General features: G+C 63.7%; 55 protein-coding genes (2 of these 55 cut by a window edge). 22 read left to right on the plus strand and 33 right to left on the minus strand.

All coding sequences use genetic code 11. The features are described from left to right. Positions 1 to 898 carry the 5' portion of a copper resistance system multicopper oxidase gene (locus BMY68_RS06385; protein WP_085530951.1) on the minus strand. It extends 920 nt beyond the left edge of the window, so 898 of the gene's 1,818 nt are visible here — the first part of the coding sequence; the start codon lies at positions 896 to 898; the stop codon falls past the left edge of the window. A 122-nt stretch (positions 899 to 1,020) separates the two neighbouring features. Continuing rightward, a complete protein-coding gene (locus BMY68_RS06390) occupies positions 1,021 to 1,476 on the minus strand; it encodes an SRPBCC family protein (protein ID WP_009043714.1) in 456 nt (151 codons plus the stop codon). Positions 1,477 to 2,006: 530 nt separating this feature from the next. Here BMY68_RS06390 and BMY68_RS06395 point away from each other — a divergent pair. Next, the gene (locus tag BMY68_RS06395; RefSeq protein ID WP_009043715.1) at positions 2,007 to 2,537 is read left to right on the plus strand and encodes a hypothetical protein; all 531 of its coding nucleotides are present in this window, start codon (positions 2,007 to 2,009) and stop codon (positions 2,535 to 2,537) included. 61 nt (positions 2,538 to 2,598) lie between these two features. Here BMY68_RS06395 and BMY68_RS06400 read toward each other — a convergent pair whose 3' ends face one another. Next, positions 2,599 to 3,594, minus strand: coding sequence for an aldo/keto reductase (locus BMY68_RS06400; RefSeq protein ID WP_085530950.1), 996 nt, complete (start codon positions 3,592 to 3,594; stop codon positions 2,599 to 2,601). Between the two features lie 119 nt (positions 3,595 to 3,713). On the opposite strand from BMY68_RS06400, the gene BMY68_RS06405 reads away from it, so the two are divergent. Then, positions 3,714 to 4,631, plus strand: coding sequence for a LysR family transcriptional regulator (locus BMY68_RS06405; protein WP_085530949.1), 918 nt, complete (start codon positions 3,714 to 3,716; stop codon positions 4,629 to 4,631). A 91-nt stretch (positions 4,632 to 4,722) separates the two neighbouring features. Here the strand turns inward: BMY68_RS06405 and BMY68_RS30265 are convergent, their stop codons facing one another. Next, positions 4,723 to 4,854, minus strand: a complete 132-nt coding sequence (locus BMY68_RS30265; RefSeq protein ID WP_007928589.1) for a hypothetical protein — start codon at positions 4,852 to 4,854, stop codon at positions 4,723 to 4,725. 197 nt (positions 4,855 to 5,051) lie between these two features. Here BMY68_RS30265 and BMY68_RS06410 point away from each other — a divergent pair, with 197 nt between their 5' ends. Then, positions 5,052 to 5,240: a hypothetical protein gene (locus BMY68_RS06410; RefSeq protein WP_007928588.1), complete on the plus strand. Its 189-nt coding sequence runs from the start codon at positions 5,052 to 5,054 to the stop codon at positions 5,238 to 5,240. 19 nt (positions 5,241 to 5,259) lie between these two features. Here BMY68_RS06410 and BMY68_RS06415 read toward each other — a convergent pair whose 3' ends face one another. Further along, positions 5,260 to 5,640, minus strand: coding sequence for a hypothetical protein (locus tag BMY68_RS06415; protein ID WP_007928587.1), 381 nt, complete (start codon positions 5,638 to 5,640; stop codon positions 5,260 to 5,262). A 316-nt stretch (positions 5,641 to 5,956) separates the two neighbouring features. Here BMY68_RS06415 and BMY68_RS06420 point away from each other — a divergent pair, with 316 nt between their 5' ends. Next, a complete protein-coding gene (locus BMY68_RS06420; protein WP_085530948.1) occupies positions 5,957 to 8,305 on the plus strand; it encodes a bifunctional acylase PvdQ in 2,349 nt (782 codons plus the stop codon). Between the two features lie 52 nt (positions 8,306 to 8,357). Here the strand turns inward: BMY68_RS06420 and BMY68_RS06425 are convergent, their stop codons facing one another. Continuing rightward, entirely contained in the window at positions 8,358 to 9,359 is a 1,002-nt protein-coding gene (locus tag BMY68_RS06425; RefSeq protein WP_085530947.1) for a FecR family protein, read from the minus strand. A 390-nt stretch (positions 9,360 to 9,749) separates the two neighbouring features. On the opposite strand from BMY68_RS06425, the gene BMY68_RS06430 reads away from it, so the two are divergent. Further along, positions 9,750 to 10,787 carry an Ldh family oxidoreductase gene (locus BMY68_RS06430; RefSeq protein WP_085530946.1) on the plus strand — a complete coding sequence of 346 codons (1,038 nt, stop codon included), beginning with the start codon at positions 9,750 to 9,752 and terminating at the stop codon, positions 10,785 to 10,787. 96 nt (positions 10,788 to 10,883) lie between these two features. Here the strand turns inward: BMY68_RS06430 and BMY68_RS06435 are convergent, their stop codons facing one another. Beyond that, positions 10,884 to 11,204 (minus strand): ElaB/YgaM/YqjD family protein, encoded by a 321-nt coding sequence (locus BMY68_RS06435; RefSeq protein ID WP_009043722.1) that lies wholly within the window; start codon positions 11,202 to 11,204, stop codon positions 10,884 to 10,886. A gap of 155 nt (positions 11,205 to 11,359) precedes the next feature. On the opposite strand from BMY68_RS06435, the gene BMY68_RS06440 reads away from it, so the two are divergent. Beyond that, positions 11,360 to 11,614 carry a hypothetical protein gene (locus BMY68_RS06440; RefSeq protein WP_007928582.1) on the plus strand — a complete coding sequence of 85 codons (255 nt, stop codon included), beginning with the start codon at positions 11,360 to 11,362 and terminating at the stop codon, positions 11,612 to 11,614. Here the strand turns inward: BMY68_RS06440 and BMY68_RS06445 are convergent. Continuing rightward, positions 11,586 to 12,521 (minus strand): LysR family transcriptional regulator, encoded by a 936-nt coding sequence (locus BMY68_RS06445; protein WP_085530945.1) that lies wholly within the window; start codon positions 12,519 to 12,521, stop codon positions 11,586 to 11,588. The genes BMY68_RS06440 and BMY68_RS06445 overlap by 29 nt on opposite strands. An 85-nt stretch (positions 12,522 to 12,606) precedes the next feature. On the opposite strand from BMY68_RS06445, the gene BMY68_RS06450 reads away from it, so the two are divergent. Further along, the gene (locus BMY68_RS06450; RefSeq protein WP_085530944.1) at positions 12,607 to 13,527 is read left to right on the plus strand and encodes a carbon-nitrogen hydrolase family protein; all 921 of its coding nucleotides are present in this window, start codon (positions 12,607 to 12,609) and stop codon (positions 13,525 to 13,527) included. Here the strand turns inward: BMY68_RS06450 and BMY68_RS06455 are convergent. Continuing rightward, positions 13,520 to 14,065 carry a GNAT family N-acetyltransferase gene (locus tag BMY68_RS06455; protein ID WP_085530943.1) on the minus strand — a complete coding sequence of 182 codons (546 nt, stop codon included), beginning with the start codon at positions 14,063 to 14,065 and terminating at the stop codon, positions 13,520 to 13,522. The genes BMY68_RS06450 and BMY68_RS06455 overlap by 8 nt on opposite strands. A gap of 41 nt (positions 14,066 to 14,106) precedes the next feature. Continuing rightward, complete coding sequence (locus BMY68_RS06460) at positions 14,107 to 15,003, minus strand: LysR family transcriptional regulator (RefSeq protein WP_085530942.1); 897 nt, start codon at positions 15,001 to 15,003, stop codon at positions 14,107 to 14,109. A 113-nt stretch (positions 15,004 to 15,116) separates the two neighbouring features. Here BMY68_RS06460 and BMY68_RS06465 point away from each other — a divergent pair, with 113 nt between their 5' ends. Continuing rightward, the gene (locus tag BMY68_RS06465) at positions 15,117 to 16,640 is read left to right on the plus strand and encodes an MFS transporter (protein WP_085530941.1); all 1,524 of its coding nucleotides are present in this window, start codon (positions 15,117 to 15,119) and stop codon (positions 16,638 to 16,640) included. Positions 16,641 to 16,646: 6 nt separating this feature from the next. Here the strand turns inward: BMY68_RS06465 and BMY68_RS06470 are convergent, their stop codons facing one another. Beyond that, on the minus strand, positions 16,647 to 17,900 hold the full coding sequence (locus tag BMY68_RS06470) for a ferredoxin reductase family protein (RefSeq protein WP_085530940.1): 1,254 nt from the start codon (positions 17,898 to 17,900) through the stop codon (positions 16,647 to 16,649). Positions 17,901 to 18,040: 140 nt separating this feature from the next. After that, positions 18,041 to 18,928, minus strand: coding sequence for a LysR family transcriptional regulator (locus BMY68_RS06475; protein WP_085530939.1), 888 nt, complete (start codon positions 18,926 to 18,928; stop codon positions 18,041 to 18,043). A gap of 225 nt (positions 18,929 to 19,153) precedes the next feature. On the opposite strand from BMY68_RS06475, the gene glsB reads away from it, so the two are divergent. Continuing rightward, on the plus strand, positions 19,154 to 20,062 hold the full coding sequence (glsB, locus tag BMY68_RS06480) for a glutaminase B (protein ID WP_009043730.1): 909 nt from the start codon (positions 19,154 to 19,156) through the stop codon (positions 20,060 to 20,062). Between the two features lie 201 nt (positions 20,063 to 20,263). On the opposite strand, the gene BMY68_RS06485 is transcribed toward glsB, so the two are convergent. Both BMY68_RS06485 and BMY68_RS06490 read right to left on the minus strand, forming a co-directional pair. Next, positions 20,264 to 20,737 carry an LEA/WHy family protein gene (locus BMY68_RS06485; protein ID WP_009048850.1) on the minus strand — a complete coding sequence of 158 codons (474 nt, stop codon included), beginning with the start codon at positions 20,735 to 20,737 and terminating at the stop codon, positions 20,264 to 20,266. A gap of 264 nt (positions 20,738 to 21,001) precedes the next feature. Continuing rightward, the gene (locus tag BMY68_RS06490) at positions 21,002 to 22,441 is read right to left on the minus strand and encodes a nucleobase:cation symporter-2 family protein (RefSeq protein ID WP_085530938.1); all 1,440 of its coding nucleotides are present in this window, start codon (positions 22,439 to 22,441) and stop codon (positions 21,002 to 21,004) included. Positions 22,442 to 22,834: 393 nt separating this feature from the next. Between BMY68_RS06490 and BMY68_RS06495 the strand changes: the two genes are divergently transcribed. The 6 genes from BMY68_RS06495 (at position 22,835) to chrA (ending at position 27,751) form a co-directional block, all read left to right on the plus strand. Then, positions 22,835 to 23,551, plus strand: coding sequence for a helix-turn-helix transcriptional regulator (locus BMY68_RS06495; RefSeq protein WP_062825795.1), 717 nt, complete (start codon positions 22,835 to 22,837; stop codon positions 23,549 to 23,551). A gap of 54 nt (positions 23,552 to 23,605) precedes the next feature. Next, the gene (locus tag BMY68_RS06500; protein WP_085530937.1) at positions 23,606 to 23,947 is read left to right on the plus strand and encodes a nuclear transport factor 2 family protein; all 342 of its coding nucleotides are present in this window, start codon (positions 23,606 to 23,608) and stop codon (positions 23,945 to 23,947) included. Between the two features lie 243 nt (positions 23,948 to 24,190). Then, the gene (gene zapE / locus BMY68_RS06505) at positions 24,191 to 25,303 is read left to right on the plus strand and encodes a cell division protein ZapE (RefSeq protein WP_085530936.1); all 1,113 of its coding nucleotides are present in this window, start codon (positions 24,191 to 24,193) and stop codon (positions 25,301 to 25,303) included. Positions 25,304 to 25,335: 32 nt separating this feature from the next. Next, positions 25,336 to 25,941, plus strand: coding sequence for a DinB family protein (locus tag BMY68_RS06510; protein ID WP_085530935.1), 606 nt, complete (start codon positions 25,336 to 25,338; stop codon positions 25,939 to 25,941). A 94-nt stretch (positions 25,942 to 26,035) separates the two neighbouring features. Further along, on the plus strand, positions 26,036 to 26,527 hold the full coding sequence (locus BMY68_RS06515) for a GNAT family N-acetyltransferase (RefSeq protein ID WP_085530934.1): 492 nt from the start codon (positions 26,036 to 26,038) through the stop codon (positions 26,525 to 26,527). 21 nt (positions 26,528 to 26,548) lie between these two features. Next, complete coding sequence (gene chrA, locus BMY68_RS06520; RefSeq protein ID WP_085530933.1) at positions 26,549 to 27,751, plus strand: chromate efflux transporter; 1,203 nt, start codon at positions 26,549 to 26,551, stop codon at positions 27,749 to 27,751. An 11-nt stretch (positions 27,752 to 27,762) separates the two neighbouring features. On the opposite strand, the gene BMY68_RS06525 is transcribed toward chrA, so the two are convergent. The 6 genes from BMY68_RS06525 to BMY68_RS29820 form a co-directional block, all read right to left on the minus strand. Continuing rightward, positions 27,763 to 29,181 (minus strand): heavy metal sensor histidine kinase, encoded by a 1,419-nt coding sequence (locus BMY68_RS06525; protein WP_009043739.1) that lies wholly within the window; start codon positions 29,179 to 29,181, stop codon positions 27,763 to 27,765. Then, on the minus strand, positions 29,178 to 29,852 hold the full coding sequence (locus BMY68_RS06530) for a heavy metal response regulator transcription factor (protein ID WP_009043740.1): 675 nt from the start codon (positions 29,850 to 29,852) through the stop codon (positions 29,178 to 29,180). Before BMY68_RS06530 ends, BMY68_RS06525 begins: the two co-directional genes overlap by 4 nt. Positions 29,853 to 30,341: 489 nt before the next feature. Further along, positions 30,342 to 30,563, minus strand: coding sequence for a hypothetical protein (locus BMY68_RS06535; RefSeq protein ID WP_009043741.1), 222 nt, complete (start codon positions 30,561 to 30,563; stop codon positions 30,342 to 30,344). 185 nt (positions 30,564 to 30,748) lie between these two features. Further along, entirely contained in the window at positions 30,749 to 32,995 is a 2,247-nt protein-coding gene (locus BMY68_RS06540; protein ID WP_085530932.1) for a TonB-dependent siderophore receptor, read from the minus strand. Between the two features lie 217 nt (positions 32,996 to 33,212). Further along, positions 33,213 to 34,955: a phosphoethanolamine transferase CptA gene (locus BMY68_RS06545; RefSeq protein ID WP_085530931.1), complete on the minus strand. Its 1,743-nt coding sequence runs from the start codon at positions 34,953 to 34,955 to the stop codon at positions 33,213 to 33,215. A 284-nt stretch (positions 34,956 to 35,239) separates the two neighbouring features. Next, positions 35,240 to 35,413, minus strand: a complete 174-nt coding sequence (locus tag BMY68_RS29820) for a DUF6026 family protein (protein WP_007922719.1) — start codon at positions 35,411 to 35,413, stop codon at positions 35,240 to 35,242. Between the two features lie 230 nt (positions 35,414 to 35,643). Here BMY68_RS29820 and gnd point away from each other — a divergent pair, with 230 nt between their 5' ends. From gnd to BMY68_RS06560, 3 genes are read left to right on the plus strand one after another with little or no spacing between them, the layout of a single operon-like run. Next, positions 35,644 to 36,657 carry a phosphogluconate dehydrogenase (NAD(+)-dependent, decarboxylating) gene (gene gnd / locus BMY68_RS06550; protein ID WP_275668575.1) on the plus strand — a complete coding sequence of 338 codons (1,014 nt, stop codon included), beginning with the start codon at positions 35,644 to 35,646 and terminating at the stop codon, positions 36,655 to 36,657. Then, positions 36,654 to 38,174, plus strand: coding sequence for a glucose-6-phosphate dehydrogenase (gene zwf / locus BMY68_RS06555; protein WP_085530929.1), 1,521 nt, complete (start codon positions 36,654 to 36,656; stop codon positions 38,172 to 38,174). The genes gnd and zwf overlap by 4 nt, the downstream gene beginning before the upstream one ends. Further along, complete coding sequence (locus BMY68_RS06560) at positions 38,171 to 38,992, plus strand: Cof-type HAD-IIB family hydrolase (RefSeq protein ID WP_085530928.1); 822 nt, start codon at positions 38,171 to 38,173, stop codon at positions 38,990 to 38,992. Before zwf ends, BMY68_RS06560 begins: the two co-directional genes overlap by 4 nt. 126 nt (positions 38,993 to 39,118) lie before the next feature. Here the strand turns inward: BMY68_RS06560 and nhaB are convergent, their stop codons facing one another. Next, on the minus strand, positions 39,119 to 40,621 hold the full coding sequence (gene nhaB, locus BMY68_RS06565; RefSeq protein WP_085530927.1) for a sodium/proton antiporter NhaB: 1,503 nt from the start codon (positions 40,619 to 40,621) through the stop codon (positions 39,119 to 39,121). A gap of 409 nt (positions 40,622 to 41,030) precedes the next feature. Further along, on the minus strand, positions 41,031 to 41,297 hold the full coding sequence (locus BMY68_RS06570) for a hypothetical protein (RefSeq protein WP_009043763.1): 267 nt from the start codon (positions 41,295 to 41,297) through the stop codon (positions 41,031 to 41,033). 352 nt (positions 41,298 to 41,649) lie between these two features. On the opposite strand from BMY68_RS06570, the gene BMY68_RS06575 reads away from it, so the two are divergent. After that, positions 41,650 to 42,975, plus strand: a complete 1,326-nt coding sequence (locus tag BMY68_RS06575; protein ID WP_009043764.1) for a sigma-54 dependent transcriptional regulator — start codon at positions 41,650 to 41,652, stop codon at positions 42,973 to 42,975. A gap of 61 nt (positions 42,976 to 43,036) precedes the next feature. Here the strand turns inward: BMY68_RS06575 and BMY68_RS06580 are convergent, their stop codons facing one another. From BMY68_RS06580 to BMY68_RS06620, 9 genes are all read right to left on the minus strand, one after another. After that, positions 43,037 to 44,329, minus strand: a complete 1,293-nt coding sequence (locus tag BMY68_RS06580) for a transporter (RefSeq protein WP_009043765.1) — start codon at positions 44,327 to 44,329, stop codon at positions 43,037 to 43,039. 45 nt (positions 44,330 to 44,374) lie between these two features. Next, complete coding sequence (locus BMY68_RS06585) at positions 44,375 to 45,121, minus strand: hypothetical protein (RefSeq protein ID WP_037005200.1); 747 nt, start codon at positions 45,119 to 45,121, stop codon at positions 44,375 to 44,377. Positions 45,122 to 45,165: 44 nt separating this feature from the next. Further along, on the minus strand, positions 45,166 to 45,846 hold the full coding sequence (locus BMY68_RS06590) for a C39 family peptidase (protein ID WP_085530926.1): 681 nt from the start codon (positions 45,844 to 45,846) through the stop codon (positions 45,166 to 45,168). Between the two features lie 63 nt (positions 45,847 to 45,909). Continuing rightward, positions 45,910 to 46,944, minus strand: coding sequence for a heme utilization protein (locus BMY68_RS06595; RefSeq protein WP_085530925.1), 1,035 nt, complete (start codon positions 46,942 to 46,944; stop codon positions 45,910 to 45,912). Between the two features lie 63 nt (positions 46,945 to 47,007). Then, positions 47,008 to 47,586: a hypothetical protein gene (locus BMY68_RS06600; RefSeq protein ID WP_037004704.1), complete on the minus strand. Its 579-nt coding sequence runs from the start codon at positions 47,584 to 47,586 to the stop codon at positions 47,008 to 47,010. Between the two features lies 1 nt (position 47,587). Beyond that, entirely contained in the window at positions 47,588 to 48,049 is a 462-nt protein-coding gene (locus tag BMY68_RS06605) for a hypothetical protein (RefSeq protein WP_009043770.1), read from the minus strand. A 352-nt stretch (positions 48,050 to 48,401) separates the two neighbouring features. Next, on the minus strand, positions 48,402 to 48,926 hold the full coding sequence (locus BMY68_RS06610; protein ID WP_085530924.1) for an AAA family ATPase: 525 nt from the start codon (positions 48,924 to 48,926) through the stop codon (positions 48,402 to 48,404). Then, entirely contained in the window at positions 48,923 to 49,489 is a 567-nt protein-coding gene (gene pnuC / locus BMY68_RS06615; RefSeq protein WP_009043772.1) for a nicotinamide riboside transporter PnuC, read from the minus strand. Before pnuC ends, BMY68_RS06610 begins: the two co-directional genes overlap by 4 nt. 108 nt (positions 49,490 to 49,597) lie before the next feature. Then, positions 49,598 to 51,232, minus strand: coding sequence for a methyl-accepting chemotaxis protein (locus BMY68_RS06620; RefSeq protein ID WP_085530923.1), 1,635 nt, complete (start codon positions 51,230 to 51,232; stop codon positions 49,598 to 49,600). 285 nt (positions 51,233 to 51,517) lie between these two features. Here BMY68_RS06620 and BMY68_RS06625 point away from each other — a divergent pair, with 285 nt between their 5' ends. Further along, entirely contained in the window at positions 51,518 to 52,348 is an 831-nt protein-coding gene (locus BMY68_RS06625; protein WP_085531569.1) for an undecaprenyl-diphosphate phosphatase, read from the plus strand. Then, positions 52,348 to 52,773 (plus strand): DUF1294 domain-containing protein, encoded by a 426-nt coding sequence (locus BMY68_RS06630; protein ID WP_085530922.1) that lies wholly within the window; start codon positions 52,348 to 52,350, stop codon positions 52,771 to 52,773. The genes BMY68_RS06625 and BMY68_RS06630 overlap by 1 nt, the downstream gene beginning before the upstream one ends. Before the next feature lie 139 nt (positions 52,774 to 52,912). Here BMY68_RS06630 and BMY68_RS06635 read toward each other — a convergent pair whose 3' ends face one another. Next, a complete protein-coding gene (locus BMY68_RS06635) occupies positions 52,913 to 53,257 on the minus strand; it encodes an MmcQ/YjbR family DNA-binding protein (RefSeq protein WP_062825815.1) in 345 nt (114 codons plus the stop codon). Positions 53,258 to 53,280: 23 nt separating this feature from the next. Further along, positions 53,281 to 54,189: a LysR substrate-binding domain-containing protein gene (locus BMY68_RS06640; RefSeq protein WP_085530921.1), complete on the minus strand. Its 909-nt coding sequence runs from the start codon at positions 54,187 to 54,189 to the stop codon at positions 53,281 to 53,283. Between the two features lie 129 nt (positions 54,190 to 54,318). Here BMY68_RS06640 and BMY68_RS06645 point away from each other — a divergent pair, with 129 nt between their 5' ends. After that, a protein-coding gene (locus BMY68_RS06645) for an FMN-dependent NADH-azoreductase (RefSeq protein ID WP_085530920.1) crosses the window boundary here: on the plus strand, positions 54,319 to 54,582 show its 5' end (the start). It continues 348 nt past the right edge of the window; 264 of the gene's 612 nt are visible here — the first part of the coding sequence; the start codon lies at positions 54,319 to 54,321; its stop codon lies off the right edge, out of view.

Consider the following 54,582-nt stretch of genomic DNA (forward strand, 5'->3'; position numbering starts at 1 on the left):
ACTGGCCGTCGGCGGCGACCACGGTCATCTTCAGGCCGGGAATGCGCAGGTCGAAGTAGCTCATGGCCGAGCCGTTGATCAGGCGCAGGCGCAGCTTCTCGCCGGGCTTGAACAACCCGGTCCAGTTGCCGCCCGGGCTCTGGCCGTTGATCAGGTAGGTGTAGGTATGACCGCTGACGTCCGCCAGGTCGGTGGGGGTCATTTTCATCTGCGCCCACATCTTGCGATCGGCGAGGGTGGCCGCCCAGCCGTCGCGGCTGACGTCCTCGATAAAGTCGCCGACCGTGCGCTTGTGGAAGTTGTAGTAGCCGGGCTGCTTTTTCAGGATGTGCATCAGGCGCTCGGGCGCCTCGTCGCTCCAGTCGCTGAGCATCACCACGTAGTCGCGGTCGTACTGGAAGGGTTCCGGCTCGCGGGCCTCGATCACCAGTGGCCCGTAGACCCCGGCCTGTTCCTGCAACCCCGAGTGGCTGTGGTACCAGTAGGTGCCGTTCTGCCGGACCTTGAAGCGGTATTCGTAGAGGCCGCCGGGGGCGATGCCGTGGAAGCTCAGGCCCGGCACGCCGTCCATGTTGGCCGGCAGGATCAGGCCGTGCCAGTGGATCGAGGTGTCCTCCTTGAGGCGGTTGCGCACCCGGATGGTCACGGTGTCGCCCTCGCGCCAGCGCAGCAGCGGGCCGGGCAGGCCGCCGTTGAGGGTCATCGCGGTGCGCGACGTGCCGCTGTAGTTGACCTGGGATTCACCGATGAACAGGTCGAACTGCTGGCCGCTGAGGGCGGGCAGCTGACCGTCCTCGCTGCGTGCCCAGAGCGGCTGTTGCCATAGCCCGGTGCCGGCCAGTACGCCACCGGCGGCCAGGCCCTTGATAAAACTGCGTCGTGTGGGTTTCACATGCATGCCCCAAGGCTCCCTCGATCCTGCTGGTCAGGTATGAGGCGACCTTAAGCGGCGCGGCCTGTCAGAAAACTGAGGTGAAGATTACAGATTTGTCAGCCAGCGCCGCGCCACCCGTTGCCGGATCAGTGGGCGATCTTTTCCAGGTTGCGCTTGAGGTTGACCATGGCCAGTTGGGACAAGTGCTCGATACGCGGGCGCAGGCTGAGCAGGTTGAGGTCGGAGCAGTAGTGCAGGGTGCGCTTGAACAGGGTTCCGTCCCCGTATTTGCACAACTGATAGTGGATCGAGCCGTCTGCTGGCGCAGAACTGAAGACGATCTTGAACTCCTTGGGAAATACCGCGACCAGTACCCGGCAGCTCATGTGGATCTGCAGGCCGAGCAGATCGATGGTTTTGCTGAAGCGATGCCCCGCCGGCAACGAGCCAGCCAGGCCGGTGTCGGCGCGCAGGGAAGCGGGATGCCACTCGTGCCAGCGATCCGGCTGAGTCACGTAGTAGTAGACAGTATCGATCGGCGCGTCGATGTAGAGCTCATGGAAGATGAGCTCGTCCAAAAGGTGCTGCTGACGTTGTTCCATGATGCACCTCCTTGCAGTAGGAGCATCAAATATAGTTGCCCGCGCGCCTGCCATGGAGGCGCGTAAATCGACCATTCAGCGGGCTTCGAGGTGGCTCATCAAGAGGGTGATGCACGGCTTTTCTCGTTGTAAGGGGGAGGGCACCATGCACAGTTGGGGCGTCGCGCGGCAATGTCGTGGAAGATCCCCGCAAGATAGCGTCATGAATGCTTGGAAGATCATCTGATCGCAACTAACCATTCGGTACATTAATAGCTGTAAGTTGTCGCTTAGTTGTCACGGGTTGGATTGTTAAACAATTGTTTCAGCTAGAAAAACCGTGGCTTCCAGGCATTTGTATCGGAAATGTACAAAAATTGTAAAAAGCCGAAATATTTGTTGGAGAGGTGCTTTGGCGCGCCGATACTCACGGGCATCGTTTTCCCTCAATCAGGCTTTTCAGACGCTTATTAGTTGAATTTGCGCAACCCTCTAGTTGGCTGTGCAAGTGGATATAAGGCCATGGAAAAGCCCGTACACAGGAGTCTTTTATGACAATTGGATATGTCGGCGGCTGGACCAGCAAAGCCGGTCTGCTGGTGCAGGACACTGGCACCCGCGGCAAGCCGGTCAGCCAGAGCGTCAAGGTCAAGCAGATGCTCGCCCTGGTCGGCCAGAACCCGCTGGCGCTGAACGTGTTCAAGATGGACGAAATGAAGCTGCACAAGCAGATCAAGGGTTTCGATCCGGAGAATGTCAGCGCCAAGCAGCTGGGCAACATGAGCACCTTCCTCAAGCAGAAGGGGCTGATCAGCGACGTGACGGCGATGACCCTGCTCAACGCCGGCGACAAGTTCGACCGCTTCGGCGTGCAGGCCGACCCGGATGCCAAGTTCAATGCCCTGGAGTACTTCGCGATCCAGCTGGACAACATCCAGACCAACAACCTCAAGGGCAACAAGTACGCCAGCTACCTGATCCCCGAGTACAAGAAAGCCATCTACGTGCTGCAGAACCTGCAAAGCTACGGCAAGGGCAACGGCACCACGGTGACCGACAAGAATCACTCCGCCAAGGCGTGAGGCGACAAACAAAGGCCCTCGACCGATCAACCGGTCGAGGGCCTTTTTTGTGGCGGGCTGTTTACCGGTCGAGCAAGGCCATCACCGCTTGCGGGTAACGCTCGCCGGCGGTGGCGTCGGGGCTGAAGATCCGTTCCAGGGCCTGCAGTTCGTCGGCGCCGAGGCGGACCTGCAGCGCGGCGACATTCTCCTCCAGGTACTTGCGTTGCTTGGTGCCCGGAATCGGGATCAGGTAATCGCCCTGCGCCAGCACCCAGGCCAGGGCCAGTTGCCCGGCGGTGATGCCCTTGGCCGCCGCGAGTTGCTTGACCTGTTCCACCAGCAGCAGATTCCTGGTGAAGTTCTCACCCTGGAAGCGCGGGCTGAAACGCCGGTAGTCGTCGGCGGCGAAATCCTCCGGGCTCTTCAGGGCGCCAGTGAGAAAACCTCGCCCCAGCGGGCTGTAGGGCACAAAGGCGATGCCCAGGCGTTGGCAGGCCGCCAGGCAGCCGTTGTCTTCCTGGTCGCGGCTCCACAACGAATATTCGCTTTGCAGGGCGCTGATCGGATGCACCTTGTGGGCCCGCTCCAGCGTTGCCGCCGAGGCTTCGCTGAGCCCCAGGTAGCGGACCTTGCCGGCCCGCACCAGCTCGGCCATGGCGCCGACGGTTTCCTCGATGGCCACGTCCGGGTCGATGCGGTGCTGGTAATACAGGTCCAGGGTGTCCACGCCCAGGCGCTGCAAGGTGCCGTCGATCGCCTGGCGAATGTACTCGGGGCGGCCGTTCACTCCGCGCGCCGCCGGGTCGCCGGGGTTGCGGACGATGCCGAACTTGCTGGCCAGGAACACCTGGTCGCGTTTGCCGCGGATCGCCTGGCCGATCAGGATTTCGTTGCTGTGGGGGCCGTACATGTCGGCGGTGTCCAGCAGGTTGATCCCCAGTTCCAGGGCGCGATGCAAGGTGGCGGTGGCTTCCCGGGTATCGGTGCCGGTGGTGTAGAAATCGGTCATGCCCATGCAGCCAAGGCCGATGGCTGACACTTGCGGGCCGTTCTTGCCCAGTTGACGGGTTTGCATAGGAGAAGCTCCAGTGGATGGGGTGGCGGCCATTGTTCTCCTCGACAAAAACAAGATAAACCGGCTAAAAGCGCTATCACTATTCGTGATTTCTAAATAATCCGTGACAGGCCAAGCCAATGGACCGTTTTAATGCCATGCGTGTGTTCACCCGCATCGTCGACCTCGGCGGTTTCGCCAAGGCCGCCGACAGCCTGCAGATGCCCCGGGCCTCGGTGACGGTGCTGATCAAACAGTTGGAGGCGCATCTGGGCGTGCAGCTGCTGTTGCGCACCACCCGCCAGGTCACGCCGACCCTGGACGGCGCCGCCTATTACCAGCGCTGCGTGCGGCTGCTGGCGGACCTTGAGGAAACCGAAGCGGTGTTTTCCGTGGCGCGCCACAACCCGCGCGGCACCTTGCGCATCGATATGCCGGCGGGGATCGGGCGGCTGGTGGTGATCCCGGCGTTGCCGGCGTTCTCCGAGCGCTACCCGTTGATCGACCTGGAAATCGGCCTCAACGACCGGCCGGTGGACCTGATCCGCGAAGGGGTCGACTGCGTATTGCGCGGCGGCCTGTGCCTCGACGATTCACTGGTGGCCCGGCCGTTGCTGGCGCTGGAGCAGGTGACGTGCGCCAGCCCCGCCTACCTGCGCCAGCGCGGTGTGCCGCAGAGCCTGGACGAGCTGGCCGGGCATCAGATGATCGAGTATTTCTCCAGCGTCAGCGGCAAGCGTTATGGCCTGGAGTTCGAGGTGCAGGGCCAGGTACTGTTGCCGGAGTTGCCCAAGCAGGTGTCGGTCAACAGCGCCGATGGCTACCTGGCCGCCTGCGAGGCCGGCTATGGGTTGGTGCAGACGCCTTATTATCACGTCGCCCAGCAGCTGGCCGAAGGTCGCCTGAGCGAAGTGCTCCGGCACATCCCGCCACCCAGGATGCCGTTGAGTGCGCTGTACCCGCCGCACCGGCACCTGTCGACGCGGGTCCGGGTGTTCGTCGACTGGCTGGTGGAATTGTTCGCCCAGCCGGGGATTCACAACACCCGGCTGGCGTAGCTCGACAGTAAAGACAGACGCCCGCGGCGAGGCGGGCGTCGGGCAATTTCGTGGTGGGTTACAAGGGGGAAATACTGGCGCTCTGGATGACTTAGCGGTGGTAGTAGTAGCCGGGGCCGCCGTCGTAATGGCGGTGATGCCAGCCGTCGTGAGGGAAGATGATGCAGCCGGACAGGGCCAGCATCGCCAGCAGGGGAATCAGCCGGGTGATTCGACGGAACATTGCGCAGTCCTCAAAGGGCTCTCGGGTTAAAACCGCCGCAATGCAGCGAAAACTCTTCGGCGGCTGTAACATGAGACCCCGTTTGCCCGCGCCCATCCCCGATTCTCGGTAGGCGTTTGGCATCTGTTTCGATACAGAATCGATACATTTACACGCGGCATTTTCAGGCCGCACCTTTACAGGTTCAGGAACCCGCAATGACCCAGAAGCAACGCTTGATCTATTCGATTGTGATTTCCCTGGTGGTACTGGGAATCATGCTTGGCCTTTCTTACCTGCAGAACGCCGGGATGATCACCGAGAAAATGTTCCAGTACATCGCCATTGGCGTGGCGGTGACCGTGGTCGTGATCAATGGCGTGATGCGGCGCAAGGTCAAGCCTTGAGAGACACCCCCCGACGGCCTCAGTCGCGGCCGTCGAGTATGGCTTCAGCCTGTTGATGCAGGCTGAAGCTCTTGTCCGCATTGAGGGTGATCACGCCTTCGCTGCACAGCCGCTTCAACACCTCGCGCACGCTGAGGAACGACAGCGGGATATCCAGCTCCAGCAAATGACTGTGAATGCCTCGCACCCCCAGGGCGCGCTGGCTTTCGGCGGCCTGCAGCAAGGCATCGATGACTTTCAGGCGAATCAGGCTGGTGCGCAGGCCGAAGCTCTTGAGCAGGTGCCTGATGCGTTCGTTGCGGTTGCGCTCGGCTTGCTTGCCGAAGACACCGGCGCCGGCGTTCAGGGAGGACGCGGGTTGTGCGGTGTGGCCATCCGTTGGCAGTTGCGGGTCGTACATGCAAAAACTCCTTTTCAGAGCCTGATCAGGAAAATGACGGGTGCTCTCACATAACTAGACGAACGAGCCGCGCAAATCATGAGGAATCAGTTGTAGAAAATTTGTGAGGGCTTTGTCGTCTTCAGGTTGGCGGGAGATCGGCGCCTGGCGCGAGGGCGCTAAATTTTCCGTGGCGGTTTCGTCTGTAAGGGCAGGCGGGCTTTGGCTGATGCCGGGTCGCGCCGTCCTTTACCGGGCTGGAATCCGTATCCCCTGTGTGCTTATCGGCATGCCGCGCCAGCCTGGGTTGTGCATCTTCTTTCGATCAGGAGTCGGCGTGATTATTTCCAGCCAGTTGCCCAGGTTTTGCCTTGCGGGTTTGTTTCTCGGGCTGAGCCTTGTGGCTCAGGGACGCGAGGTCCAGGGTGGCGAGGCAAGCGCCGATATTCGCCGCACCGGTTTTGGTGTCCCGCATATTCGCGCCGCCGACGAGCGCGGGCTGGGTTACGGCATCGGCTATGCCTACGCCCAGGACAACCTGTGCCTGCTGGCCAACGAAGTGCTGACGGTCAATGGCGAGCGTTCGAAGTATTTCGGCTCGCAGCGGCAGACCGTCGAGCAACGGGAAAACCTCACCAGCGACCTGTTCTTCAACTGGCTGAACACGCCCCAGGCGGTGTTCGGCTTCTGGCAGGCGCAGACGCCGCAGGTGCGGCAACTGATCGAAGGGTATGTCGCCGGCTATAACCGCTCCCTGGCCGAGCGCCGGGCCCAGGGCCTGCCCGAGCAGTGCCAGGGTGACTGGGTACGGCCGTTGACCGCCCTGGACCTGGTCAAGCTGACCCGCCGGCTGTTGGTGGAGGGTGGCGTCGGCCAGTTCGCCGAAGCCCTGGTGGGCGCGACCCCGCCATCCGCCACGGCGCAGCTGAAGCCATCGGCCCAGGCCTTCGCCCAGGCGGATGCCCGCGGCCAGCGGTTCGCCCTGGACCGCGGCAGCAACGCGGTGGCCGTGGGGCGCGAGCGCTCGCTCAATGGTCGCGGCATGTTGCTGGCCAACCCGCATTTTCCATGGGTGGGCGGCATGCGCTTCTATCAGATGCACCTGACCATTCCCGGCAAGCTGGACGTCATGGGGGCCGCCTTGCCCGGCTTGCCGATGATCAATATCGGCTTCAGCCAGCACCTGGCCTGGACCCACACGGTGGACACCTCCAAGCACTTCACCCTGTACCGCCTGCAACTGGACCCCAAGGACTCGACCCGCTACCTGCTCGACGGCAAGTCCCTGCCGTTGGAGAAACAAACGGTCAGCGTCAAGGTGCAGGGCGAGGACGGCCAGCTCACGACCGTCAGCCACAGTGTCTACAGCTCGCAATTCGGCCCGCTGGTGCAGTGGCCCGGCAAGCTGGACTGGGACAACCGTTTCGCCTACAGCCTGCGCGATGCCAACCTGGAAAACGACCGAGTGCTGCAGCAGTGGTACGCGATGAACCAGGCCCGCAGCCTCAAGGAGTTGCAGGCGTCGGTGCATCAACTGCAGGGCATTCCCTGGGTCAATACCCTGGCCGTGGATGACCAGGGCCAGACGCTGTACATGAACCAATCAGTGGTGCCCAACGTCAGCACGGAAAAACTCGCCCACTGCAGCGACCCGCGGATCGGCACCCAGCTGATCATTCTCGACGGTTCCCGCGCGGCCTGTGCCTGGGACATCGACCCGGCCGCCGCGCAAAAGGGCATCTACCCGGCCAGCCAGTTGCCGCAACTGTTGCGCAGCGATTACGTGCAGAACTCCAACGACTCGGCGTGGATGGTCAACCCGGCCGCGCCGTTGCAAGGTTTCTCGCCGTTGATCAGCCAGCAGGACCTGCCGCTAGGGCAGCGCGCGCGTTTTGCCCTGAATCGCCTGATCGGCACGGGCACGGGCGAGCCGCTGAGCGCCGCCGACCTCAAGCACATGGTGATGGACGACCAGGTGTACCAGGCCGGGCAGGTGATGCCGGACCTGCTGCAGTTCTGTGCCGCCGACCTGGGCAGCGATGCCCAGGCCCTGGCGCCGCTGTGTGCCAGCCTCAAGGCCTGGGACCGCAGCGCCAACCTGCAAAGCGGGTTGGGCCTGGTGCATTTCCAGAACGTTATGGAACAGCTGGAGGCGATCGACGATCGCTGGCGCGTGGCCTTCGACGCGCGGGACCCGCAGCACACGCCGCGCGGCCTGGCGATCGACCGGCCGCCCGTGGCCAAGGCGCTGCGCGCGGCGATGCTGGCCTCGGTGCAACAGGTGGCCGAGTCGGGCCTGAAGGCCGACAGCCGTTGGGGCGATATCCAGGTGGTCAGCAGCGGCGGCCGGCAGACGCCGATTCATGGCGGCCCGGCCAGCCTGGGCGTGTACAACGCGATCCAGAGCATCCCCGCGGCCGACGGCAAGCGGGAGGTGGTCAGCGGTACCAGTTACCTGCAAGTGGTGACCTTCGACGAGCAGGGCCCGCATGCCCAGGGCCTGCTGGCGTTTTCCCTGTCCAGCGACCCGGCGTCGCCGCACTCGCGGGACCAGACCGAGGCGTTCTCGAAGAAGCAGTGGAGTGTGTTGCCGTTCACCGAGCAGCAGATCCAGGCGGACCCGCAGTATCGGTTGCAAGTGATTCACGAGGTGGACGATCGGTTGCGCAAGGTCGCGACCCAGTAAGCGCGTTCAATCTGCCGTCAAGCGCAGGCCGCACCCGCGAGGGTAGCGGCCTTCAGCTTTTTGGCGCGGTGCCTGGCAGCGAGTTGATGACCGGATTGCCGTCCTGGTTGCGGGTCAGGTACACCGGCAACACCTTGGGCAGCGTGGTCACCAGGCTCTTGACCGCGGTGACGTCGTAGATGCCGCCGACCCGAATGTTGCCCGTGGCGCTGTCGGCCAGCATCACCGGCTTGCTGAGGTAGCGGTTGATCAGCGGCAGGGCCTCGCCGAGCGCCAGGTTGTCCAGCACCAGTTTGCCCTGGCGCCAGGCCAGCGAGCTGTCGTTGGCAGCGGTCTGGCTGATCAGTGGCTGGTAATCGCCCTGGCGATAACGCGCCTGCATGCCCGGATCGAGAGGCACGCCAGCGTCGGGGTGGCTGTTGTCGCTGTTCACCAGCACCGAACCTTCGAGCAGGGTGACCCGCACCTGATCCTCGTACATCCAGACATTGAACTCGGTACCGGTGACCCGGACCTGGCCGCTGGCCGCCTTGACCACGAACGGATGGGCGCTGTCGTGGCTGACCTTGAAGAAGGCTTCGCCTTTTTTCAGGGTGACCCGGCGCTGGTCCTTGTAGTTGCTGTAGGTCAGCTCGGTGCCCAGGTTGAGTTCGACCTGGCTGCCGTCGGCCAGGGTTACCTGGCGCATGCTGCCGTCGGCCTGAAAGTGCTCGTAGGAGGAGGGCAGCCAGCCCAGGCTCCAGCCGCTGTAGGCGGCCAGGGGCAGGGCCAGGGCGCTGATCGCCGCGGCCATGCCGTAGGCGCGCCAGGGTTTGCGCGACGCCGGCAAGGGCAGGACGGTGGTGGCTGGCGGACGTGGCAGATGGTCGGCGACTTCCCAGATTTCCTGCATCGCTTCGTATTCGAAGGCATGCAGCGGGTGGGCATCGCGCCATTGCTCGAAGGCCTGGCGTTCGGCGGCCGTACAGTCCGCGGCATGCAGACGCATGCACCACTGCGCGGCGGCATCGGTGATGGCGTCGTATTCGGCTTCTGTGAGGTGCTGTTCGCTCATTGGCTCTTCCTGGTTTCGCGCATTCTACCCTTCGCAGCCAGGCTTGTAGAACCGCCGTCATGGCTAATGCATATCAAAGTGCGGGTTATTTTTGGAGCAAAGCCTCTGAAACACAGGACTTTTGTCAGCAGTATCCACAGCGGGAGTGAAAAAATGATCAAAAATACCTTGGCCGCTGTCATCGCCACTGCCACCTTGCCGAGCTCCGGCGCGCGATCCTCGGCTGACAGCGTGTTGGTGGCGGCTCTGTCTCTTCCTGGCATCGCCTGTGCAAGGCCATGCCCGAGGTTGACAGGGCGCGCGCAAAGCGTTGTTTAATCGTCGGACGCACTCACCTGGGTGCCTTCTCATTCGCTGTAGCCCATTCCAATAATTAATCCGGAGCTCCAGATGTCTGTATCGCCCCCGGCTGTTGCAACACCGCAGGAACACCTGTCGCTCGAGGCACTGGTGAAACTGCTGGAAACGATCTTCCTGCGCCATGGCACCAGCGCCGAAGTGGCGCGTTGCCTGGCGCACAACTGTGCCGCTGCCGAGCGCGACGGCGCCCACAGCCATGGCGTGTTCCGTATTCCCGGTTATGTCTCGACCCTCGACAGCGGCTGGGTCAACGGCAAGGCTGTGCCGGTGGTCGAAGACGTGGCCCCGGCCTTTGTCCGGGTCGATGCGTGTAACGGTTTCGCTCAACCGGCGCTGGCGGCGGCGCGGGCGTTGCTGGTGGAGAAAGCGCGCCACGCCGGGATCGCCATTCTGGCCATCCGCAATTCCCATCACTTCGCCGCGCTGTGGCCGGACGTCGAGCCGTTCGCCGAGGAAGGGCTGGTCGCCCTGAGCGTGGTCAACAGCATGACCTGCGTGGTGCCCCACGGCGCCGATCGACCGTTGTTCGGCACCAACCCGATCGCCTTTGCCGCGCCCCAGGCCGGGGGTAACCCCATTGTCTTCGACCTGGCCACCAGCGCCATTGCCCATGGCGACGTGCAGATCGCCGCGCGCAAGGGCGAACGCCTGCCGCCGGGCATGGGCGTGGACGGCCTCGGCCAGCCCACCGACGATCCGAAAGCCATTCTCGAAGGCGGCGCGCTGTTGCCGTTCGGCGGGCACAAGGGTTCGGCGCTGTCGATGATGGTCGAGCTGCTGGCGGCGGCGCTGACCGGTGGAAATTTCTCGTTCGAGTTCGACTGGTCCAACCACCCGGGCGCGAAGACGCCCTGGACCGGCCAGTTGCTGATCGTCATCGATCCGAGCAAGGGCGCCGGGCAGAATTTCGCCGAGCGCAGCCAGGAGCTGATCCGGCAGATGCATGGCGTGGGGCTCAAGCGCCTGCCGGGGGATCGCCGGCATCGCCAGCGGGAAAAGTCCCGGCAACAGGGGATTGCCCTGGACGCCGCAGAGCTCAAGCACTTGCGGGAGCTGGCGGGGCTTTAACGCGCGGTTTCAAAACGCAAGGACCAGGCGAGCATGCTGCGAGCCTGGTCCTTTTTTTAGCGGTCGCGGGTGGCGCTGGCCGTTACAGAAAACCGGTTACGAACGACGCCCCAGCAACAAGCCCACCACCAGGCCGACGCCGGCGGAGATGGCCACGGTCTGCCACGGATGGCCGCCGATGTACTGCTCGGTAGCGTCCACCACTGGCTTGCTGCGCTCGCGCACGCTGGACACCGAGTCCAGTGCCTGCTTGAGTTTCAACCCGACCTGCTGGCGCAGGTTCTCGCCTTCCTCACCCACCAGCGATGCGCTGCTTTTCAGGAGCTTTTCCGATTCTTCGATCAACGCTTGAAGCTCGCTGAATTCCTGGTCCTTGATTTGTTCGTCAGCCGCTTGCGCAGCAGTTTTACGAGCCATTGAGTTACTCCTTGCGGGTCAGTGATGCGATGAACAATGGAGTCGCGGGGCCGGCGAAAAGTTGCAGATATTTTCTCCACCCGCTCCATGCCGGCGGGAAAACCCCAGCCGTCACAGTGTAAGATGTCGGCTATTTTACGCAGCAGGAAATTCCCATGAGCTTCAATCTGGCCAACAAGACTCTCGCCGAGCGTGCAGAGATCGAAGATGAAAAGTCCCGTCTGTTCGAGCTGTGGCAGAGCAACCTGGGCAAGGCCAAGGGCGAAGCCGCACGGTTGTTCGGCGAGCGCGGCAAGCGCAAGGGCAAATGGGCCGAATGGGTGCGTGCCGAGCTCGACGGCATGTCGCCACCGGAATACGCCAACATGGTGCGCAGTGAAGTCAATCGCCTGATGGCGGCGAACAAGTAAGCTCGAAACTGGCGACGATCGCCTCGCGCACTTTCAGCACCACCGGATCGATCTGCGCGCTGGTGCGCCAGCCCAGCTCGATGGGGTAACGCGGCAGGTCCAGCGGGCAGGGCAGCAGCGCCAGCCCGGTCAGTTCGGCGATGCTCCGCGCGGCGTGGGCCGGAATGGTCGCCACCGCCTGGCTGCCCTTGAGCAGATGGGGCAGCGCGGCGAAATGCGTGGTCGAGGCGCAGACCTGGCGACTCAGCCCCAGGGCCGCCAGACCCTCGTCGGTAATCCCGATAAAGCCTTGCGACGACACCAGCACATGCTCGCGGGCGACGAACTCGTCGAGGTCGATGACCTGCTGTCCCGGGGCCAGGCTCGCCGGGTCCGCCAGGCACAGATAACTGCCTTCCCCCAATACCTGACGGCTGAGCATGCGTTCGGCGAAACCGCCGGCGCTGATGGCCAGGTCGATGCTGCGCTGCAACAGCGCTTCGCCGACGATCTGGCTGTGGCTCTGGCGAAAGATCAGCCGCAGCTTCGGTGCCCGCCGGGCGACTTCCTCGATCAGGCGCCGACCGTAGGCAATCTCGAAATCGTCCGACAGCCCGATCGCCACCGAGCGGCCCTGATAATGGCTGGCATGGGGATCGACCATGGCCAGGCTCTGCCGGCATTTGTTCAGGGCCTCGCTGACCACCGGCTTGAGCTGGTTGGCCCGCAGGGTCGGCGCCAGGCCACGCCCGGTACGCACGAACAACTGATCGCCGTACAGCTCGCGCAGGCGCCGCAGCGCCGCGCTCATGGCCGACTGGGTGACGCCCAGGCGCAAGGCGGCGCGGCTGGCGCTGGATTCGTCATGCAGGGCTTCGAAGGCCTTGAGCAGGTTGAGATCGACCTGGGCGATATTCATCTGGTTCATATCATTCAGTATCAGGAGGGGCTTTCTGCATGATCGGCGAGGGCCGGACAATGGGCAACACTTCATCGCCACAGGAGTTTCCCCGATGTCCAAGTCCGTTGTCGCCGCGTTGCAGATCGGCTCCCTGCCAGGGGGCAAGGCCGATACCCTGGAGCAGATCCTGTCCTTTGAAGCCGCCATCATCGAGGCCGGCGCGCAGTTGGTGGTGATGCCCGAAGCCTTGCTCGGCGGCTACCCCAAGGGCGAGGGCTTCGGCACCCAGCTCGGCTATCGCCTACCGGAAGGCCGTGAAGCCTTTGCCCGTTATTTCGCCAATGCGGTCGATGTGCCGGGCGCGGAGACCGAGGCCCTGGCCGGCCTGGCGGCGCGCACCGGGGCCAACCTGGTGCTGGGGGTGATCGAGCGCGCTGGCAGCACCCTGTATTGCACGGCGCTGTATTTCGATCCGCAGCACGGCTTGGTGGGCAAGCACCGCAAGCTGATGCCCACCGGCACCGAGCGGCTGATCTGGGGCAAGGGCGACGGTTCGACCCTGCCGGTATTCGACACCCAGGTCGGCCGGGTCGGCGCGGTGATCTGCTGGGAAAACATGATGCCGCTGCTGCGCACCGCGATGTACGCCAAGGGCGTGCAGGTCTGGTGTGCGCCGACCGTGGACGAGCGCGAGATGTGGCAGGTCAGCATGCGCCACATCGCCCATGAAGGCCGCTGCTTCGTGGTCAGCGCCTGTCAGGTGCAGGCGTCACCCCAGGCACTGGGGCTGGAGATCGCCAACTGGCCGGCCGAGCGCCCGCTGATTGCCGGTGGCAGCGTGATTATCGGGCCCATGGGCGAGGTCCTGGCGGGGCCGCTGGTGGGACGCGCCGGCCTGCTGACGGCGCAGATCGATACTGACGAGCTGGTGCGGGCGCGCTACGACTACGACGTGGTTGGCCACTATGCCCGTCCGGATGTGTTCGAGCTGACGGTGGACGAGCGGGCCAAGGCTGGCGTGCGTTTCATTTGAGGCGACGCCACTCTTCGCGGGTGATTTCCCAGATATCACGGGGCAATCGCCCGCAGACGAAGTCGTCTTCGTCACTGCGGATCAGGCGCATGCCGGCGCGTTCGGAAATCCGCCGCGAGGCCAGGTTCGGAGCGGCCTTGGGCACCCGCATGACCTCACGCCCCAGCACCTCGAACCAGTACTCGGTGACCGCCGCGCTGGCCTCGCCCATATAGCCCTGGCCCTGCCACGCCGGAGCCAGCCAGAAGCCGCGGTTATTGTCGGCCTGGTCCATCAGGCTGACATTGCCGATCAATTGTTCCGGCGCGCTTTTCAGGCGGATCGACCAGTGCCATTCCTCGCCGCGCTCGATGGCCGGCAGCGCCAGGTCGCGCAGATACGTCAGGGCACCATCGGCAGGATAGGGCCAGGGCACCCGCGCGTTGAGGTATTGCACCACTTGCCAGTGCGCAAACTGCTGCTGAATGGCCTCGGCATCGGCCAGTTCCAGCGGACGCAGGATCAGGCGTTCGGTGTACAGGGTGGGTATCGGTTGCATGCTTGCGGCACATTCCTTGTGATTGGCCTTATAAGGGCGTTTCAGCGTCCGCCCAGCACCAGGCGTTCGCTGAGAAAGTCGACGAACACTCGCAGTTTCGGCAGCAGATGTCGACTGCCGGGCCAGAGTACCGAGAACTTGCCGCTGTCGATCTGGTAGTCGTCCAGCACCGACACCAGCGAGCCGTCGGCCAGGGCGTCACGCACTACGAAGTCCGGAACGAAGGCGATGCCCAGGCCCTGGGTGGCGGCGTGGATCAGCGATTCCAGGTTGTTGCTGGTCAGGGCGCTGCGTAGCAGCAGCGGTGGGGCGTCGGCGGGGAGGCGCAGTTTCCATTCCTGCAATTGCACAGTGCCGGGAAACTTGTAGCGCAGGCAGACATGTCGCTCCAGGTCACGTGGGCACTCGGGCAGGCCATGGCGGGCGAAGTAGTGGGGGGCGCTGACCAGCACAAAGCGGAATGGCCCCAGGGTGCGCGACTTGAGCTGGGAGTCCGCTAGCTCGCCGCTGCGGATCACCGCGTCGACGCCTTCGGCGATCACGTCGATCAGCCGGTCGTTGAAGTCCAGGTCCAGTTCGATCTCCGGGTAGCGTTCGGCGAACTCCGGCAGGATCGGCAGCAGCATGCGATAGCCGATGGCGGGCAGGCTGACCCGCAGCTTGCCGCGGGGTTTGTCGCTGATACGCGCCAGCTCGGCTTCGGCGTCTTCCACCTCGCCGACGATGCGCTGGCAGCGCTCGAAGAACAGCGTGCCTTCGTCGGTCAGGCTGATGCGCCGGGTGCTGCGATTGAGCAGGCGCACGCCGAGCCGTTCTTCCAGGCGCGCCAGGCTTTTGCCCACCGCCGAGGCGGAGATGCCCAGGCGCTCCGCCGCGCCGACAAAACTGCCGGCCTGCACCGTGCGCACAAAGGCCAGCATGCCACTGAGGTTATCCATGGGAATCTCGATTAGAGCATTAATGTCCGTAAAGAACGGACTTTAGCCCTGTTTTTGGGTGATTGCGGCGAATCTACCATTGATCGCACCCTAACGTTCCCCCTGAGGTGCCGATGAATTCGCCAACCGATATGCCTGTTGCCTTAGATCACACTGTCGCCGGCGGTTCTTCCTACGCCGTGCTGGCCGCGGTGTGCCTGGCGGCGCTGATCTTGCCGCTGACCTTCGTCGGCGTGGCCGTGGCGACCCCGGCCATCGGCCGCGAGCTGGGCGGCGGCCCCCTGGCCCTGAGCTGGATCACCAATGCCTTCATGCTGAGTTTCGGCAGCGCGCTGATGGCCGCCGGCACCCTGGCCGACGAGTACGGACGCAAGCGCGTGTTCAGCCTCGGTGTCGGCCTGTTCGCCCTGACGTCGCTGGCCCTGGCTTTCGCGCCTTCGGTGCTGTGGCTCGACCTGTTGCGGGCGGTGCAGGGGCTGGCTGGCGCGGCGGCGCTGGCGGGCGGCTCGGCGGCTTTGGCCCAGGCGTTCGAGGGCCCGGCGCGGACCCGTGCCTTCAGCCTGCTGGGCACCACCTTCGGCGTCGGCCTGGCATTCGGGCCGATCCTCGCTGGGGTGCTGATCGAAGCCTACGGCTGGCGCTCGATCTTCGTCTCCGGGACCTTGATCGGCGGCCTGTCGCTGCTGTTCGGCGTGCCGCGCATGCCTGAGTCCCGCGACCCGGACGCGGCGGGGGTCGACTGGCCCGGCACCTTGAGTTTCACCGCGGCGCTGGTGGCGCTGACCTGGGGCATTTTGCAGGCGCCGCAAAGCGGCTGGGGCAGCCCGCTGGTCTGGGGGCTGCTGCTGGTGGCGCTGCTGGCGTTGCTGCTGTTTATCGTGGTGGAGCTGCGGGTCAAGCGGCCGATGCTCGACCTGTCGCTGTTTCGTTACCCGCGCTTTGTCGGCGTGCAGCTGCTGCCGATCGCCACCTGCTATTGCTTCGTGGTGTTGTTGATCCTGCTGCCGATCCGCTTTATCGGCGTGGAAGGCTACAGCGAGATCGATGCCGGGCTGATGATGATCGCCCTGTCCGCGCCGATGGTGGTGGTGCCGTTGCTGGCCGCGTGGCTGACCCGCTGGTTCGGTGCCGGGACTCTGTCCAGCGTCGGCCTGGTGATTGCCGCGCTCGGGCTCTATCTGCTCAGCCGGATCGCCCCGGGGCAGGCACCGGCGGCCAATGTCTTGCCCATGCTGTTGATCGGCTTCGGTGCCGGTTTGCCCTGGGGCTTGATGGACGGACTGTCGGTCAGTGTGGTGCCCAAGGAACGGGCGGGGATGGCCACCGGCATCTTCAGCACCACCCGGGTGGCGGGCGAGGGCATTGCCCTGGCCCTGGTGGTGGCCCTGCTGGCCGGCTTGCTGCAACTGTCCATGGCCGCGGCGCTGCCGGAGCATCCGCAACTGTCGCTGGCCGCGCAACAGTTGGCCAGCGGCAACCTGCAGGCCAGCGTGGCCTTGTTGCCCGAGCTGGGCCGGGAGCTGCTGCTCGGGCTCTATGCCAAGGCCTTTACCTGGCTGCTGTATGCGCTGATCGCCATCACCCTGGTCGCGGCGCTGGTGGTGCGGCTGATGCTGCATGAGCCGCGCCGGACTTGAGGGCGTTCAACGAAACTCGAAGAACTCGTAGTGCAGGTTGCGCTCGGGAATCGCGTATTCGCGCATCAACGCCTTGACCCGTGCCAGCAAGCCCTTGGGCCCGCAGAAACTGATCTGGATCTGCCGTGGATCGGTTTCGCTGGCCAGCCGTTGCAGGGTTTCGCCCAGGCGGTCGGCGCCGTCGGTGTGGCCGATGAAAGCCACCCCGCGCTGCTCGGCCAGGCCCTGCAAGGTTTCGAGGCTGGGGAAGGCCCGTGACGGGTTGCAGCAGTACACCAGGGTCGCCTGGTCGAAGCGCCCGGCGGCGGCATCCTGCAGCCATGAGATAAAGGGTGAGATGCCCACGCCACCGCCGATCCAGATTTCCCGGCCGGCATCGAGCCGGCGCTTGAAGCGGCCATAAGGCGCATAGAGGTCGGCGAGCATGCCGACCTTGACCTGCTGGCGCAGCTTCTGGGTGTAGTCGCCCAGGGCGCGGATCACGAACTCGATGCGCCCGTCGCTGGCGTGAGCGCTGGCGATGGTGAAGGGGTGCGGTTCGCGCAGGCCTTTTTCGCGCATGGCGAGAAAGGCGAACTGCCCGGCCTTGAAGGCGAAACCGCGATGCAGCGGAGTCAGCTCCAGGTGCAGGGAATTTTTCTCCAGGGTCACGGCGCTGACCCGGTATTCGCCGGCCTTGGCCAGCAACGGATAGAGCAGCAGCTTGTACAGGGCGCCAAGCAGGCCCAGGCCGCAAAGCGCGGTGAGCCAGATACCCGAGGGGTTATCCAGGGCAATCGGCGACTTGAAGCTCAGCCAATGCAGGATGACGATCGCGAACAGCGGCCCGGACAGCTTGTGCCACCAGCGCCACTGGCCGTAGGGAATGTTGCGGTTCAGCGCCAGCAGCACGATCAGGCCGAGGGCGACATAGCTCAGTTGGCGCACCATGCGCGTCCAGTACTTGGACAGCTCGATGATTGGCACGCTTTGCCAGAGATCCAGGTTGGCCTTGAACACCAGGTGGTAGCTGGCGAAAACCAGCGCCCAGATGCCCAGCCACTTGTGGCTTTCATAGACCCGGTCGAGGCCGCCGAACAGCCGCTCGACCCAGCGCCAGCGGCTGGCCAGCAGGCAGGATAGGGCCATATAGGCCAGCGCCGTGGCGCCGAGGACCAGGCTCAGGGTGGCGGAGGTCAGCCAGGTATCGCTGGGGATTTCCAGCAGCACGGTGAGGGTGGTGATCAGCAGGACGCCGACCACCGAGTACCAGGTTCTCAAGGGGGACACCTCCAGAAAAATGGCGCCAGTGTCGGCGCACAGGATGGGTCGCAGGCTGCGGGCGGGTCAGGGCGCAGCCAGGTGAGGGCGCATTTTACTGGCGAAGCGGCAGTCCTGGGCTGATCTGCATCAGCGCCTGCTCAGCGCGGGTCGGGCAAGGGGTTTTCCACCAGCCAGGCCTGGGCGAAATCCAGGTAGGCGCGGACGATGTTCGAGGGCGGGCGCTGGTTCGGATACAGCAGGTGCAGCTGTTGTTCCGGCATCGGCAGGCGCGGCAGCAGGGCTTGCAGACGACCGTCGCGCACGGCTTCGGCGGCGAGAAAGGCCGGCAGCTCGGTGACCACCTTGGCGGTCAGCGCCAGTTGGCGCAGGTGCAGGTAATCGTTGGCGGCGAACAGCGGGTCGGGGCTGTAGGACTGGTCGCCCAGCTGCCACTGTTCCCGGGCATCGGCCTGGCGCGACCAGACGGCACAGGGGAATCCGCGAAGGTCGGCGGGGGTTTGCGGGGTGCCGAGGCGCTCCAGCAGCAGCGGGCTGGCGACCAGCATATGCCGGTAGCTGCCGAGCAGGCGCGCCGGGCGCTCCTCGTCGAACAGCGGCCCGGCGCGCAAGGCGACGTCGATGCCGTCTTGCGCCAGGTCGCTTTCCCGCTCACTGGTATAGACCGCGACCTGGACCTCGGGATGGCGCCGCTGGAACTCGGCCAGCAGCTTCCACCAGCTCTCGAATGCCGCCGGCACCGACACACTCAGGCGGCCCTGCAAGTGCATTCGATCATTTCTGACAGCCTGTTCGCCCTCGGCCAGGGCTTCGATACCGCGGCTGGCGTGTTCATAGAGCTGGCTGCCGGCGGCGGTCAGCCGGGTGCCGCGGGTGGAGCGTTCCAGCAGTTGCACGTTGAGGCTGCGTTCCAGTTCACGAATGCCCCGGCGGATGGTGGCCAGCGGTAGTTGCAGCAGGTTGGCGGCGGACGAAATGCTGCCGCATTGGACCACGCTGACAAACATCCTGGCGGCGTTGAGATCCATGAGCGCTCCCTGTCGAATGTAGTGGAAAGCCTATCAGCTGCGGCTCTGCCCGATCAAAAATGCGCGGTCCGCGGGCGATTTTCATCGACGGTTTTTCTCCCGCGCGGTGGGTGTTGGGAGGGGGTGTGCCAGGGATGGCCACGACAACTGTGTTCTCGACCCGGCGGCATGCGTCTAGCAGCGGTAGCTTCGCGGCGGTGCGAGGCACGAAGTGCGAGTCTGAACATGCAAGCGTTGTTGAACGAGATCCTCGACGAGGTCCGTCCCTTGATTGGCCAGGGCAAAGTGGCCAGCTACATTCCGGCGCTGGCCGACGTGCCGGCCAACCAGCTGGGGATTGCCGTGTATGGCAACGATGGCCAGGTGTTCAGCGCCGGCGATGCCGATACGCCGTTCTCGGTGCAAAGCATTTCCAAGGTGTTCAGCCTGGTGCAGGCCATCGGCCATTCCGGCGAGGCGATCTGGCAGCGCCTGGGGCATGAGCCGTCCGGGCAGCCTTTCAATTCCCTGGTGCAGCTGGAGTTCGAGCGTGGCCGTCCGCGCAACCCGTTCATCAACGCCGGGGCGCTGGTGATCTGCGATATCAACCAGTCGCGCTTCGCCGCGCCAGCGCTGTCCATGCGCGATTTCGTGCGACGCCTGTCCGGCAATATGCAGGTGCTGGTGGACGGCCGCGTCGCCGATTCGGAATACCAGCACCGCGCGCGCAATGCGGCGATGGCCTACCTGATGCAGTCCTTCGGCAACTTCCACAACGACGTCGAGGCGGTGCTGCGCAGCTACTTCAGCCACTGCGCGCTGCGCATGAGTTGCATCGACCTGGCGCGGGCCTTCTGCTTCCTGGCCAACGACGGCTTTTGCAAGCACAGCGGCGAGCAGATCCTCACGGCGCGCCAGACCCAGCAGGTCAACTCGATCATGGCCACCAGCGGCCTGTACGACGAAGCCGGCAATTTCGCCTACCGCGTCGGCCTGCCGGGCAAGAGCGGCGTGGGCGGCGGCATCGTCGCGGTGGTGCCGGGGCAATTCACGGTATGCGTGTGGTCGCCGGAATTGAACGCGGCGGGCAATTCCCTGGTGGGCATGGCGGCGCTGGAATTGCTGAGCCAGCGCATCGGCTGGTCGGTGTTCTAGGGGCGGGGAGTTGGCGACGGCTGCGCCGCCGATCGCAGGCTGCGCCAGCGGCTACAGGGACGCGGTGTCTGTGTAGCCGCTGCCGAGCTTGCGAGGCTGCGCTCGGTTTGGGCGGCATTCCGACACAGCAACCGCAAAGCCTGAGTCCACGATCTGTCTGGATAAGCGTGCCGGTTGGTTTTGCGAGCGCTGCGCGTGCGATTACCAGGTGAAGTTGGCGGTCTTGGGCAGGCTCAGCTGGCCTTTTTCGACGAAACGCATCGTGCCGAACGGGCCGCCGGCGAGCTTGCCGCGCAGCACGTAGGGCAGGTCGTCGAGGCTTTGCGTCTGGCTCAGGCCCAGGGTCTGGCGCAGCACGGCGAAGGCCGAGACGCTGACCGGCACCACCAGCACGCCTTCGGAGAAACGCCCGATGCTGCCACTCTGGTCGCTGACCCCGGAGGCCAGCGGCCGGCCGTTGACTTCCAGGTCCAGGGCCACGCCGTTGTAGTTGATCGCGGTTTCGTTGGGGTTCTGCAGGCGCAGCTTGACTGCGAAGCGCACTTCCAGGTCCTGGCTGGGCAAGGGCTCGATACCGACCACATTGATATTCAGCGGATCGTGCTGGGGAAACAGGGCGCAGGCGCTCAGGCTGAGCAACAGTAAGGAAAGGGTGAGGCCGAGGAATCTGCGCATTGGAAGCTCTCTGCGGGTAAGGAGGCAGTAGCGAATCTAGCGCGACCAGGTCTGCACCACAAACCACGATGTCAAGAACGCCCGGTTTCTGTAGGAGCCAGGCTTGTCGGCGATTGGGCCGGCAGGGCTGGTATTGGACTTGAGGCCGGGCGTTTGGCGGTGCGGCTAATGACGCCATCGCGAGCAATCGAGCGTCGACAGGCTGCTCCTACAGAAGCAGCCGTTCCTGCAAGCGTCGACAGGCTCTACAGAAATGCATTGCGCTTACGCGTTGGCCTTGGCGCTCATATCCGGGTCCTGCATGACCTTGAGGGTCGCCGCTTCCGGGTCGAACTCGTCTTCTTCCAGCTCGATGAACTCTTCCGGCAGGAAGATGTTCAGCAGGATCGCGCACATCGCGCCCACGGTGATCGGCGATTCGAAGATGTTGTGCAACGCCTTGGGCAGTTCGCGCAGGACTTCCGGCACCGCCGCCACGCCCAGGCCCATGCCCAGGGAGATCGCCACGATCAGCACGTTGCGTCGATGCAGCCCGGCTTCGGCGAGGATCTTGATCCCGGCCACGGCCACGGTGCCGAACATGATCAGGGTCGCGCCGCCCAGCACCGGCTTGGGCATCAGTTGCAGCACCGCGCCGATCACCGGGAACAGCCCCAGCAGCACCAGCAGGCCGGCGATGAAGTACGCCACGTAGCGGCTGGCCACGCCGGTCAGCTGAATCACCCCGTTGTTCTGGGCGAAGGTGACCATCGGCAGGCTGTTGAACACCGCCGCCACCATCGAGTTGAATCCGTCGGCCAGCAGGCCGGACTTGATGCGCTTGATGTACAGCGGGCCCTTGACCGGCTGCTGGGAAATCATCGAGTTGGCGGTCAGGTCGCCGGCCGCTTCCAGGGGCGAGATCAGGAAGATCACCGCCAGTGGAATGAAGGCGATCAGGTCGAAGGAGAAACCGTACTTGAACGGCACCGGCACGCTGACCATCGGCACGTCCGGCATCGCCGCCATATCGACCCGGCCCAGCAGCCAGGCGACCACGAAGCCCAGGGTCAGGCCGATGACGATCGAGCCCAGGCGCAGCATCGGGTGACTGAAGCGGTTGAGCACGACAATGGTCAGCAGCACCAGGGCGGCCAGGCCCAGGTTGCTGGCGGCGCCCAGGTCCGGCGCGCCGAAGCCGCCGGCCATGTCGGTGACCGCCACCTTGATCAGCGACAGACCCATCAGAGTGATGATGGTGCCGGTCACCACCGGGGTGATCAGCTTGCGCAGCTTGCCGATGAACTGGCTGAGGAACATCTCGATAAAGGCCGCGCAGAAGCAGATGCCGAAGATGGTCGAGAGGATGTCCTCATTGCTACCGCCACGGCCCTTGACCATCAGCCCGGCGCTGAGCAGCACGCTGATAAAGGAAAAGCTGGTGCCCTGCACGCACAGCAGCCCGGAGCCGATTGGTCCCAGGCGCCGGGCCTGGACGAAGGTGCCCAGGCCCGAGACGAACAGCGCCATGCTGATCAGGTAGGGCGTTTCGTTCTGCAGGCCCAGCACGCCGCCGAAGATCAGGGTCGGGGAAATGATGCCGACAAAACTCGCCAGCACATGTTGCAGCGCGGCGAAGATCGCCGCGCTGAAATGCGGGCGGTCCTCCAGGCCATAGATCAGGTCGGACTTGTAGCGCGGCGTGGAGCGATCAGGTGCGGTCATGGGAAAAAGCCTGCCAATGACGTGTCGATAGGGCATGAAACACGTGGAGAAAAGGGGCGCGACGCGGGCTGTCGGAGGACGTAAGGCAAAATCTGCGGACCCGGTCAGAAAAATGGAGGCGCAGGATGCCAGAAAGGTGCCCGGGCCAGAAGGGCCAGCCGCACAATCCCCCAGACACACCGGTCCCTGTAGCCGCTGCCGCAGGCTGCGATCGGCAACGCAGTTGCCGCAAAACCTGAGCCTGCGGTACATCAGGCAGAGTGCGCTGTCCGGATTGCGGCCGCTTCGCGACCGATCGCAGCCTGCGGCAGCGGCTACGGGGTTTACTACTGACAGATCCTGACAGGGGGCTCTGCTAAGCTGCGCCGATCTTTCCCTGTCGAGCCTGATGCCATGTCGCGCACCACGCGTTTGTTGACCCTGTTGCAAGTGCTGCGCGGCAAGCGCTGCCCGGTGACCGCCGCGGCGCTGGCGGCCGAGCTTGCGGTGTCCGAGCGCACCCTGTACCGCGACATCGCCGAGCTGACGGCCCTGGGCGCGCCGATCCACGGCGAGGCCGGGATTGGCTATGTGCTGCGCAGCGGCCTGTTCCTGCCGCCGCTGATGCTCAACGCCGACGAGACCGAGGCCATCGTTCTTGGCCTGCGCTATGTCGACCAGCGTGGCGACGAAGTCCTCGGCAAGGCCGCCGCCGATGCCCTGGCAAAGATCGCCGCGGTGCTGGCGCCGGCGGCCCAGGAAGCCTTGCACAACCCGACGGTGCTGCCCGGTCCGCCGGCGTACCGCTACCCGGAAAACGTGGTGCCGCTGAATGTGTTTCGCCAGGCGATCCGCGAGCAGGCCAAGCTGCACATCGATTACGCCGACGTGAACAAGACACCGAGCCAGCGCCTGATCTGGCCGCTGGCCCTGGGCTTTATGAACGAGGCGCGGGTGATCGTCGCCTGGTGTGAGCTGCGCGACGATTTCCGCACTTTTCGCACCGACCGCATCGCCGCCGCGAGCGAGCAGGGCCAGCGTTATCCGGGACGGCGCAGCGACCTGTTGCGCACCTGGCGCCAGCGCATGCAACTGGACGATGCCGGGCGTTTCACTCCTGACAAGAATTGACGCGACGGCGTTTTAGCATGGCTCCAGCAACGATAAACAAGGAGCCGCAGCACCATGTCCAGCACAGCCATTTCTCTCGCGCCGGCCATCGCCGCCTACCTCGCGGCCACCAATGGTCGTGACAGTTCGGCGGTGGCCAGTTTCTTCGCCGAAGACGCCCAGGTGTTCGATGAGGGCCAGCATCAGGCCGGCACCCGGGCCATCGCCCAATGGATGGAAGACACCGCCCGCCGTTACCAACCCCGGCTCGAGGTGCTCAAGGTCCAGCAACGCACTGGCAAGGTGCTGGTGGACAACCTGATCTCCGGCAGCTTTCCCGGCAGCCCGTTGGAACTGCGCTACGTATTCCGCCTGGACGAGCAGGGCAAGATCGCCCGGCTGGATATTTCGTTGTAGCCGTCGCGCCCGCGCTCGCTGTAGCCGCTGGCGAAGCCTGCGATCGGCAACGCAGTTGCCGCAAAACCTGGGCACGCGGTGTATCAGGTAGAACGCGCGGCCCGGATTACGGCAACGGCGTTGCCGATCGCAGCCTCGCGCTGCTCGGCAGCGGCTACACAGGCGCCGCGTTCCCTGTAGCCGCAGCGGTCGCCAGGTGAGGCATGGCATACTGCGCGGCCCCTTTGCGGATGCGTGGATCCCATGCCTTTCGATTCCCCCCTCAGCGCCTATCAGTACGCCCTCCAGGAGCGCGGTTTCGTCGCCGACGAGGCCCAGGAGCGGGCGATGCTGGCCCTGCAGCAGTGTCATGTCGCCCTGCATGAAGGGCGACGCTCGATCACCGGGGTCTATCTGTGGGGCCCCGTGGGGCGGGGCAAGACCTGGCTGATGGACCAGTTCTATCAAAGCCTCGAGGTGCCGGCGCGGCGTCAGCACTTCCACCATTTCATGGGCTGGGTCCATCAGCGCTCGTTCCAGCTGACCGGCACCGCCGACCCGCTGCAGGCCCTGGCCCGCGAGCTGAGCGAAGAGGTGCGGGTGTTGTGTTTCGACGAACTGTTCGTCAACGACATCGGCGACGCGATCATTCTCGGGCGCCTGTTCCAGGTGATGTTCGAGCAGGGCGTGGTGATGGTCTGCACTTCCAACCAGCCGCCGCAACAGCTGTATGCCGACGGCTTCAACCGCGAGCGTTTCCTGCCGGCGATCGCCGCGATCGAGGCGCATATGCAGGTGGTGGCGGTGGACGGCGCCCAGGACCATCGCCTGCACCCGGGGGCGGCCATCCAGCGTTATTGGGTCACCCCGGCCGGCCAGCCCAGCGCCCTGGGCCCGGTGTTCGAACAACTGGCGGCGGGGCAGGCGGTGTCCAGCGCGGTATTGTCGGTGGGCTACCGCGAGGTCCGGGTGATCAAGGCCAGCGAGGGGGTGCTCTGGTGCCGTTTCGCCGACCTATGCGAGCAGCCGTTCGCCGCCATGGATTTCATGGCCCTGTGCGACCGCTTCAGCGCGATCCTGCTCAGCGAAGTGCCCGAGCTCAGCGCGCAACAGCGCCCGGGGCGGATTGCCCGGGGCACCGAGGATGGCGCCGAGCGAGTGGTGGCGGGCGATCGCGAGCTGCCGCAGCTGTCGGTGCACGATGACAGCGTGCGGCGTTTCATCGCCCTGGTGGACGAGTGTTATGACCGCAAGGTGCCGCTCTACCTCGAAGCGCGGGTGCCGATGGAGGCGTTGTACACCGAGGGCTACCTGGAGTTTCCATTCCGCCGTACCCTCAGTCGTCTGAAGGAGATGCAGCTGCAGCGTTTCGGCTGAGCACGCCTGATCATTACAAGGGAGACCTGACCGTGAACCAGCCCCTGTCCCATCATCTGCTGACCATGGCTTACCAGAACGCCTGGGCCAATCACCGCCTGGGCAAGGCCTGGGAAATACTGGACCCGAGCGAGCTGGCGGCGCCGCGGGTGAGTTTCTTTCCCAGCCTGAAAGCCACCCTCAACCACATCCTTACCTGCGACTGGTTCTACGTCGACGCGCTGGAGCGAGAGCTGCGCGGCGAGGCGCCACGGGCCGACTGCTATGTGTTTTTCGAGGTCGAGGAGCCCTTCGACCAGGCCGCCGACCTGCGCCGCGAGCAGGCGCTGGTGGACCGCCGGCTGATCGCCTATTGCGAACAGCAACGGGATGTGGACCTTGCGCGCATCGTCACCATCGCCCGGGAAAACCCCCAGCGCGATACCCGGTTGCGCCTGCTTTCGCACCTGTTCGAGCACCAGTTGCATCACCGTGGCCAGGTGCACGCCATGCTCAGCGGTACCCGGGTGGCGCCGCCGCAGCTGGACGAGTTCTTCTGCGCGGGCGAGGCGGCACTGCGCGCCGAGGACTTTGCCGAGCTGGGCTGGAGCGAAGCGCAGATCTGGGGCGCGGAGGCGGTCGAGGAAAAAGAACGGTAGCGCTTGACGCGCTAGCCGTTCGTTTGGTCATGTGCCGATGTTTACAATCGCTCTCCCGGGGACCCGCCCGGTTCAATAACTGTTGAGGACAAACATGGACGTTGCAGACGTATTGGTACTCCAGGCCAGCTACACCAACCCGGTACACGCCGAGGCGATCGCCCTGGTGCTCAACCACTATGCCCAGGACCCGATGGGCGGCGGCCAGCCATTGGACGCCGATCTGTTGCGGCAATTGCCCGGCGAACTGGCCAAGCGCCCCCACGCGTTCAGCGTGCTGGCCTTTGTCGGTGGCGAACCGGCCGGCCTGGTGAATTGCTTCGAGGGCTTTTCCACCTTTGCCGGCCGGCCGCTGGTCAATGTGCACGATGTGTCGGTGATCGATAAATTCCGCGGCATGGGCCTGAGCCAGAAGATGCTGCACAAGGTCGAGGAGATCGCCCGCCAGCGCGGCTGCTGCAAGATCACCCTGGAAGTGCTGGAGGGCAACGCCGTGGCCCAGGCGTCCTACCGCAAGTTCGGCTTCGACGACGCCAGGCTCGACCCGAGCCATGGCCGGATGCTGTTCTGGAACAAAACCCTGTAAGCCCCTGGAGCCCGCCGCCCGATGAACTCATCTCCCCTGGATGCCCCCGTGACCCGCCGTGACAGTGCCTGGACGGTGTTCCTGGTGTTCCTGCGGCTGGGCCTGAGCTCCTTCGGCGGGCCGGTGGCGCACCTGGGGTATTTCCGCACCGAATTCGTCCAGCGCCGCGCCTGGCTGAGCGAGGCGGCCTATGCCGAACTGATCGCCCTGTGCCAGTTCCTCCCGGGGCCGGCCAGCAGCCAGGTGGGCTTTGCCCTGGGCTGGTCGCGGGCGGGGCTGGCGGGCGCGCTGGGCGCCTGGCTGGGTTTCACCTTGCCTTCGGCGCTGATCCTGATTGCCCTGGCCATGGGCCTGAGCGGTAGCGGCACAGGGTTGCCCGGCGGGCTGGTGCATGGCCTGAAGATCGTCGCGGTGGCGGTGGTGGCCCAGGCCCTGTGGGGCATGGCCCGTGCCTTGTGCCGCGGGCCGCTGCGCATGCTGATCACGCTTGTCTCGGCGATCAGTGTGCTGCTCTGGCCGACCACCCTTGGCCAGGTCTGCGTGATGTTGCTGGCGGGGATGATCGGCGCAGGCCTGCTCCAGCCGACTTTCGACAACCGCGAGGACGGCCTGGCGATCGCGGTCGGCAAGCGCACGGGCTATCTGGCCCTGGTGCTCTTTGCCCTGTTACTGGCGGGCTTGCCACTGCTGGCCGGGCTCTGGCCCAGCCTGTCGCTGCTGCTGGCCGATGGTTTTTATCGCGCCGGTGCCCTGGTGTTCGGCGGCGGCCATGTGGTGCTGCCGTTGCTGCAGAGCGAGGTGGTCGCACCGGGCCTGCTGAGCAACGATCTGTTTCTCGCCGGTTATGCCGCCGCCCAGGCGGTGCCGGGGCCCTTGTTCTCTTTTTCGGCTTTTCTCGGCGCGGCCATCGACGGCTGGCGCGGCGCGCTGCTGTGCCTGACGATGATTTTCCTGCCGGCCATGCTGCTGATCGTTGGCGTCCTGCCGTTCTGGCAGCACCTGCGCCACCTGGGCCGGGTCCAGGCCGCGCTGGCCGGCGTCAACGCGGCGGTGGTCGGCCTGCTGGCGGCGGCGCTGTACGACCCGCTGTGGACCAGCAGCATCCTCAAGCCGCTGGACCTGGGGTTGGCCCTGCTGGCCCTGGCCGCGCTGATGCGCTGGAAGCTGCCGCCCTGGCTGGTGGTGCTCGCCGGTGGCGCCGTCGGCCTGCTGCTGGAGGCCTGACGCCAGCGTCGTCAGGTGCGCGGCGGGTGATTGAGTCGGGCAAACACCAGGCGGAACAGGGTGAAGCTGCCCGGCACGCTGCTGACCTCGGTCCGGCCCTGATGCAGGTTCATGATCGAGCGCACGATCGCCAAGCCCAATCCCGTACCGCCTTCGGCGCGCGAGCGGCTGCTGTCGACCCGATAGAAACGCTCGAACAGATGCGCCAGGTGCTGCTCCGGGATACCGGCGCCGGGGTTGCCCACCGACAGCGACACGCTCGATTCATGCTCCTCCACCAGGATCGAAATACTCGACGCCCGGGGGCTGTGGCGGATGGCGTTGGACAGCAGGTTGGAGATCGCCCGCTGGATCATCAGGCGGTCGCCATACACCAGGCCATCGCCGGACAGGCTGATGCCCAGGTGCTTTTCCTCGGCGCTCAGGGCGAACAGTTCCGTGACCCGCCGCGCTTCCTCGCCCAGGGATATTGCTTCGAACGCCACCTGGGAGGCCGGGTGGCTGACCTGGGCGAGGAACAGCATGTCGCTGACGATCCGGGTCAGGCGCTCCAGCTCCTCGGTGCTCGACTCCAGTACCGCCTTGTACTCGTGGGGCGGGCGCTCCCGGGACAGGGTGACCTGGGCCTTGCCCATCAGGTTGGTGATGGGCGAGCGCAGCTCGTGGGCCAGGTCGTCGGAGAATTGCGAGAGCTGCTGCACGCCGCCGTCGAGCCGGTGCAGCATGAAATTGATGCTGTGGGCCAGCTCGGCCAGCTCCCTTGGCAGGTTGTCCGGCGACAGCCGATGGGTCAGGTCCTGGGTGGTGACCTTGGCGGCCACCCGGCTGAATTGCTGCAACGGCGCCAGGCCACGCTGCACCACCCACCAGGCGCCGATGCCGATCAGCATCAGCAGCAGGGGCAGGGCGATCACCGTGGAGCGCAGGTAGGCGCTGAGCAGCGCCTGGTCGTTGGCCCGGTCCAGGGACAGTACCACCCGCACCTGTTCGCCATTGCGCAGGCTGACCAGGCTGGAGGTGCTGAGCAGCCGGTTGCCGGCGCTGTCGAGCCAGTCGAGGAATACCGGGCTTTCCGGCCGGGTCAGGGCTTCGGGCAGCGGGCCCAGGTTGCGGTTGCCGATGTTCAACAGCGGTTCGGCCTGGGGATCGGCGGCGAAAATGCTCAGGTGCAGGTTGTCGTGGCCCATCACCAGGTCCAGCAGCGAATGCGGGCGGGCGGCGATATCGCCGGTCTTCAGGTCGCTGGTCAGGGTGTGGCGGATCTGTTCGAGTTTGCTGTCCAGGCTTTCCCGCGCCAGGCTGCCCAGCTCGTGGCTGAGGGCCAGGTAGGCCAGGGTCGCGAGCAGCAGCACCAGGCCGGCACCCATCAGGCTGACGGTCAGGCCCAGGCGCATGGACAGGCTGCTGGCGGTGCGTTGCGCGGCTTTCATTGGCGCACTTCCAGGACATAACCGACGCCACGGATGGTATGGATCAACTTGATCTCGCTGGCATCGTCGATCTTCGCCCGCAGGCGGCTGATGGAGACCTCCACCACGTTGGTGTCGCAGTCGAAGTTCATGTCCCAGACCAGAGAGATGATCTGGGTGCGGGTCAGCACCTCGCCCGATTGGCGCATCAGCACCTGCAACAGGGTGAACTCCTTGGTGGTCAGGTCGATGCGCCGCGAGCCGCGATAGGCCCGGTGCCGGCGTGGGTCGAGCTCCAGGTCGGCGACCCGCAGGGTGTCGCTCGCCGGCAGGTTCTCGCTGCGCCGCAGCAGGGTGCGCACCCGCGCCAGCAACTCGGGAAACTCGAACGGCTTGACCAGGTAATCGTCGGCCCCCAGGTCCAGCCCCTTGACCTTGTCGGCCAGGCGCCCGCGCGCCGAGAGCATCATCACCCGGGCGTTGCTGTCCTTGCGCATGTCTTCCAGCACCTGCCAGCCGTCCTTTTCCGGCAGATTGACGTCCAGAATCACCAGTTCGTAGTTTTGCTGTTCGATCAGGTAAAGCCCGTCGACACCGGTGGCGGCGCGGTCGACTACATACCCGCTTTCGGTCAGGCCCTGATGCAGATAATCGGCAGTTTTACGCTCGTCTTCGACAACCAGAATGCGCATGGAAAAGTGACCTCTTGATCATTAATACGATTTCAATGGCGCTGGATATGAAGTTGTTGTTGGACCAGCCATAAAACCCGCGAAGTGGCTGCTGATAAATAGCCTCAGCCGTTTGGGTCGGGGGAATGCTCAAGCCTGAAGTGGCTTTAGGGTCAAGATTTAAAGTGCCTGATATCAATGGCTTGTGCCTGTTTTCGACAGCCGGTTAGCTGGCTGTTCCAACAGCAAGCCAAGCGAAGTGATTCAAACCGATCATGTGTTATTTACTGTTTCAATATATGTCTAAGTTTGGCGGAAACTTATATTAATACAGCCGGTAATGACGGTTGCTTAGATGGCGTAATTGTCATTTTGACGTCAGAAAGTTGATAACCCATGGTCATGTCGCTGATATCGACGGCAATAAAAAAGGCGCCCGTGAAAGGGCGCCGGAAGATCCTCTCTGGCAAGGGAGCATAATCGCCAGAGAGGAGTAGAGCTCGGGGTGTTTCAGGCGTCCGGTTGCGCGCTGGCGCGGGTCGGGTCCTCGGCGGGTGCCTGGGGTTTTTTCCCGTTCTCGGAGGACGTCTGTTCGCTATCGGTGCGGGGTATCTGCTGGCTGATGGGGAAGTTATCCCAGTAGTGCTTCATGCGTTCAGCGCCGCCTTCGGCGAACGCTGCACCCGAGCTGGCAATCATCAGACCGGCGAGCAGGAGTGTGGAGGCTTTCATATGCGATGTCCCATTGACGGTGATCGGTATCCGTTGCGTCCCTGTAACGAAGCAGTGAGGGAAGTCTGGCGCGATCTTATTAACTAGGGGTTAACAGGACGCTGAAGGCGGGATGACAATGCTGTCATCCCGGATGAGAGGCGCTGACGGCCCACAGATATGAGCCGTGTAGGAAGAAGGGCGGGTTACAGCTTCCAGTCCAGGCTCAGGGTCAGGGTGCGCGGTTCGCCCCAGTAGACGCCGTTATAGAAGCCGACCCGTTCGTAGTACTTCTTGTCGAACAGGTTGGTGACGTTGAGCGAGGCCGACAGGTGCGGGTCGAACTCGTAGCGCGACATCAGCCCGGCCACGCTGTAGGCCTGCTGATGGATGCGGGTGTTTTCGGTGACGATGCGCCCGTTGCCGTCGCGCCCCACCGGCCGCCGGCTGCTGCCGTAGATCTCGCTTTGCCAGTTCAGGCTGCCGCCGACGGTCAGCGCCCGCCACTGGCCCGGCAGGCGATAGGCGGTCGACAGGCGCAGCATGTTCATCGGCTCGCCGCCGTTGGCTCGCTGCTTTTCACCGTCCAGGGCGTGGGTGTAGGTGTAGCCGGCGGTGAGGTTCCAGCCCGCGAGGATTTCACCCGAGACCTCGGCCTCGAACCCCTGCACCTTGCCGCCTTTGCCACCCGACTTGTAGAACTCCTCGCCAGTGACCGGGTCCGGCGGCACCGAGCTGTCCAGTTCGGCGACGTTGTCCTGCTTGCTCCAGAACACTGCGGTGACCAGGTTCAGGCGCTCCTCCAGCAGGCTGCCCTTGAGCCCCAGCTCGTAGTTGCTGCCGACCACCGGTTCCAGGTATTTGCGGCTGGCGTCGCGCTGGGTCTGGGGCTTGAAGATGTCGGTGTAGCTGACATACACCGTGTATTGCGGGGTGAGGTCGTACAGCAGGCCGGCGTAGGGGGTCCACATGTCGTTGTGCTGCTGGCGGGTGTCCTCGAGGCTGGTCAGCTGGTTGTTGGCGTCGTAGCGGCGAGAACGACTGTGGGCGCTCCAGCTGCCGTAACGGCTGCCGAGCACCGCATGCAGGTCGTCGCCCAGACTCAGGCGGGTGGCCAGGTAGCCGGCCTTTTGCCGGGTGCTGTCGCCGGAACCGGGCAGGTTGGTCACGGTGTCGGGAAACTTGGCGATGCCGCCCATGTATTTCCAGTCGGCGATGCTGGCGTAACCCGGTGGTGTCGGGCCGCCGACGGTGTAGGGTGACGACTCGCGGCGCTCGGCCTCGCCGTAGCCCAGCATCAGCTCATGTTCGCGGCCCAGCAGGCTGTAGGGGCCGGCCAGGTTGAAGTCGTACACGCGCATTTTCTGCGTGCCGATCATATGGCTGGCCCAGGCGGTCATGCCCGAGCGGTCGGCTTCCGGGAAACCGGCACCGCCGTAATAGACCTTGCCGTCGCTGTCGCTGTCGCGGTGGGTGTAGGCGGCTTTCAGGTGCCAGTCGTGGCCCAGGCGCTGGTCGAGGGTGGCGAAGGCGGTCTTGTCCCTGAGCGGCCAGGAGCTCCAGTGCGCCGCCATGTTGGTGGAGCGCGGCAGGTTGGCCTTGCCGCCCGCGGCATTCCAGTAGGGCACGGTGCCCCAGGAGGTGCCCTGGACCTGCTTGTCCTGATAGTCGTAGCCCACGGCCAGGGTGGTGCTGTCGGTCAGGTCGGCCTCGAGAATGCCGTAGCCGACTTCCCGCTGCAGCTGGTAGTGGTCGCGAAACGACTGGCTGTCGCGATAGGCCAGCACCGTGCGCCCGCGCAGGCGTCCGTCGAACCCCAGCGGGCCGCCGACGTCGACGTAGCTGTAGTAGTTGTCGTAGCTGCCGCCGCTGACACCGGCCTTGGCCGCCCACTCGTGGGTCGGTCGCTTGCGCACCATGTTGACGGTGGCCGAAGGGTCGCCGGCACCGGTGGTCAGGCCGGTGGCGCCGCGGACCACCTCGATGCGGTCGTAGATGATGGTGTCCGCATCGGACTTCATGCGGGTGAAGGTGTTGAGCATGCCATCGATCTGGAAGTTGTTGATGGAGTAGCCGCGGGAGGAATAGCTCACCCGGTCGGAGTCCAGGTGCTGGACCACCACCCCGGTGGTTTGCCCCAGCACCTCGGACAAGGTGTCGAGTTTGAAATCGTCCATCTGCTGGCGGGTCACCACCGACACCGATTGCGGGGTTTCCTTGATCGACAGGTTCAGGCGCGTGGCGGTGCTCATGCTGCCGGTGGTGTAGGAGCCGGTATTTTCCGTGGTGGCACCCAGGCCCTGGGCGGTGACGCTGGTGGCATCGAGCTCCAGGGTCCTGGCGCCGCGGTCGGGGTCCCGGGCGGGTTCGCTTTCGGCCAGCAGCTCGGGGCTCAGAACCGCGCCGTACAGGCCGAATGTCAAAGTCATGGAACGGGTGAATGGCGCGAGCATCGCTGCCGTCTCCTTGTCGTCGAGGGAAAAAATCCGTTTGCACTGAGACGAAAAGGCGGAAGGGTATTTAGCTTAAACGAGAATAATTATTATCTTCTGGATGCAAAAATGCCCCATGAAGGGGCATTGAGGGCCGGTATTACGGGGCTGCGTGAGCCCCGTAGGAAAAGGCTTATTCTGGCATCGCTTATTTCTGCACGACTTATTTCTGTACGACTTATTTCTGTACTACCGCGGTGGGTGGCGGTGCCTTGGGCTTCATCAGGCTGAAGTCGATCAGGGCTTTCTCGTTGCGTTCATAAGGGTTGCCGATCAGCAACGGGCGCGGCTTGAAGCTGTCGCTGACCAGGCTCTTGCTGCGGTCCAGTTCGTCGGAACTCAGCCCAGCCATGTCGGCCCAGGTGTGGATCAGGTGCGAGCTGCTGTAGGGGCGGCCGAGGTCGCCGGCGAAGTTCCAGTCGTGGTCCTGCTTCCACTTCGGCGAGGCCCAGACGATGAACGGAATGGTGTACATCGGCGCGGTCGGCTTGCCTTCGTTGCGGCCCAGGGTGTTGTGGCCGGCGGAATCGAACACGTCTTCGCCGTGGTCCGACAGGTACAGCAGGAAGCCGTTGGGGTCGGTCTTGGCGTAGTCCTTGATCAGGCTCGAAACCACGAAGTCGTTGTACAGCACGGCGTTGTCGTAGCTGTTGTAGGTCGGCACCTGGTCGTCACGCACGCCGGCCGGCACGCCAGTGCGGTCGGTGAACTTGTCGTAGCTCGGCGGGTAGCGGTACTGGTAGCTCATGTGGGTGCCCAGCAGGTGGACCACGATGAACTTGCGCGGCGCGCCGTCGGCCAGCGCCTTGGAGAACGGCTCCAGCACGTCGCCGTCGTACTGGCGGGCGTTCTGGTTGCGGTTGTTGTTCAGGTAGACCTGCTCGTCCGCCTGCTCGGAGAAGGTGGTGAGCATGGTGTTGCGCTTGGTCATGGTCTGCTGGTTGGTGATCCAGTAGGTCTTGTAGCCGGCCTGCTTCATCACGCTGACCAGGGACGGGGTCTTGAGGTACAGGTCGGGGTTTTCTTCGTCGGCGAAGGTCAGCACCTGCTGCAAGGCTTCGATGGTGTAGGGGCGCGGGGTGATGACGTTATCGAAGATCGCCAGCTGGTCCTTGAGCTTGTCCAGCTCCGGCGTGGTCTGGCGCGGGTAGCCGTAGAGGCTCATGCGCTGGCGGTTGGTCGACTCGCCGATCACCAGGACCAGGGTCGAAGGCTGGTTGGCCATGCTGTCCTTGAGGTTGTGCAGCGGCGGGATCTTGCTCACGTTGTCGAGCATGCCCTGCATGTTTTCCAGCTGCTCGCGGTAGCGCCGGTAGGCCACCACCATCTGCCACGGCACCGCGGGCTCGATGCGCGTCTCGAATTTCTCCAGGCCGCCGGCGAAGCTGCCGGTGCGCACGGTCTGCTTGATCAGCGGGTAGCCAATGATGGCGATCAGGATGGCCATGGCCGCCACCAGCGCGCGACCGCGCGGCAGGTAGACCGGGCGCAGGCGGGTCCAGAGGAAGAGGGCGAAGGCGGTATGGGCGAGGAACGCCAGCACCATCCACCAGGCGAAGTACTGGGTCAGGTACTCGCCGGCTTCGGAGGGGTTCGACTCGAACATGATGAAGATGACGCTCTGGGAGAACTCCTGCTGGTAGATGAAGAAGTAACCCAGGCTGGCCATGGAACAGGCCCAGAGCACGATGCCGATGACGGCGGCCATCGCGCGGGTGCGGGCCGGGAACAGCAGCATCGGCGCCAGCCAGATCGCGCTCATGATGAAGGCCTGGCGGAAACCGGCGAACCCGGAGGTGTCGGTCAGCTGGATCAGTAACTGGGTGATGCCGGAGAAGTACCAGAAGAACAGGAAGAGCCAACCCAGGCCCGCCCAGTCAAACCCTTTCGCGGACGTCTTGTCGCGTTTAAACACTGCCATCGAACGCTCCAGCTGCATTGAACATGACATTCGCCGGAAAGCTTCGACTACCTCGGCGAACGCGCGCCGCGCCCGTGGGGGCGGCAATATTGCGCCGGAGTATCCATAAGAAGGTGTGAAAACTTTGTGAGTTGGTACCTGCGTGTCAGATAATGCCGTCGCCAGGAGGCGGGCAGGGTAAAAAGTGACGGGCAAAAAGAAGCCGGCGATCCATCGAGGACTCGGCCGGCTTCATTAATAACCTGTTGCAAGGACCGGCCACGGCGGGCGGGTTCCTCGGATTCTCAGGCGTGTAGCTGGGTGACGGCAGCCACCTGACCCTGGTTCTGCAATGCCAGGCGCAGTTGCGCCAGCTCTTGCTTCAACTGGTCGCGCTCGTTCTTCAGTTCGCGCAACTCGTCACGACGGATAGTGACGTAGAGGGTTTGTGCAGGTCGTGCCGGTAGTACTGTGCCCATTGCTCACCTCGCAAATGGCGTGCATCAACTGTGGTCCGGCCGCTCGAATTCCGGGGCCTGAAACACTATCGGCGGCAATTTTGATTTCTTTTGCCGGCAAAGGGAACTTTTTTATTTTCAGTGGTCGTTGTGCCTTCGAAGCGATTCGCGTCGTTATCCACTCACTGCTTGGGAAACTTAGTCCAGCCGCTCTGGACTAACCCTCACTGGCCTCGTTGGGCTATAACCTTTTGACACAATTTAGTAGTAAGGAGCATCAGCACATGCAACTGGGGATTATCGGACTGGGCCGCATGGGCGGAAACATTGCGCGGCGCCTGATGCTCAATGGGCATGAAACCGTGGTCTATGACCGCAACAGCGCTTTTGTCAGCACCCTGAGTGGCGAAGGCGCCAAGGGCGTCGCCGACCTGCCGGCCCTGGTCGCCGGCCTGGAGAAGCCGCGCGCGGTCTGGGTCATGCTGCCGGCTGGCGCGCCCACCGAAGACACCATCGAAACCCTCAGCCAGTTGCTCGAACCGGGCGACGTGATCATCGATGGCGGCAACACCTACTATAAGGACGACATCCGTCGCGCCCAGGCGTTGGCGGAAAAAGGCCTGAACTACATCGACGTCGGCACCTCCGGCGGCGTCTGGGGCCTGGAGCGCGGTTACTGCATGATGATCGGCGGCGACGCCGAGGTGGTGCGCCGCCTGGACCCGCTGTTCGACGCGCTGGCACCGGGCATGGGCGACATCCCGCGGACCAAGGACCGGGTGGCTGAAGACGATCGCGCCGAGCGCGGTTACATCCACGCCGGCCCCGCCGGTGCCGGGCACTTCGTCAAGATGATCCACAACGGCATCGAGTACGGCATGATGCAGGCCTTCGCCGAGGGCTTCGACATCCTCAAGACCAAAGCCTCGCCAAGCCTGCCGCAAGACCAGCGCTTCGAGCTCAACGTCGCCGATATCGCCGAAGTCTGGCGCCGTGGCAGCGTGGTCTCGTCCTGGTTGCTGGACCTGACCGCCGACGCCCTGGCCAGCGATCCGCAACTCGACGGTTTCTCCGGTGAAGTGGCCGACAGCGGCGAAGGTCGCTGGACCATCGAGGCCGCCATCGAGCAGGCGGTGCCGGTTCCTGTGCTGTCGAGTTCGTTGTTCGCCCGTTTCCGTTCCCGCCAGCAGAGCACCTATGGTGACAAGATGCTGTCGGCCATGCGCTTCGGCTTCGGCGGCCACGTGGAGACTCCGAAAAAATGACCTCCTCGCGAAAGAAGTCCAAGGCTCAACCCGCTCCACCCACCACACTGTTTCTGTTCGGCGCCCATGGCGACCTGGTCAAGCGCCTGCTGATGCCGGCGCTGTACAACCTCAACCGTGACGGCTTGCTGGATGAGGGGTTGAAGATTGTCGGCGTCGATCACAACGCGATCAGCGATGTGGATTTCGCCAAGAAGCTCGAGGACTTCATTCGCACCGAGGCTGCCGGCAAGGTCGGCAACGGCGCGCAAGCGCTGGACCCGGCGCTCTGGGCCAAGCTGGCCAATGGCATCAGCTATGTCCAGGGCGACTTCCTGGACGACAGCACCTACGACGCGCTGGCGGCGAAAATCGCCGCCAGCGGCACCGGCAATGCGGTGTTCTACCTGGCCACCGCACCGCGCTTCTTCAGTGAAGTGGTGCAGCGCCTGGGTGCGTCGGGGTTGCTGGTCGAAGGGGACAACGCGTTTCGCCGGGTGGTGGTGGAGAAGCCGTTCGGCTCCGACCTACAAACGGCGCAAGCGCTGAACGAATGCCTGCTCAAGGTGATGAGCGAGAAGCAGATCTATCGGATCGACCATTACCTGGGCAAGGAGACGGTGCAGAACATTCTGGTCAGCCGTTTCTCCAACAGCCTGTTCGAGGCTTTCTGGAACAACCATTACATCGACCACGTGCAAATCACCGCGGCGGAAACCGTCGGGGTGGAAACCCGTGGCAGCTTTTATGAAAACACCGGCGCCCTGCGCGACATGGTGCCCAATCACCTGTTCCAGCTGCTGGCGATGGTCGCCATGGAACCGCCGGCGGCCTTCGGCGCCGACGCGGTGCGCGGCGAAAAGGCCAAGGTGGTGGGGGCGATTCGTCCCTGGAGCACCGAAGAGGCCCTGGCCAACTCGGTGCGTGGCCAGTACGTGGCGGGCAAGGCGGGCGACAAGCCGGTGGCCGGCTACCGCGAAGAGGCCAACGTGGCCCCGGACAGCAATACCGAAACCTACGTCGCCCTCAAGGTGATGATCGACAACTGGCGTTGGGTCGGCGTGCCGTTCTACCTGCGCACCGGCAAGCGCATGAGCGTGCGCGACACCGAGATCGCCATCTGTTTCAAGCCTGCGCCGTACGCGCAGTTCCGCGACACCGAGGTCGACCACTTGCAGCCGACTTACCTGCGCATCCAGATCCAGCCCAATGAAGGCATGTGGTTCGACCTGCTGGCGAAAAAGCCCGGGCCGACCCTGGAGATGGCCAATATCGAGCTGGGGTTCGCCTACAAGAACTTCTTCGAGATGCAGCCTTCCACCGGCTACGAGACGCTGATCTACGATTGCCTGACCGGCGACCAGACCCTGTTCCAGCGCGCCGACAACATCGAAAACGGCTGGCGCGCGGTGCAGCCGTTCCTCGATGCCTGGAAGGAAAAGGCCAAGGTGCATATCTATCGGGCCGGTGAAGACGGACCGGCGGCTGGCGACGAGTTGCTGACCCGCGACGGCCGTGAATGGCACAGCCTCGGATGAGGGGCGAAGGGCAGCATCCCATCCAGTTCCTGCTCAGCGACATGGACGGCACCTTGCTGCTGCCCGATCACAGCCTGAGCCAGCGCACCATCGCCGCGGTGCGCGCGCTGCGCGAAGCCGGGGTGTTCTTCAGCCTCGCCACCGGGCGGCCGCCGCGGGCCATGTTGCAGCAGATCGAAGCCCTGGGCGTCGACCTGCCGACCGCGGCGTTCAATGGCGGCACCCTCGTCAATCCCGATGGCAGTTTCCTGGTGCGCCACCATGTGCCGGTAGCGGTCGCCAACACTGTCCTGGCGCTGCTGTCGCCGCAGCCGGAAGTCGAAGTCTGGGTGTTTGCCGACGGTGAATGGCTGCTGCGCAATCCCCACGGGCCGATGGTGCCGCGCGAGCAGCATGGCCTGGGTTATCCGCCGGTGGTGGTGGAGAGCTTCGAGGACTACCTGCCGCGCATCGACAAGATAGTCGCCGCCAGTGCCGACACTGAACTGTTGGTGGAGCTGGAGGCGCGTTTGCTGGAGCAGGTCGGCGGGCAGGCGCAGGTCTCCCGCTCGCAACCGGTGTACCTGGATGTGACGGCGCTGCAGGCCAACAAGGGGCAGGCGCTGATCACCCTGGCGGAGTTTCTTGGGGTGCCGCTGGAGCGCACCGCGGCGCTGGGCGATGGCGGCAACGATCCGGCGATGTTCCAGCAGGCCGGGTTGTCGATTGCCATGGGCCAGGCCGAAGCGGCGGTGCAACGCCAGGCCGACCTGGTGACGGGCAGCAATGTCGTGGATGGCGCCGCCGAGGCAATCGAGCGATTCATCCTGCCGCGCTAATGCAAAACCTGTAGCCGCTGCCGCAGGCTGCGATCGACCCGCAGGGTCGCGGCGGTCTCCAGATCGCTGAAGGCCTTCGGCCTTATCGTCCGAACGCGGCCCGAGCCTACGGCAGTTGCTACAGACTTACAGCCAGTAGCTCACCGCATACCAGCCCAGCACCCCCATCACCACGGTGTAAGGCAACGCCATCCACACCATGCGTCCATACGACAGGCGTACCAGCGGCGCGATCGCCGAGGTCAGCAGGAACAGGAATGCCGCCTGGCCGTTGGGCGTGGCCACGCTCGGCAGGTTGGTGCCGGTGTTGATCGCCACCGCCAGGGTTTCGAAGTGTTCGCGGCTCATCAGTCCGGAAGCGAAGGCCTGTTTCACTTCGGTGATGTAGATGGTGGCGACGAACACGTTATCGCTGATGGCCGACAACAGCCCGTTGGCGATAAACAGCATGCCCGGTTGCTGGCTCGCCGGCAGCGCCAGCACCCACTGGATCAGCGGGGTGAACAGCTGCTGGTCGTGAATCACCGCCACCACCGCGAAAAACACCACCAGCAGGGCGGTGAACGGCATCGCATCCTTGAACGCGCTGCCCAGGCGGTGCTCGTCGGTGATGCCGGTGAACGCGGTAATCAGCACGATCACCATCAGGCCGATCAGGCCGACCTCGGCGATATGCAGGGCCAGCGCGGCAATCAGGATCAGCGCCGCCACGCCTTGTACCAGCAGCGCCGCGCGTTGCCGGTCGGTGCGTTCGGCGTTGTCTTCGGCGGCGTAGTTGGCCAGCACCGCGCGCACGTTGTCCGGCAGCAGGGTGCCGTAGCCGAACCAGCGCAGTTTCTCCAGCAGCACGCAGGTCACCAGCCCGGCCACCAGCACCGGCAGGGACACCGGGGCGACCTTGAGGAAGAAGTCGGCGAAGTGCCAACCCATTTCATGGCCGATCAGCAGGTTCTGCGGCTCGCCCACCAGGGTGCAGACGCCACCCAGGGCAGTGCCCACCGCGCCATGCATCAGCAGGCTGCGCAGGAAGGCGCGGAATTGTTCGAGGTCCTGGTGATGCAGTTGCGGCAAGTGCTGGTCGTCGTTGAATTCGCTGTCCTGGCGCGGGTCGTTGCCGGACGCCACCCGGTGATACACCGAATAGAAGCCCACCGCAGCGCTGATGATCACCGCCGTGACCGTCAGGGCATCGAGAAACGCCGAGAGGAAGGCCGAAAGAAAGCAGAACAGCAGACCCAGCAGCGCCTTGGAACGCACCCCCAGCAACAGCCGGGAGAACAGGAACAGCAGCAGCTCCTTCATGAAATAGATGCCGGCCACCATGAACATCAGCAGCAGGATTACCGGGAAGTTGTGCACCAGTTCGTCGTACAGCGCCTGGGGCGTGGTCATGCCCAGCGCCACGGCTTCCAGCACCAGCAGGCCGCCGGGCATCAACGGGTAGCACTTGAGGGCCATGGCCAGGGCGAAGATGAACTCGGCCACCAGCATCCAGCCGGCCGCCACCGGACCGACGGTGAACAGCAGCAAGGGGTTGAGCAGCAGGAAGGCGAGGATGCTGGCTTTGTACCAGCGCGGTGAATGGCCGAGAAAGTTGTGGGCGAAAGCCTGGGCCAGTGAACCGGACATTGGCTGCTCCTTGTATTGAAGAAGCGCGCAACTTGCCGCAAGCACCGGTGAAGATCAAGAAACTCTGAAATCTTTTGCCACAACCTTCGGCAGGCCACGGTTTGCTTGTCGATTGTCACTGGCGCGGATGGCCCTCAGGTTCAGACCGGACCTTGAGGCGAGAGTGGGTGGCATCGACCGCCTGCGTTCATCGAAGGGAATGTCGTGGAAACTAAAGAAACTTGTCGCGGGTGGACTAACGTCTGGCTCGAGATGAAATAAGAAGAGGAGGGAGTTTATGGTTGGTGGGCAGGTCAGCGGTTGGGAAAAACTGAAAGAGTTGAACTTTCAGATAAGCCCCGAAGAGTCGACATATATCAACTGCGACAAAATAACGCAGATCACCCGAAGGTGATCTGCGTCCATGTTCTTACTCTGGCATGACCCAGGATTGCAGTGTGTAACCTTCCTGGCTCAGTTCGGCGCGGGCCTGTTTCAGCAGGTCTTCCAGTTGCGCCGGGTCGGAGTAGGCGCTGCTTGGAATCTGTTTGCGACCAATACGGGTATTGGTGCGGTCGATGACGGTCAGGCTCAGTTCGCCGTTACCGTCTTGTGGGGCCCAGGCGACGCATTGGAATGGCTGGAATGCGCGGTCGGCGATCAAAAGTGCTTCGTTGATACGGAGCGGGGCGTTCATGGGGTCTTCTCTCTATGTGCCCAATCAAATGATGTGCCGTCGGTTGGGCTTACCGTTCGGCTGGTTACTTGTACTGATGTCTCGAACCAGGGATCAGGTCACATAGAAAGACCAGAATTTACAACTTTTGTTCACAGCCGCGGTTCAGAGCCTTCTTTTGAAAGCTGAATGAAAGATTGGCGCAGGCAATTAAACCGGGCTTTGGGATTCCATCTAAGGGTTAGTCCAAATGGTGATTGACGCTATAAACAATCGATACAAGACCCCGTCAAGTAATTGCTAATGTTACAGCCAGGTTTGCCAAACTACTGTTTCTAATAACTTTTCCTCTTTTTGGCGCCAAGGAACAGTCATGCTTGAAGCGACCGCCTTACGCCGCCTTTTAGTGGTTGACCCGTGCGACGATTGCCATCGTCTGCTGCCTGGATTACGCACGGTGGGCTGGGATGTCGACAGTTGTGACCTGGAATCGGCCGTCGATCGCGGCTGTGACGTCGGCTTGCTGCGTTTGCAGGCCTTTCACCTGGAGCGACCGGAAGCTGTCAAGGACCTGATCAGCCGCAGCGGTACCGAGTGGATCGCGGTGCTCAGCCCGGACGTGCTACGTCTGCAGAAAGTCGGCGATTTTGTCTGCGAGTGGTTTTTCGATTTCCACACCCTGCCGTTCGATGTCTCGCGGGTCCAGGTGACTCTCGGACGGGCTTTCGGCATGGCCCGCCTGCGTGGCCAGGGGCACATTCATGTCGCTCAACCCGAGCATGAGTTGCTGGGCGACAGCCGACCGATCCGCGACTTGCGCAAACTCTTGAGCAAGCTGGCGCCCACCGAGTCGCCGGTGCTGATTCGCGGCGAAAGCGGGACGGGCAAGGAGCTGGTGGCCAGGACCCTGCACCGCCAGTCGCAGCGCCACAGCAAACCCTTCGTGGCGATCAACTGCGGGGCGATCCCCGAGCACCTGATCCAGTCCGAACTGTTCGGCCATGAGAAGGGCGCGTTCACCGGCGCCCATCAACGCAAGGTCGGGCGTATCGAGGCGGCCCATGGCGGCACCCTGTTTCTCGACGAAATCGGCGACCTGCCGCTGGAACTGCAGGCCAATCTGTTGCGCTTTTTGCAGGAAAAACACATTGAACGGGTGGGTGGCAGCCAGCCGATTCCGGTGGATGTACGGGTGCTGGCGGCGACTCATGTCGACCTCGAGGCGGCGATCGACAAGGGGCGCTTTCGCGAAGACCTGTATTACCGCCTGAATGTGTTGCAGGTGGTCACCGCGCCATTGCGCGAACGGCATGGCGATATCGGCATGCTGGCCAGCCACTTTTCCCACTTCTATAGCCAGGAAACCGGGCGCCGGCCGCGCAGTTTCAGCGAAGACGCGCTGGTGGCCATGGGCAAGCACGACTGGCCGGGCAATGTCCGCGAACTGGCCAACCGGGTGCGACGCGGCCTGGTACTGGCCGAGGGCCGGCAGATTGAGGCCCGGGACCTGGGCCTGCTCAGTCCGCAGGCGAGCATCGCGCCCATGGGCACGCTGGAGGACTACAAGCATCGGGCCGAGCGCCAGGCCCTGTGCGACGTCTTGAGTCGGCACAGCGACAACCTGAGTGTCGCGGCCAGGGTGCTGGGCGTATCGCGCCCGACTTTCTACCGGTTGCTGCACAAGCATCAGATCCGCTAGGGCGGTGCGACGAAAAGGCCCGCGGCGAGGTGATCGCCGCGGGCCTTTTTTGGTTGGGTGTTTAGAAGTAGTAGGGGAATTTCAGGCTGAAGGTGAAGTCCGGCGCATCGTCGGTCAGGCCGATGGACAGGTTGGGCACTATGGTCAGGTTGTCGGTGGCCGCCACGGTCATGCCGACGTTGAAGTAGCCGGCGTTGGCATCGCTGGACACCACGGACTGCCAGTCGCCGCCGTCTTCCTTGAGCTTGCTCTTGCGCTGGATCAGGTCCGAGAAGGAGAACGACATACTCATCTTCTCGTTCAGGGCGAAGGCGACGCCCATGCCGATCTGGAAGCTGTCGCCGAGCTTGACCTTGCCCGGGGTCTTCTGGTTGACCGTGGAGCTGATGTCGTCGAACGATTCCTCCAGGTTGTGGGTGTAGGAGAGGGTGCCGAACAGCACCGCCGGGTCGAAGGTCTTGACCAGCGAGATACCGGGGGTGATCGACCAGACGCCGTTACCGGTCGGCAGGTCATCCGGGACGAACAGGTTGGTGTTGTCCTGGACCTGGCGCAGCTTGATGCCGAACGGTTCTTCGCCGGTCGGCGCCTTGACGCGCAGGGTCAACACCGCGTCCGGGGTATTGACCGATTCGTCGAGGAATTTGTAGGCGATGCCGAAGTTCACGTCGCCGAGGGTCGGGTCCTTGGACACGGTCTTTTCACTGGTGACGCCCGCCGCGCCGTTCTGCGCGCCGCCGGACTGGTAGGTCGATTCGCGGTAGACCACCGGCACGTTGACGTCGAACTGCCAACGGTTGTCCAGGTTGTAGCGGGCCGTGAGGTCGAGGGTCCAGTTGTCGGCCTTGATCCGGTCCAGGTTGATATTGCCGAGGAAAATCGAGTCCAGCGCCAGGAAGCCGTTGAGAATCAGCTGCCGGGTGTCATAACGGGAGTAGGTCAGGCCGGTCTCGACACTGAACTTGCCGCCGCCGAAGAAGCCGCTGGCTTCGTCGTACAGGTTGGACACACTCTGCGCCGGTTGCGAATCATCCTTGAGCGATTCCCCGTAGGAACTGCCGCCGGCCGGGGTCGGGCCTTTGCTCGTGGTCCCGGCCACCTGCTGGTTGCCACGCATGTCCGCTGGCGACTTGGCCAGGCGTTTCGGGGGGGGCGCCGCCGGTTGCTCCTCGACCTGGCGTACCCGTTGTTCCAATACCGCCAGTGCTTTCTGCTGCACTTCGTAACGTTGCTTAAGCTCCAGTAATTCTTGTTTTAGGGCCTCTACGTCGGCATCAGGCGCTGCCTGCAGCAGTGCCGTCGGGAGGAGCGTGCTCAGGCATACAACTGCGCGCAGCGAGACTGATCGATACATGAATAAGCCGTCCCTTTAAGCCTAATGATCGAGAATCAGCGTAGTTCAATATCCCAGGTTGCGAAGGCCCTTGAGCTGGGTCAGGTTGCAATCCAAAGCGCCGGTGCTCGCCCCGTTATTGTTGAGCACCACGTTCAGTTGGGTCAGGTTGCTGACCAGGTTGCTGTCGCCCAGCAGGCGGGTGTTCTGCAGCAAGCCGCCCTGGGCCACTTGTTGCAGGGCTGAGCCCTGGTTGTTGCTGGCCTGGATGGCCATCTGGATGCCGCCACCGGTGGCGGACACGGCCACGCTGCCCGCGGCATTGCTGCCGCTGATGGTTTGCCCGCTCATCAACAGCTGGCCCTGCGCCGGCACCAGCGCCGGGGCATGCCTGGCTTCCTTGACGTCGATGGAGACGTTGTTATAGGCGCTATTGCCATCGCCCGCCGCGCGTACGCTCTGGGTCACCCCTTGGGTGGTGGCCAGGCCCGCGCCGCCGATCACGTTGCCCGAGCCCTGGGTCGGCGTCGAGCCGTTGCCGCTTTCGGTGATCGTGGAGACATAGAATTCTGGCTTGATCGTCGATTGCTGGATCTGCATGGTGGTCGTGGCGCCGATCAGATCGCCCGAGGCATTGCGCCAGGTGCTGCTCATGACAATGCCGAAGCTGATGATCCGCCCCGGCATGACGTAGCGACCGCGGAGCTCGGAGAGTTCCTGGTCCTTGATTTCTATAGGCTTGAACCCTGCGTTGGCGTACGCAGGAAAACTTGTGACCAGGCAGGCAGCGGCCAGCCAGTAAGCGCTTTTCATCTGCTGCTCCCGGAGCATCCTGCCCCTTTATCCTTAGGGCGACCCTAGAAGAAGTCGCTCTGAATGAAACCGAATTCCATCAGTTCTGCGTCTTTGACCGGGTTGAAGGTATCCAGCTTGTTCTTGGCCGTCAGCGGGTTGGGCGGGTCGCGCAAGGCGTTGGCCTTGTCGTAGCCGGGGCCGACGATGGCGAAGACGATACCGTTCCAGCCTTTGACAAAGTCTTCGTGGGAGTAGCGTTTATGACCGAGGACGGGGTCGCCGACATAGACCCAGTCTTTCTGCGCCCGCTGCATGACCACGAAGTGCTTGTAACCACGAATGTCCATCAGTACCACCACCGGAATGGAGACCGCCTGTAGCTTGTCGGGAGGTATCCGGTAGCCCCGGGCGCGCATGCCGATGCTTTCCAGGTAGCGCTTCATGTCCAGCATGGAGAAACCCTGGGTACGCACAAGGTCCTGGTCAGCGGTGGCCAGCATGCCTTTGATGACGTGCTCCTCATCGACGTCGAGCCAGTAGGCCTGGCGCAGCACCGTCGCCAGTGCGGCAGCGCCGCAGCTGAAATCGGTTTTCTGCTCGACCAGGTCGGCGAATTTGCGCTCCCGCACGCTCTGCACCTGCTTGTACACCAGGTTGCCGCCCGGCAACACGGCCACCGGCATCTGCGCGGCCTGAGCCAGGCCGGTCAGACAAAGCAAAAGGGAAAAGGTCGCCATTCGCATGATCGCTACGCCTTGTGGGACGGTGGAAAAGCCCCGTTTCCGGGGCTTTCGTCACTCTCGTGATTACAGGCAGGCTCTGCAGCCGGCAGCGATGGACAGCGAGTTGCTTTGTTGGTTGCCGACACCCGCCGAGACGTTGGCGCCGCCGTTGCCGGAGAAGCCGTTCATCGAGCCAGACATCGACGCGTTGTTGATCACAGGGTTTTTCCAGCCGTCTTTGGTCAGCACTTGCTTGGTCCAGACGCCGGACAGTTCGATCGTGCCTTGTTCCTTGAAGGTGAACTTCTGATTGCCATTATCGTGATCGCCACCGCCGCTACGATCGTCGTAGCCATGACCGCCACCATGGTGATCGTCGTCGCCCTGGATCTTGCCGTAGCCGGTGCCTTTGTAGGTGCCCGAGGCATTGAAACTGCCGCTGAGGGTGTCTGTTTTGTAGGTACGCACACCCTTGTTGTCCACGTCCAGGCCAGTGGAGGTCTGGTCGGCCGAAGCTGACGCGGTCGCTACGCGTCCGCCGGATACGGCGATTGCCAGGTTGTTTTTCTGTTGGTTGAAGTCGCCGGCGGTGACGTTGATGCCGATGTTGCCGGAGCCGCTGTTGCCTGCATTGTCGAGTGTTGCGCTGTTTTGCGTGGACCAGTTTTTCACCGTGTTGTTGGTGTTGGTCTGGGTCGCGCTGGAAGTGGCTACCGCGCTGCCGAAGATGAAGCTTTCATCGGCGGTGGCCAGGGCGACGGCGTTGTCTTGCTGGTTACCGTCGCCGGCAGCCACGTTGGCGCCCATGTTGCCGTTGGAGTTGTTCATCGAGTCGCTGGCGTCGGCGTTGTTGTGGGTGCCGCGGTTGCTGACGCTGTTGCCCGAGCTGTACTGCTCATCGGTCACGTTGGCCACAGCACCGGCAGTGAGTTGCAGCTTGGTGTTGAGGTCTTGGCCGTCGTTGCCGCCATGTCCACCGTGGCCGCCGTGACCGCCGTGGTGGCCACCGTGACCGCCATGGCCACCGTGGTTGTCGTCATTACCGCCTGCCTGTGCAGCGATCGCCATGACCGCGGCGAGGGCAAAAACCAGTGGCTTGAGAGCCATTGTAGGTTTCATGGTGTTTCTCCGTGCTTATTTAGTTGGTTAAGTGTTGGTACCTTCCAATCGCACTGCTGCGGGTCAGTCAGCGACCCGTATGCTCAGGGTGTTAGCCATTCGGTTCCCCACCCCGGCACTCTGGTTCACCTGAATCACTCCCCGGCTGCCGGTGAAGGCCTGGTCGCTGGTAACGACCTGGCGGCTGCCTTTAGAAGCGTCAGTTGCTCCCGAGCCTGGTAACAGCGCCACGTTCTGTTGGGACAGGACGCTGTCGTCGATGCTTTGCGGCTGGGCACTGATGCTCACCCGCATTGCGTTGACCATCTGGTTGTTGGCGCCGGCTCCCTGGTTCACGCCCAGGACCCCGTTGCCGTTGCTGAAAGCGTTGCCGCCAATGTTGCTGCTGGCGTCGATCGCGCTGCTCGCCGGGGTGCCGAGCTTCTGCCGGACCACGGTGGTGGCCTGGGCGTCGGTGCCGATGGCAATGGCGCGTGTGTTGGTCTGTTGCTGCTGGTCGCCGGCGGCCTGGTTGACGTTGAAGTTGCCGTTGTAGCGGGCGCCGGAGTTGTGAAGGGTGGCGGTGTCCACCGCCTGGATGCCTGGGTCGGCCATCACCGAAGCGCAGCCGAACAGGGCAAGCCATACGAGGGTACGAGTCATCTCATTGGCCTCCGGCCAGTCTGCCCAAAGGAGCCAGGCCAGAATTCAGGGAGCGGTTGATGGTGCCGGAGATGGCGCCACCGCTGCCGCCGCCGTGGCCGGCGCTCATGCCGGTCAGGCCATTGGGGTTGGTGACGGTGTTCAGCCCCTGCAGGTTCACGCCGTTGGGCATGACGCTGCTGCTGATCGTGGAACCGCTGCTGACCCCGGCAAAATCGCCGTCGCTCAATTCGGTGTTGCTGGTCATCTGTTTGACCCGGGCCGATGGGTTGGCATTGACGGTGGTCGGGTAGGGGTCAGGATGCAGCGGAGGGCGGCCGACGGTATGAGGTTGCACGTCGCGGTCGAGAACAATCCTGCCGTCCCTGATGTCGCCGGCTGCCTGGGCCGGGAGGCTGAGCAGCGAGCCGATGGCACAGCCGATCAGCAGGAGGCGGGTCAGAGCTGAATTGAGATTCTCCACGGTAGCATTCCCTTCTTCTTTCGCTGGCCCTAGTCAGCGTTGCGAGGGAGAGAGCAGAAGCCGTGCCGCTTTTCGATTGTTTCAAAAATTCAACAGGTTATGAATAACCAGGCGTGTTGCCGGGGCAGAGGTGTTTCAACCATGAGACCAGTATCGCCTTCGACAGCCCGGTATTGCCGTGGCGAGGCTCTGGATCGGGGGGCTCGCGGCGGGTTGTATCAGCGTTTTAACAGATGGCAGAAGGGCAATGAGAAGCCCTTTGATTTGGCCGTTCTGCGCAGCGGCGGGTGTTTCAGGGATGGACGTTTTTCTCGCCAGCAGAGGAAAAAACGCGGACAGGAAAAGGATTCGGCTAACCCTGAAGTAAACGCTCGACCCGCTCGAATGCCCGTTGTCGACGGGCTTCCCAGTCGCCGCGAATCACTTCGAAGGGCTGCTGGTGTTGCACCAGCCAATCGCTGGTGGCCTTGAAGAAGGCCAGGCGCTCGCTCAGTTGGGGTTGGCAGCGCTGGCCGTCGTCGCTCCAGCCGACATCTTCCGGCGAGAGCAGCAGGTGCAGATCGTAGCGGCGAGCCAGCAGCTCGGGTTCCAGCCAGTCCGGGCAGGCGCCGAACAGGGTCTGGCTCCAGAGCATATTGCTCAGCAGGTGCGTGTCGAGAATCAGCAGCGGCGGCTGTTGTGCCCGGGCCTGGTCCTCCCAGGCCAGCTGGCCGCGGGCGATCTCCGGGATGTCCGCCAGGCAGGTGTCGCGTCGCTGCTGCTCGATGAAATAGCGGACGTACTCGCCCACCTGGATGCCGCCGAAGCGCGCCTGCAAGTGGCCGCTGAGCCAGCTTTTGCCGCTGGACTCGGGGCCGGTCAACACCAGGACCTTCATGCCGGGCGCAACGCCGGGTCGGCCCGCCAGGCGCGCCAGCCCTGCACGGCCAGCAGGGTGAACAGGCCGTACAGGGCTGCCGTCAGGTACAGGTCCTTGTAGATGAACAGGCCGACAAAAATCACGTCGACGGCAATCCACAGCGGCCAGCATTGCACGCGCTTCTGCGCCATCCACCACTGCGCCACCAGGCTGAAGCCGGTCAGCGCGGCGTCCAGCCAGGGTTGCGCGGCATCGGTCCAATGGGCCATGGCCGCTCCCAGCAGCAGGCTGCCGATAGCCCCGAGGCTCAGGCCGAACAGCATCGAGCGCGGCGCCAGCAGGCTGACCGGACGCCCCTGATGACTGGCGCCACCGCGGGTCCATTGCCACCAGCCATAGAGTTGCAGGGCGGCGTAGACCACTTGCAGCAGCATGTCCGAATACAGCTTCACCTCGAAGAAGATCCAGCTGTACAGCAGCACCATGACCAGGCCGATCGGCCAGCACCAGGGGTTCTGTCTGACTGTCAGCCAGACGGCGATCACGCCGAGTGCGGCGGCGAACAGTTCAAGCCCGGACATGAAAACTACCTGGAAGCGGAGGAGGGTGCGGATTGTAACCAGAAGCGGCCTTGCATGTTAGTGAAGGCCGGCAACCGTGGCGGGGCGAAAACCCCGCCACGGCCAGTTTCAGACCCGGAACTGGCGCAACAGGCCGTTGAGCTGCTCGCTCAGTTCCTTGAGGTGCAGGCTGGCGGCACTGGACTGCTCGGCCGCCAGGGCGGTGCTGTGGGACAGGCCGGCGGCCTGGGTCACGTTCTGGTTGATGTCTTCGACCACATGGGCCTGTTGCAACGTGGCGCTGGCAATCGAGGCGTTCAGCCCGTTGAGGTTGCGCAGGGCCTGGCCGATGGCGTTCAGGCTTTCACCGGCCAGCCCGGCCTGTTCGATGGTCTGCTGCGAAGCCCGGCTGCTGTCGCCGATGACTTTCACCGCGGCTTCCGAGTGCCCTTGCAGGCGCTCGATCATCGACTGGATCTCGGCAGTGGATTTCTGCGTCCGCTGGGCCAGCAGGCGCACTTCATCGGCCACCACGGCGAACCCACGGCCCTGTTCGCCAGCACGAGCGGCTTCGATCGCCGCGTTGAGCGCCAGCAGGTTGGTCTGCTCAGCGATCGAGTGGATCACCTCCAGCACGCTGCCGATCTGGGTGCTTTCCTGGGCCAGGGTGCGAATCACTTCCACGGCCTGGTCGATGGTGGCCGAGAGCCGGTCGATCTGTTGCAGGCTGCCGTCGATATTGACCTGGCCCTGCTGGGCCTGGGCTTCGGCGTCGCGCATCTCGCTGGCGGCGTGTTCGGCGTTCTTCGCCACGTCCTGTACGCCGTAGGTCACTTCGTTGATGGCGGTGGCCACCAGTTCCATCTGCTGCGACTGCTGCTGGCTGCGTTCCTGGGCCTGGCTGGCATTGCTGCCCAGGTCGGTGGAAGACTGCGCCAGAGCTGAGGCCGACACCTGCAGCTGGCTGACGACGAGACGCAGCTTGGCGGTGAAGCCGTTGAAGTGCCGGGCCAGTTCGGTGACTTCGTCCTGGCCGTGGGTGTCGAGGGTGCGGGTCAGGTCGCTTTCGCCGCTGGCGATATTGGCCATGGCGTGCACGGTTTCCTGCAGCGGGCGGACGATGCTGCGGGCGATCAGCAACACCAGCAGGGCCATGAGCAGGGCAATGGCGATACCGCCGACCGAGGCCTTCACCACCTGGCTGCGGAACTCGGCCTGCACGTCATCGATGTACACCCCCGAACCGATGATCCAGCCCCAGGGCTGGAACAGCTGGACATAGGAGGTCTTCTGCACCGGCTCGCTGGCGCCCGGTTTCGGCCAGCGATAGTTGACCATGCCGGCGCCCTTGGCCTTGGCGATGGCTACCATTTCGTTGAACACGGCAAAGCCGTCCGGGTCGCGGATTGCCGCGAGGTTCTGGCCGTCGAGCTTGGGGTTGGTCGGGTGCATGACCATGACCGGGGTCAGGTCGTTGATCCAGAAGTAGTCGCTCTGGTCGTAGCGCAGGTTGCGTATGGCGCTCAGCGCCTGCTTCTGCGCCGTCGCGCGATCGAGGCTGCCGGCGCTTTCCAGGCCCTGGAAATAGGCCAGCACGCCGTTGGCGGTCTGCACCACGTGCTGGGTCTTCTGCGCCTTGGCCTGGTACAGGTCGTCGCGGATCTGCTTGAGCATCAGCATGCCCAGGGTCATCAGCATCAGTACCGCCACAATCAGGATCAGCCACAGCCGGCGGCTGATCGACATTCTGCGTAAGCTGTTCATGAATCTGTCACTCCCGATTGTTGTTCTTGTAATGGAAACACCCCGTACATCCGTCATGCGCTCCTTGCAGTCAGGTCCATCGGATTCTCGCAACGCGACAGCGTTTATCGCGTCTGTCTGCTAGGATTTCGGCCTCATCGCGAAAAACCTGAATCCGGCTGATTTTTCACGGAATTTTCAGGGGCGATGATGATCCTATTGCGGCTGCGAATCCGCGACGCACGCGTCAGTGAACATTGAAGAAAAACTAAAAAGGCATGTTACGGCATGACCTTCGGGGGATTGATGGAGCTTTGGACCGCCGCACAGGCATTGATTTTAGGGATTGTGGAAGGGCTGACAGAGTTTCTGCCCATCAGCAGTACCGGCCACCAGATTATCGTTGCCGACTTGCTCAACTTCGGTGGCGAGCGCGCCATGGCATTCAACATCATCATTCAGCTGGGGGCCATTCTCGCGGTGGTCTGGGAATTTCGCCGCAAGATCCTCGACGTGATCACCGGCCTGCCGACCCAGCGCAACGCCCAGCGTTTCACCATCAACCTGCTGATCGCCTTCCTGCCCGCCGTGGTCCTGGGGGTGATATTCGCCGACCTGATCCATGAATACCTGTTCAACCCGATCACCGTCGCCACGGCGCTGGTGGTGGGGGGTGTGGTCATGCTCTGGGCCGAACGCCGACAGCATGAAATACATGCCAACACGGTGGATGAAATCAGCTGGAAAGATGCCTTGAAGGTCGGTTTCGCCCAGTGCCTGGCGATGATTCCAGGCACCTCGCGCTCGGGCTCCACCATCATTGGCGGCCTGTTGTTCGGCCTGTCGCGCAAGACCGCCACCGAGTTCTCGTTCTTCCTGGCGATGCCGACCATGGTCGGTGCCGCGGTCTACTCGGGCTACAAGTACCGCAATCTGTTCCAGCCGGACGACCTGCCGGTGTTCGCCGTTGGGTTCATCACCTCGTTCATCTTCGCGATGATTGCGGTCAGGGGCCTGCTCAAGTTCATCGCCAACCACAGCTACGCGGCGTTTGCCTGGTACCGCATTGCCTTTGGCCTGGTGATCCTCGCCACCTGGCAGTTCGGTTGGGTCGACTGGACCGCGGTCCATTCCTGATGAACGCACGCAATCAGAACCGCCCCGGCGAAGCCGCCGGGGCTCGGATCCAGCAGCCACGGCTCAAGGCGGTGATCTTCCTGCTGCTCTGCGCCTTGCCGCTGTGCGGCTCGTTGCTACTGGGTGTGAAGGGGATTTCCTGGGTACCGCTGGCGGCCTACGGCGCGGTCAGCGTGCTGACGTTCTTCCTCTACTGGAGCGACAAGCGCAAGGCCCGCAGCGACAGCTGGCGGACCCCGGAAAACGTCCTGCATGCCGTGGAACTGGCCGGTGGCTGGCCAGGTGCCTTGCTGGCGCAGCAGGCGTTTCGCCACAAGACCCGCAAGCTGTCCTATCAACTGGTGTTCTGGCTGATCGTGCTGCTGCACCAGGTGTTCTGGATCGACCGGCTGTTTCTTGAAGGCAGCCTGTTCTCGCTGTTCTAGGTTCTTTACGAAAAGTCGGCGAGCGAAGGTCAGGCAAGGCAAAAACAGGCGAGGAAGCGGAGTTTAGGGGCCTATAATGAGCATTCCGAGCCTGTTTTTAACGCAGCATGACCGAGCGCAGCCACTTGTCGTACAGAACCTAGAGTAACAACCCGACCTGTACCCGCTTGGGCAGCTTGCTCACCACCAACTGGTGCGAACGCTGCAGCAAGTCCCGCAGTTCACCGGCGCCCAGCGGGTAGGGCGTCTGCATGATGATCCAGTGTGCCCGGGCCAGGTACGGCGCCGGCCCGATGCCGGGACGGTCGACATGGCCGAGGAACAGCTCCTTGTCCACCTTGAACGCCAGTGACTCGCCCCGCAGGTTCTGCAGGGCGAACATCTTGTTGCCGGCCACGGAAAACACCCGCACGCCACCCCATTTGTAGTCTTCGCGCGCGCCTGGCAAGTCCAGGCAGAATTGCGCCACATCCGCTTCAGTCATGGTTTTTTCCTTTTGTCGCGCTGTCACAGTGTGCGGTCTCCGCAGCCTTTGAACGCTTCGCTGACATGCTCGATCCACGCCCTGACCGCTGGCAATACACCGCGCCGGTGAGGGTAGACCGCCTGCAGCCAGCCGCCGGGCAACGACCATTGCGGCAGCAGTTGCACCAGTTGCCCGGTCTGCAGTTCTTCCTCGCAATACATCATCGGCAGGATGGTACAGCCAAGGCCGGCGAGGGCGCAGGAGCGACGCACCAGAAAATCGTCGATGCCCAGGCGCGCCTCCAGGACTAGGTCGCACTTCTCGCCCTGGGCGTCGAGCATGCGCAGATGCACCATGCGGTCGGCCTCCAGGGCTCCCAGCACCGGCACCTTGTGCAGGTCTTCGGGACTGTGGATCGGCCATTCCCGGGCGAACCCCGGGCTGGCGACCATCACGGTCTGCGCCTGGCGCAGGCGCCGGGTCACCAGCAAGGGATCTTCGTCGCCATGCTCGCGAACCCGCAGCGCTACGTCGATGCCTTCGGCGACCACGTCGACCCGGCGATTGAGCAACTGCATCTCCAGCTGGACCTGGGGATACTGCTCGAGGAACGAACTGATGACGCTCGGCAACATATGATGGGCCAGGCCCACCGGACAGGACACCCGCAGGCGCCCGCGAGGTTCGCTGGACATGCTGGCCACGGCCTCGTCGGCCATTTCCGCTTCCAGCAGCATGGCCTGGCAGTGACGCAGATAACGTTCGCCGACCGCGGTCAGCTTCAATTGGCGGGTGGTGCGTTGCAGCAACCGGGTGTGCAGGCGTTCTTCCAGTTCGGCGATACGCCGCGACAAACGGGATTTGGGCACCCCCAGTAAACGCCCGGCGGCGGCGAAGCCACCGGCTTCCACCACCTTGGCAAAGTAATAAAGATCGTTGAGGTCTTGCATATCCTGACTCGACTGTCCTGCTGGTGGGACAAACTATCGCATTTATGCCGACTAATCAGCTATTGGTTTCATCTGTAGGATTATCCTCAATTGATCGCCCGGTGGCGATCCTCACTTGGAGAATCCCAGATGAAACTGTTGCATATCGATTCGAGCATCCTTGGTGACAACTCGGCTTCCCGTCAGTTGAGCGAAAGCGTGGTCAAGGCCTGGAAAAACGCCGATGCCAGCGTTGAAGTGACCTACCGCGACCTGGCCGCCGACGCCATCAGCCATTTCAGCTCCGCCACCCTGGTGGCCGCCGGTACCCCGGCCGAAGTGCGCAACGCTGCCCAGCAGCACGAAGCCGAGCTGAGCGCTTCGACCCTCGCCGAATTCCAGGCCGCCGACGCG

Source organism: Pseudomonas sp. NFACC41-3, from assembly GCF_900109505.1.
Classification (GTDB): Bacteria; Pseudomonadota; Gammaproteobacteria; order Pseudomonadales; family Pseudomonadaceae; genus Aquipseudomonas; species Aquipseudomonas chlororaphis.

What these genes read in the sequence shown, in the direction of transcription:
- BMY68_RS06435 (WP_009043722.1), bottom strand. Translation starts at nt 11,204, where the DNA reads ATGGCTCGTAAAACTGCTGCGCAAGCGGCTGACGAACAAATCAAGGAC.
- BMY68_RS06465 (WP_085530941.1), top strand. Translation starts at nt 15,117, where the DNA reads ATGAATTCGCCAACCGATATGCCTGTTGCCTTAGATCACACTGTCGCC.
- BMY68_RS29820 (WP_007922719.1), bottom strand. Translation starts at nt 35,413, where the DNA reads ATGGGCACAGTACTACCGGCACGACCTGCACAAACCCTCTACGTCACT.
- BMY68_RS06560 (WP_085530928.1), top strand. Translation starts at nt 38,171, where the DNA reads ATGAGGGGCGAAGGGCAGCATCCCATCCAGTTCCTGCTCAGCGACATG.
- BMY68_RS06530 (WP_009043740.1), bottom strand. Translation starts at nt 29,852, where the DNA reads ATGCGCATTCTGGTTGTCGAAGACGAGCGTAAAACTGCCGATTATCTG.
- BMY68_RS06500 (WP_085530937.1), top strand. Translation starts at nt 23,606, where the DNA reads ATGTCCAGCACAGCCATTTCTCTCGCGCCGGCCATCGCCGCCTACCTC.
- BMY68_RS06430 (WP_085530946.1), top strand. Translation starts at nt 9,750, where the DNA reads ATGTCTGTATCGCCCCCGGCTGTTGCAACACCGCAGGAACACCTGTCG.
- BMY68_RS06635 (WP_062825815.1), bottom strand. Translation starts at nt 53,257, where the DNA reads ATGACTGAAGCGGATGTGGCGCAATTCTGCCTGGACTTGCCAGGCGCG.
- BMY68_RS06455 (WP_085530943.1), bottom strand. Translation starts at nt 14,065, where the DNA reads ATGCAACCGATACCCACCCTGTACACCGAACGCCTGATCCTGCGTCCG.
- BMY68_RS06395 (WP_009043715.1), top strand. Translation starts at nt 2,007, where the DNA reads ATGACAATTGGATATGTCGGCGGCTGGACCAGCAAAGCCGGTCTGCTG.
- BMY68_RS06475 (WP_085530939.1), bottom strand. Translation starts at nt 18,928, where the DNA reads ATGGATCTCAACGCCGCCAGGATGTTTGTCAGCGTGGTCCAATGCGGC.
- BMY68_RS06595 (WP_085530925.1), bottom strand. Translation starts at nt 46,944, where the DNA reads ATGAAACCTACAATGGCTCTCAAGCCACTGGTTTTTGCCCTCGCCGCG.
- BMY68_RS06425 (WP_085530947.1), bottom strand. Translation starts at nt 9,359, where the DNA reads ATGAGCGAACAGCACCTCACAGAAGCCGAATACGACGCCATCACCGAT.
- BMY68_RS06625 (WP_085531569.1), top strand. Translation starts at nt 51,518, where the DNA reads ATGGAGCTTTGGACCGCCGCACAGGCATTGATTTTAGGGATTGTGGAA.
- BMY68_RS06460 (WP_085530942.1), bottom strand. Translation starts at nt 15,003, where the DNA reads ATGGATAACCTCAGTGGCATGCTGGCCTTTGTGCGCACGGTGCAGGCC.
- BMY68_RS06585 (WP_037005200.1), bottom strand. Translation starts at nt 45,121, where the DNA reads ATGAAAAGCGCTTACTGGCTGGCCGCTGCCTGCCTGGTCACAAGTTTT.
- BMY68_RS06490 (WP_085530938.1), bottom strand. Translation starts at nt 22,441, where the DNA reads ATGACCGCACCTGATCGCTCCACGCCGCGCTACAAGTCCGACCTGATC.
- BMY68_RS06535 (WP_009043741.1), bottom strand. Translation starts at nt 30,563, where the DNA reads ATGAAAGCCTCCACACTCCTGCTCGCCGGTCTGATGATTGCCAGCTCG.
- BMY68_RS06580 (WP_009043765.1), bottom strand. Translation starts at nt 44,329, where the DNA reads ATGTATCGATCAGTCTCGCTGCGCGCAGTTGTATGCCTGAGCACGCTC.
- BMY68_RS06575 (WP_009043764.1), top strand. Translation starts at nt 41,650, where the DNA reads ATGCTTGAAGCGACCGCCTTACGCCGCCTTTTAGTGGTTGACCCGTGC.
- BMY68_RS06390 (WP_009043714.1), bottom strand. Translation starts at nt 1,476, where the DNA reads ATGGAACAACGTCAGCAGCACCTTTTGGACGAGCTCATCTTCCATGAG.
- BMY68_RS06485 (WP_009048850.1), bottom strand. Translation starts at nt 20,737, where the DNA reads ATGCGCAGATTCCTCGGCCTCACCCTTTCCTTACTGTTGCTCAGCCTG.
- BMY68_RS06600 (WP_037004704.1), bottom strand. Translation starts at nt 47,586, where the DNA reads ATGACTCGTACCCTCGTATGGCTTGCCCTGTTCGGCTGCGCTTCGGTG.
- BMY68_RS06590 (WP_085530926.1), bottom strand. Translation starts at nt 45,846, where the DNA reads ATGCGAATGGCGACCTTTTCCCTTTTGCTTTGTCTGACCGGCCTGGCT.
- zwf (WP_085530929.1), top strand. Translation starts at nt 36,654, where the DNA reads ATGACCTCCTCGCGAAAGAAGTCCAAGGCTCAACCCGCTCCACCCACC.
- BMY68_RS06400 (WP_085530950.1), bottom strand. Translation starts at nt 3,594, where the DNA reads ATGCAAACCCGTCAACTGGGCAAGAACGGCCCGCAAGTGTCAGCCATC.
- BMY68_RS06410 (WP_007928588.1), top strand. Translation starts at nt 5,052, where the DNA reads ATGACCCAGAAGCAACGCTTGATCTATTCGATTGTGATTTCCCTGGTG.
- nhaB (WP_085530927.1), bottom strand. Translation starts at nt 40,621, where the DNA reads ATGTCCGGTTCACTGGCCCAGGCTTTCGCCCACAACTTTCTCGGCCAT.
- BMY68_RS06610 (WP_085530924.1), bottom strand. Translation starts at nt 48,926, where the DNA reads ATGAAGGTCCTGGTGTTGACCGGCCCCGAGTCCAGCGGCAAAAGCTGG.
- BMY68_RS06545 (WP_085530931.1), bottom strand. Translation starts at nt 34,955, where the DNA reads ATGGCAGTGTTTAAACGCGACAAGACGTCCGCGAAAGGGTTTGACTGG.
- BMY68_RS06450 (WP_085530944.1), top strand. Translation starts at nt 12,607, where the DNA reads ATGTCCAAGTCCGTTGTCGCCGCGTTGCAGATCGGCTCCCTGCCAGGG.
- BMY68_RS06570 (WP_009043763.1), bottom strand. Translation starts at nt 41,297, where the DNA reads ATGAACGCCCCGCTCCGTATCAACGAAGCACTTTTGATCGCCGACCGC.
- pnuC (WP_009043772.1), bottom strand. Translation starts at nt 49,489, where the DNA reads ATGTCCGGGCTTGAACTGTTCGCCGCCGCACTCGGCGTGATCGCCGTC.
- BMY68_RS06515 (WP_085530934.1), top strand. Translation starts at nt 26,036, where the DNA reads ATGGACGTTGCAGACGTATTGGTACTCCAGGCCAGCTACACCAACCCG.
- BMY68_RS06405 (WP_085530949.1), top strand. Translation starts at nt 3,714, where the DNA reads ATGGACCGTTTTAATGCCATGCGTGTGTTCACCCGCATCGTCGACCTC.
- BMY68_RS06495 (WP_062825795.1), top strand. Translation starts at nt 22,835, where the DNA reads ATGTCGCGCACCACGCGTTTGTTGACCCTGTTGCAAGTGCTGCGCGGC.
- BMY68_RS06630 (WP_085530922.1), top strand. Translation starts at nt 52,348, where the DNA reads ATGAACGCACGCAATCAGAACCGCCCCGGCGAAGCCGCCGGGGCTCGG.
- BMY68_RS06525 (WP_009043739.1), bottom strand. Translation starts at nt 29,181, where the DNA reads ATGAAAGCCGCGCAACGCACCGCCAGCAGCCTGTCCATGCGCCTGGGC.
- zapE (WP_085530936.1), top strand. Translation starts at nt 24,191, where the DNA reads ATGCCTTTCGATTCCCCCCTCAGCGCCTATCAGTACGCCCTCCAGGAG.
- BMY68_RS06415 (WP_007928587.1), bottom strand. Translation starts at nt 5,640, where the DNA reads ATGTACGACCCGCAACTGCCAACGGATGGCCACACCGCACAACCCGCG.
- BMY68_RS06620 (WP_085530923.1), bottom strand. Translation starts at nt 51,232, where the DNA reads ATGAACAGCTTACGCAGAATGTCGATCAGCCGCCGGCTGTGGCTGATC.
- BMY68_RS06540 (WP_085530932.1), bottom strand. Translation starts at nt 32,995, where the DNA reads ATGCTCGCGCCATTCACCCGTTCCATGACTTTGACATTCGGCCTGTAC.
- chrA (WP_085530933.1), top strand. Translation starts at nt 26,549, where the DNA reads ATGAACTCATCTCCCCTGGATGCCCCCGTGACCCGCCGTGACAGTGCC.
- BMY68_RS30265 (WP_007928589.1), bottom strand. Translation starts at nt 4,854, where the DNA reads ATGTTCCGTCGAATCACCCGGCTGATTCCCCTGCTGGCGATGCTGGCC.
- BMY68_RS06440 (WP_007928582.1), top strand. Translation starts at nt 11,360, where the DNA reads ATGAGCTTCAATCTGGCCAACAAGACTCTCGCCGAGCGTGCAGAGATC.
- BMY68_RS06640 (WP_085530921.1), bottom strand. Translation starts at nt 54,189, where the DNA reads ATGCAAGACCTCAACGATCTTTATTACTTTGCCAAGGTGGTGGAAGCC.
- BMY68_RS06445 (WP_085530945.1), bottom strand. Translation starts at nt 12,521, where the DNA reads ATGAACCAGATGAATATCGCCCAGGTCGATCTCAACCTGCTCAAGGCC.
- glsB (WP_009043730.1), top strand. Translation starts at nt 19,154, where the DNA reads ATGCAAGCGTTGTTGAACGAGATCCTCGACGAGGTCCGTCCCTTGATT.